Raw genomic sequence first — 57,671 nt, 5'->3', positions numbered from 1 at the left:
GTCAGGGGATTCCTCTGGAGCGTGGGTGCGAGCCTGGTCATGGGCCTCGCCGTCACGGGCATGCACTACACCGGCATGGCCGCCCTCAGCGTCCATGTGCACGGCACGTCCGCCCCCGTCTCCGGTGACTCGCCCGCCTCCCTGCTCGCGCCGATGATGATCGGACCGCTGGCCTTCCTGCTGCTCGCGGGCGTCGTCGTGATGTTCGATCCCCTGATGGTCATGGGCAAGCCCGTGTGGTCCCCCGCCGAGAACAAGCCCGGCATCCCCGCACGCGAACTCGTCCACCACTCGCCCGCCCGCCGTCCTTCGCTCCGCCCCCACGGGGACGTGCACCACCAGGACGCCCGCACCCCGCAGAACCGCTGACCCACCGGGACCGTCGCCCGCCCCCGCGCCCCTCCTGCTCCGCCACTCGCCCGCCCGCCGTCCTTCGCTCCGCCCCCACGGGGACGTGCACCACCAGGACGCCCGCACCCCGCAAAACCGCTGACCGACCGGGACCGTCGCCCGCCCCCGCGCCCCTCCCGAGCCGATCCCGGGCGGCCACCTGCCCGCCCGCCGTCCTTTGCTCCGCCCCCACGGGGACGTGCACCACCGGGACGCCCGCACCCCGCAGAACCGCTGACCGACCGGGACCGTCGCCCGCCCCCGCGCCCCTCACGCGCCGCCACTCGCCCGCCCGCCGTCCTTGCTCCGCCCTCACCCGGACGTGCACCACCGGGACGCCCGCACCCCGCAGAACCGCTGACCCACCGGGACCGTCGGCCGTCCCCGCGCCCCTCCTGCTCCGCCCCCGAGCCTCCACCCGCCCCGCCTGCGACCCCCGGCGCCCTGCCCGCCCTCCCTGCCTCCGCCGCAGCGACCGATCCGCAGTCCGCCGGTTCCGCCCCCGGCCCCGCCGCTCACAGCCCGTCGCACGCCCCGTCGCCACCCCCCACCCCCTCCGTCGGCGCCCAGAACGCCTGATCGGACCGCGTTGTCAGTGGGGAGTCGTACGGTGGACTCCATGCGGCCCGTTTCTCACATCGAACGTACGGTGGCGCCCTTCGAGGTCGTCAGCTCCTACCAGCCCAGCGGCGACCAGCCGGCGGCGATCGCCGAGCTGGCCAAGCGCATCGAGGCAGGTGAGAAGGATGTCGTCCTGCTCGGCGCGACCGGCACCGGAAAGTCCGCCACCACCGCGTGGATGATCGAGAAGCTCCAGCGCCCCACCCTCGTGATGGCCCCGAACAAGACGCTGGCCGCCCAGCTGGCGAACGAGTTCCGCGAGCTGCTGCCGAACAACGCCGTCGAGTACTTCGTCTCCTACTACGACTACTACCAGCCCGAGGCCTACGTCCCGCAGTCGGACACCTACATCGAGAAGGACTCCTCGATCAACGAGGAGGTCGAGCGTCTGCGCCACTCCGCGACCAACTCGCTGCTCACCCGCCGCGACGTCGTGGTGGTCGCCTCCGTCTCCTGCATCTACGGCCTCGGTACGCCCCAGGAGTACGTGGACCGCATGGTCCCCCTCAGGGTCGGCGACGAGATCGACCGCGACCAGCTCCTGCGCCGCTTCGTGGACATCCAGTACACACGCAACGACCTGGCCTTCACCCGAGGCACCTTCCGGGTCCGCGGCGACACCATCGAGATCTTCCCGGTCTACGAGGAACTCGCCGTCCGCATCGAGATGTTCGGCGACGAGATCGAGGCCCTCTCGACGCTGCACCCGCTCACTGGCGAGATCATCAGCGACGACGAGTATCTGTACGTCTTCCCGGCCTCCCACTACGTCGCAGGGCCCGAGCGCATGGAGCGGGCCGTCAACGACATCGAGAAGGAGCTCGGGGAGCGCCTGGCCGAGCTGGAGAAGCAGGGCAAGCTCCTGGAGGCCCAGCGCCTGCGGATGCGCACCACCTACGACCTCGAGATGCTCCGCCAGATCGGTTCCTGTTCCGGGGTGGAGAACTACTCGATGCACTTCGACGGCCGCCTGCCCGGCTCCCCGCCGAACACCCTGCTGGACTACTTCCCGGACGACTTCCTGCTCGTCATCGACGAGTCGCACGTGACCGTGCCCCAGATCGGCGCCATGTACGAGGGCGACGCCTCCCGCAAGCGCACCCTCGTCGACCACGGCTTCCGCCTCCCGTCGGCGCTGGACAACCGCCCCCTGAAGTGGGAGGAGTTCACGGAGCGCATCGGCCAGACCGTCTACCTGTCGGCGACGCCGGGCAAGTACGAGCTCTCGCGCGGGGACGGCGTCGTCGAGCAGATCATCCGCCCCACCGGCCTGGTCGACCCCGAGGTCGTCGTCAAGCCCACCGAGGGCCAGATCGACGACCTGGTGCACGAGATCCGCACCCGCACCGAGAAGGACGAGCGCGTCCTGGTCACCACGCTCACCAAGAAGATGGCCGAGGACCTCACCGACTACTTCCTGGAGCTCGGCATCCAGGTCCGCTATCTGCACAGCGACGTCGACACCCTGCGCCGTGTGGAGCTGCTGCGCGAACTGCGCTCCGGCGAGTTCGACGTCCTGGTCGGCATCAACCTCCTGCGGGAGGGCCTCGACCTGCCCGAGGTGTCCCTGGTGGCCATCCTCGACGCCGACAAGGAGGGCTTCCTGCGCTCCGGCACGTCCCTGATCCAGACCATCGGCCGCGCCGCGCGCAATGTCTCCGGCGAGGTCCACATGTACGCCGACAAGATCACCCCGGCGATGGAGAAGGCCATCGATGAGACGAACCGCCGCCGGGAGAAGCAGGTCGCGTACAACAAGGAGCGGGGCATCGACCCCCAGCCGCTGCGCAAGAAGATCAACGACATCGTCGCGCAGATCGCCCGCGAGGACGTGGACACCGAGCAACTCCTCGGCTCCGGCTACCGCAAGGGCAAGGACGGCAAGGCGGCCAAGGCCCCCGTGCCCGCTCTCGGCGGCAAGGCGGCCGGCACCAAGGCCGCCAGGGGCAAGGCCAAGGAGACCGTCCCGACCGACCGTCCCGCGGCCGAACTCGCCGGGCAGATCGAGGAGATGACGGCACGTATGCGGGCCGCCGCCGCCGACCTCCAGTTCGAGATCGCGGCCCGGCTGCGCGACGAGGTCTCCGAGATGAAGAAGGAGCTCCGGCAGATGAAGGAGGCGGGCCTGGCCTGACCCGCATCGCGCTGTGTTGCAAGACCGACACAAAGTGCGCTTCGGGGTGCGTCACGGTCAGTGGCCCTGCGTAGGGTTCTGGACAACCGCGGGGGCCGCGGCAACAGGGGACAGCAGCGAGAGGGGTTCGGCGCGTGACCGTCAACATGACCAAGGGTCAGGCCATCAGTCTGCAGAAGAACGACGGAGGCAGCCTGACCGCGGTGCGCATGGGCCTCGGCTGGCAGGCGGCTCCCCGGCGCGGCCTGTTCGGCTCGCGCACGCGGGAGATCGACCTGGACGCCTCCGCTGTGCTGTTCGCGGACAAGCAGCCCGTCGACGTCGTCTTCTTCCGCCACCTGGTGAGCGACGACGGTTCCGTCAAGCACACCGGTGACAACCTCGTCGGCGGCGTGGGCCAGGGCGGCGACGACGAGGCGATCCTCGTGGACCTCTCCCGTGTCCCCGTCCACGTCGACCAGATTGTTTTCACGGTGAACTCCTTCACGGGCCAGACCTTCCAGGAGGTGCAGAACGCCTTCTGCCGCCTGGTCGACGAGACCAACGGCCAGGAGCTCGCCCGCTACACGCTCGCCGGCGGCGGCGCCTACACCGCCCAGATCATGGCGAAGGTGCACCGGACGGGTCCGGGCTGGAGCATGACAGCCCTCGGCACCCCGGCCAACGGCCGGACCTTCCAGGACCTGATGCCGGCGATCCTGCCGCACCTGTAACCGGCCTGCCGAGCGGCACCCGACCGACACCACGACACGGGGGGAGAAGGCGATGACGGCCGAGCTGGTGCGGGGGCAGAACCACCCGCTCTCCCAGGCCCGACTCGAGATCCGGATCGCGGCCGGCACGCCGGTCCTGGCCGGAGCCACGCTCGGCGACGAGCAGGGCCGGGTGCACGGCGTCGAGTGGGTCGTCCACCCCGGCGCGCCCACCCTGCCCGGCCTGGAGGTCTCCCGGCAGGCGGCCGCCGACCACCGCCTCGCGGTCGATCTCGGCGCGGTGCCCGAGGCCGTCCACCGGGTCCATGTGCTGCTCGCGCTGCCCGGGGCAGGCGGCCCGGCACGCTTCGGCGCCGTCGCCGCCCCCTTCGTCGCGGTCACCGGGCTGGACGGCGCCGAGCTCGCCGGCTACACCATCACCGGCCTGGACGCCGAGTCCGCCGTCGTCGCGCTGGAGCTCTACCGCCGCCAGGGCGCCTGGAAGGTACGCGCCGTGGGACAGGGCTATGCGGGCGGCCTCGCCGAACTCCTCACCGACCAGGGCCTACCCCAGGCCCACCAGCTCGTCCATGACATCCACGAGGCGGTGGCCCGGGGCCTGGCCCGCGCGGTGCCGATGCCACCGCCGCTCACGGCGGACGGCGACCGCCCCCGGCAGACGGCCACGCCGACGCCGGGCCCGGACCAGGGCTCGTCCGCGGCCCAGGGCGCCCCCGGTGCCGTACCGCCGCAGCCCCTGTCGCCGTACGGCTCACAACCCCCGAGCCCCCCGCCGCCGGTGCCGCCGAGCGGCGGTCCGGCCTCCGGCACACCGCAGCCCACCTCCCCTTACGGCCCGCAGGGCACACCGCAGCCCGGATACACCCCGGTGCCCGCGGACACCGCCGCGCAGCCGCCCACCGTCGGCGCCCCGATCGACTACAGCCACCCCCGGCGGCAGGACACCGCCCCGCCGCCGCCCCCGCCCGCCGTGCCTCCCGCCCAGCCGGGGCAGCCCGCGCGGCCCGTCGCCGGGGACGCCACCGGCTGGTCCATGGAGGAGCGGCTCTACAACCAGGTGTGGGGCATGTTCGAGGATCTGGCCCGCTCCACGGCCGCGTACCGCAGTGCCGTCGACTTCGCCGACTCCCGCCTGGAGAAGGAGCTGGACGCGGCCCTCGCCGACCCCCGCCACCGGATCGGCGGACAGGGCGACGCCGCGCGTGAGGCCGCCCGTGCCAAGCAGGCCCAGCTCGTCGAACAGGCCCGCGCGGCCTACGACCGGGATCTCGGCCAGCTCACGGCGGAGTCCGAGGTGGTCGAACCCGCCCTGCCGCCCGCGTATGCCCGCTGGGACAACCCCGTCTGGCACGGCTACCGGGTGCCCTTCGAGGTGCCCATGGCCGTGCGCCTGGGCGACCTGCATCTGCCCGAGTGCGCCGAGCTGCGTATCCCGATGCTGGTCCGGCTGCCGCTGGAGCGCGGCCTGTGGATCGACAGCGGGGCCGCCGGATCTCTCGACGGCTCGTTCCTCGACCCCCACGAACTGCACCGCCTCGCCATGGACACGGCCGTGGCGCTCGCGGCCCGGCTCCTCGCCGTCCATCCGGCCGGGGACTACACCCTGCACGTCATCGACCCGGCCGGCTCGGGTGCGCAGGCGCTCGCCCCCCTGGTGTGGTCCGGCGTGCTCGCGGCCCCGCCCGCCATCGGCGCGGCGGGCGTGGCGGATGTCCTGGCCCGCCTCACCCAGCGTGTCGACCTCGTGCAGATGGCGGTCCGTGGCGGCGCGGCCGACTCCCTCCCGCCCGGCCTCGACACCTCCGAGCACCTCCTGATCGTCAACGACTTCCCGCACGGCTTCGACGACCGGGCCGTGACCCAGCTGCGCTACCTCGCGGACGAGGGACCGGCCGTCGGCGTCCATCTGATGATGGTCGCGGACCGTGAGGAGGCATCCGGCTACGGCCCCCTCCTCGACCCCCTGTGGCGCTCGCTCATGCGGCTGACCCCGGTGCCCGACGACCACCTCGCCGACCCGTGGGTCGGGCATGCCTGGACCTACGAGCCCGCACTCGTCCCGCCCGGCAGCCAGGTGCTCCAGCAGGTCCTTGCCCAGGTCGCGGAGGCTCGCACCAAGTACACGTAAAGCCACCCTGATCAGGGATTTTGACCTTTCTTTTGCCAACTGCTTTACCTTGCCTTGGTGATTGGGGTACGGTTGGTGGCACGGAGGGGAGTACTCCCTGTCGACTGCGGCGTACCCGTCAATACGGATCAGGCCTGATCCCGGGGCGTCGGCCCACCGTGGGTGGAAGAGACCTCCGGCAGCGCGACGACGCTGGTTACTTGCCGTTACGTATTGCCGGAGGAACTGTGGATGTTTCCGTGACCCTGTGGGTCCTGACGATCGTGGGCCTCGCCGCCCTCATCGCGGTCGACTTCTTCATCGGCCGCAAGCCGCACGACGTGTCGATCAAGGAAGCCGGTATCTGGACGGTCGTCTGGATCGCCCTCGCCGGCCTCTTCGGCCTCGGCCTGATGATCTTCTCCGGCGGCGAGCCCGCCGGTGAGTTCTTCGCGGGCTTCATCACCGAGAAGTCCCTGAGCGTGGACAACCTCTTCGTCTTCGTCCTGATCATGGCGAAGTTCGCGGTGCCCTCGCAGTACCAGCAGCGGGTGCTGCTCGTCGGTGTCCTCATAGCCCTGGTGCTGCGCGCGATCTTCATCGCCGCCGGTGCCGCGATCATCGCCAGCTTCGCGTGGGTGTTCTACATCTTCGGCGCCTTCCTCATCTGGACCGCCTGGAAGCTCATCCAGGAGGCCCGGGCCGACGAGGAGGAAGAGGAGTTCGAGGAGAACAAGCTGCTCAAGGCCGCCGAGCGCAGGTTCGGTGTGGCCGACCGCTACCACGGCACCAAGCTGTGGATCGTGGAGAACGGCAAGCGGGTCATGACGCCGATGCTCGTCGTGATGCTCGCGATCGGCTCCACCGACGTGCTCTTCGCGCTCGACTCGATCCCCGCGATCTTCGGTCTGACCCAGGACCCGTACATCGTCTTCACGGCCAACGCGTTCGCCCTGATGGGCCTGAGGCAGCTGTACTTCCTCATCGGCGGCCTGCTGCGGAAGCTGGTCCACCTCAGCTACGGCCTGTCGATCATCCTGGGCTTCATCGGCGTCAAGCTGGTGCTGCACGCCCTGCACGAGTCCGGGGTCCATGTCCCCGAGATCAGCATTCCGGTCTCGCTCGGCGTCATCTGCTCGGTCCTGATCGTCACCACGATCACCAGCCTGATGGCCACCAGGAAGCAGGCGGCGGCCGAAGCGGCGCAGGCGGAGAGCGAAGGCGCTCCGAAGGACAGCATCGAGGCCTGACCACGGCCGACGTAGGAAGAACCACCACCGGGAGCGGTGCGCGGCGAATTGCCGGGTATCGCTCCCGGTGCTTGTTTGGTTCCAGTGCGCGTACCCCGGCTCGGGGACGCCGTGGCCGGCAGGAGACGCCCATGAAGTTCGTGCAGATCATCGGCTTCGAGACCGAGCGCCTCGAAGAGATGCAGCAGGTGCTGCAGGAGGCTGGGCAGCGCAGCGAGGGCAGGACGGGTGGCCCGACCCACAGCATGCTTTTGAAGGACCGGGACAAGCCGAACCACTATCTGGCGCTGGTCGAGTTCGAGTCGTACGACGAGGCCATGCGCAACAGCGACGATCCCGAGACGGGCAAACTCGCGGAGCAGTTGGGCGCGCTGAGCATCGGCGAACGTGTCTACACCAACTGTGACGTCCTGGAGTCGCGCGAGCTCAAGTAGCCCTGGCGGAGCACCCCCGCCTCTGGGACGATCGCTGCATGATCGCTCGGCTCAGGTCGCTCACCACGAGCTGGACGTCCGTCGTGCCGGTGCTCGCGGTCATCCTGCTGGTGTTCACCTGGGGCCGCGATCTGCCCGGGGCGGTCGTCGTGCTCGTGACCCTGGTCCTCGCCGGGGCCGTGCTGGCCGCCGTGCACCACGCCGAGGTGATCGCCCACCGGGTCGGTGAACCGTTCGGCTCGCTCGTCCTCGCCGTCGCCGTCACGATCATCGAGGTGGCCCTGATCGTCACCCTGATGGTGGACGGTGGCGACAAGAGTTCGACCCTGGCCAGGGACACGGTCTTCGCGGCCGTGATGATCACCTGCAACGGCATCGTCGGCATCAGCCTCCTCGTGGCCTCGCTGCGCCACGGCACCGCGGTCTTCAACCCCGAGGGCACCGGCGCCGCCCTCGCCACGGTCGCCACCCTGGCCACGCTGAGCCTGGTGCTGCCGACGTTCACGACGAGCAAGCCAGGTCCGGAATTCTCCAGCACCCAGCTGACCTTCGCCGCGCTGTCCTCGCTCATCCTGTACGGCCTGTTCGTGGCGACCCAGACGGTACGGCACCGGGACTACTTCCTCCCGATCACCCACCAGGGCGAGGTGATCACCGTCGACGACCACGCCCACGCGCCCACCGCCCGTGCCGCCCTGATCAGCCTGGGCCTGCTGGGTCTGGCCCTGATCGGGGTGGTCGGACTGGCCAAGGGCGTCTCGCCCACCATCGAGTCCGGGGTGGCCAAGGCCGGTCTGCCACAGGCCGTCGTGGGTGTGATCATCGCCCTGCTGGTGCTGCTCCCCGAGAGCATCGCCGCCCTGCGCTCCGCGCGCCGCGACCGTGTCCAGACCAGCCTCAACCTCGCCCTCGGCTCCGCCATGGCCAGCATCGGCCTGACCATCCCCGCGGTCGCCCTGGCATCGGTCTGGCTCTCCGGCCCGCTCGTCCTCGGCCTCGGCTCCACCCACATGGTGCTGCTGGCCCTGACGGTGGTGGTGAGCTCCCTGACGGTGGTTCCCGGCCGAGCCACACCGCTCCAGGGCGGCGTGCATCTGGTGCTGTTCGCCGCCTACCTGGAACTGGCGATCAACCCGTGACGGGCCCGAAGGCGGCCGACGTCATGGAGGGCATGGGGAGGCGCGGGCACGTCCGGACGTGATCAGTAGGTGACGCTGATGCGCCGGGCGGGACCGTCGACGCGGACGAGACCGCCGTAGGGGACGACGAGTTGTGGATCGGTGTGGCCGAAGTCCACGTCGAAGACGATGGGGGTCTCGGGGGCATAGATGCGCATGGCCCGCAGTGCCGCCTCGCACTGGTCGGCGGCGTAACGATCCGCCTCCTCGGGGCTGTTGGGGCGATCGAAGGACCAGGTCTTGGGGCGGCCCCACAGCAGTGCGGAGAAGCGCTGGAGGAGTCCGCGTTCGCCCATGTTCCGCAGGGTGCGGAAGACCTCGACATCGCTCGGCATCTCCTCCGAGGTCTCCAGGAGCAGCACTCCGCCGTCGTACACGCTCGGGTCGCGCGCGATCTCGCGGTCGGCCATCAGGAGCCAGCCCACGATCTCCAGGCAGCCGCCCCAACTGCGGCCCTCCACCACCCGGTCGGCGTTCACCCACGTCCAGCCGTTGCCGGGGCGGGTCTCCGGCTCGGCGTCGAAGGTGGCGGGGTCAGCCCAGTCGCGGTCGACGTCCCGCCGGCGGGCGGCGGGCGCGAGTTCGTACGTGCCGGAGGTGAACAGCGCCGCCCGCAGGGAGTCGGCGGTCAGGGCGTCCATGGCCACCGGGCGCCCGAGCGCGGTCATCACGGTCGCGCCGTGATAGCCGACGATGCCGGTGTTGTACAGATAGGCGAGCAGGTTCGTGTTGTCGCTCATCCCGAAGAACGGCTTCGGGTTCGCCCGGATCAACTCCCGGTCCAGGAACGGCAGCACCGTGATCTGGTCGTCGCCGCCGATCGACGCCATGACCGCCTTGATGCTCGGGTCGGCGAACGCGGCATGGATGTCGTCGGCACGCTCCCGGGGCGTCGAGCCCATCCTGCGGGTCGACGGATACTCGACCGGCTCCAGCCCGTACTCCTTGCGCAGCCGCTCGAGCCCCAGCTCGTAGGGGCGGGGGAAGAGCCCCGGCAGTCCGGCGCCGGGGGAGATGACGGCTATGCGGTCGCCGGGTACGGGCTTGGGCGGGTACGAGATCGTCGTCATGCCCGGAGGGTACGGGCCGCACCGCGCGCGGCGCACCGTGATAAACCGGGGTCCGAGCAGCCCGTCTTCACCGACCGGAGGAACCGTGCCCCGCACCCTGGCCAACGCCCCGATCATGATCCTCAACGGCCCCAACCTGAACCTGCTGGGTCAGCGGCAGCCGGAGATCTACGGCAAGGACACCCTCGCCGACGTCGAGGCCTTGTGCGCCAAGGCGGCGGCCGCGCACGGCGGCACGGTGGACTTCCGGCAGTCCAACCACGAGGGCGAACTGGTCCACTGGATCCACGAGGCGAGGCTCAACCACTGCGGGATCGTCATCAACCCCGGTGCCTACTCGCACACGTCGGTCGCGATTCTGGACGCGCTCAACACCTGTGACGGCATGCCGGTGCTGGAGGTGCACATCTCCAACATCCACCAGCGCGAGTCCTTCCGGCACCACTCCTACGTCTCGCTGCGCGCGGACGGGGTCATCGCCGGCTGCGGCGTGCAGGGCTACGTGTTCGGCGTGGAGCGGGTCGCGGCACTCGCGGGACCGGCCCAGGCCGACGCGTAAGGACCGACGTCCAGGACGGGCGGTCCTTACAGCTCCTACAGTCGCCCTGCCTCCACGATCCGCTTCAGGAAGCGCCGCGTGCGCTCCTGCTGCGGGTCGCCGAAGATCTGCCCGGCGGTCCCGCGCTCGAGGACCACACCGGAGTCCAGGAAACAGACCTGGTCGGCGACCTCCCGCGCGAAGCCCATTTCGTGCGTGGCCAGCATCATGGTCATCCCGTCGCCCTTGAGGTCGCGCACCACGTTCAGCACCTCGCCCACCAGCTCGGGGTCGAGGGCCGCGGTGATCTCGTCGAGCAGCAGCAGGCGGGGACGCACGGCGAGGGCCCGCACGATCGCCACCCGCTGCTGCTGACCGCCGCTCAGCCGGTCGGGGTACTCGCCGGCCTTGCCACCCAGCCCGAGCCGCTCCAGCAGCTCGCGAGCGTGTTCCTCCGCCTCCGCGCGTGCCGCTCCGTGCACCCGGCGCGGGGCCAGCGTGATGTTCTCCAGCACCGTCATGTGCGGAAAGAGGTTGTACGCCTGGAAGACCACGCCGATACGGCGCCGTACCGCGTCCTGGTCGACGCGCGGATCGGTGATCTCCTCGCCGTCCAGCCAGATGGCGCCGTCGTCGATCTCCTCCAGCAGGTTGGCGCAGCGCAGCAGCGTCGACTTGCCGGAGCCGGAGGCGCCGATCAGCGCGGTCACCGTGTGCGGGGCGACCTCCAGGTCGACGTCCCGCAGCACGACCGAGCCGCCGAAGGTCTTGCGGACGGACTCCATCCGCAGCACCGGCGCGTCTGCGTCGCTCATGTGGTCCCTCCCTGGGCCCGCTGACGGTCCATCCGCGCCGTCACCCAGTCCGTGAAGCGGGTCATCGGGATGGTCAGCGCCACGAACACCAGGCCCGCGACGATGTACGGCGTGTAGTTGAGGCTCCGCCCGACGATGATGTCGGCGGCCCGTACGGCGTCGATCGCGCCGCCGATCGACACCAGACCCGTGTCCTTCTGGAGGGACACCAGGTCGTTCAGCAGCGGCGGCACCTGGCGGCGCACCGCCTGCGGCAGCACCACGTACCGCAGCGCCTGCCGGTTGGACAACCCGAGCGAACGGGCCGCGGCGCGCTGCGAGGGATGCACGGACTCGATGCCGGCGCGGAACACCTCGGCCACGTACGCCGAATACGTCAGCGTGAGCGCCGTGCCGCCCAGCCACACCGGGTCGACCGTCACGCCCTGGAGCCGCAGCGCCGGCACGCCCAGGACGACGATCATGAGGTTGATGATGAGCGGAAGGCCCCGGAAGAAGTCCGTGTAGGCGGCGGCCAGGACGCGCAGCGGGAAGAACACCGGACCGCGCAGGGTGCGGGCGATGGCGATCAGCATGCCGAGCACCAGCACGGCGACACCGCAGATCAGCAGCAGCCGGACGTTCAGCCAGAGCCCTTCGAGGACCTTCGGGAACGCCTCGCGCGCGTACTGCCCGCTGAAGAACGTCTCCTTGGTGCGCGGCCAGCCGGGCGCGTTGACGACGACCAGGTACAGGACGACGGCGGTGACCAGGGTCGAGACGGCGGCGACGGCCGTCGCGCGGCGGGCGCGGGTGCGCTTGAGGCGCTCCCGTTCGATCCGCCGCTGCGACGGCGTGTAGGAGCCGCCGATGCCGTCCTGGCCGGCCTCGTCCTTCGTGAGCGTCACTTGAGCACCGGGGCGTCGACCGCGTCCGACAGCCACGTCTGCTCCAGCTTCGCGAGCGTGCCGTCCTTGCGCAGGGCGTCCACGGCGCCGGTCACGCAGGAGGTGAGCGCGCTGCCCTTGTCGAGCACGAGCCCGAACTGCTCCGGCGTGCCGCCCTGGTTCTCGAACTGCCCGACGATCGTGCCGTCCGTCACCTCGGCCGCGGTGATGTAGAAGGCGGTGGGCAGGTCCACGACGATGGCGTCCACCTGCTTGTTCTGCAGTGCGGACTTGGCCTGGTCGTTCTTCGCGTAAACGGCGGCCTGCTGCGTCGGCTTCACCACGTCCTGGATGTAGTTCAGGCTCGTCGTGCCGACCTGGGCGCCCAGCTTGAGGCCCTTCAGATCGGCGATGGTCTTCGCCTTGGCGGCCTTGGTGCCCTTGAGCGCGATGACGGCCTGACGTACGTCGTAGTAGCCGGACGAGAAGTCCACGGCCTTCTTGCGCTCGGCACTGATCGACACCTGGTTGATGTCGAAGTCGAAGGTCTTCTCCCCGGGCGCGAAGGCCTTGTTGAAGGGGACGCTCTGCCAGACGACGGCGCTCTTGTCATAGCCGAGCTGCTTCGCCACGGCGTACGCGACCGCCGACTCGAACCCCTTGCCGCTCGCGGGCTTGTCGTCCTTGAACCAGGGCTCGTACGCCGGCTCGTCGGTGGCGATCGTCAGCTTGCCGGAGGTCTTGGTGGCCAACTTGCCCTGGGCGCAGGTGGCTCCGGTCGACCCCGAGGCCTTGGCGTTCGCGTCGTCGTCGGGCTGCGGAGCACAGCCGACGGCGGTGGCGAGCAGGGCTATGGATGCCGCGGCGGCGGCGCGGCGCAGGGCGCGGGGGGCAGGGTGCATGGCGGGAGAGTGGCAGTCCGCTGTCCCGTTTGTCGAGGTCACGACGGCAAAAGTCCGCATATTGGGAACGCGTGTTGCATTCCTGTGAACGCTTTCCGGACAGAACGCCGGGGCCGCCGGTCGAGGGCGGGGATGAAAGACCGGCGGCCCGTACCGCGCAGGAGCCGTCATCCTGTGCGGGGCTGCTCCCAGTTGACTGCGCAACCATGTGCGCCGGGAGCGCGTGCGTGACACCGGCGTGTGTGAAGCGTTCACACGGGGCGCGCACGATGGGGCGCGCGCGGGGCGCGTACCCCAGGGTTCACCACCCCCGTGCGCGCCACTCCGGAAGGTGCGGCCGCTCCGCGCCCAGCGTCGTGTCGTCGCCGTGTCCCGGGTACACCCAGGTCTCGTCCGGCAGCGCGTCGAAGATCTTCGTCTCGACGTCGTGGATCAGACTGGCGAACGCCTCGGGATCCTTGCGGGTGTTGCCCACGCCTCCAGGGAACAGGCAGTCCCCGGTGAACACATGGGGATGCCCGTGCGGGTCGTCGTAGACGAGGGCGATCGAGCCGGGCGTGTGACCGACCAGGTGGCGCGCGGTCAGCTCGACCTGACCCACCCGGATGACGTCGCCGTCGTCGACCGGCACGTCGGTGGGTACGGGGATGCCGTCGGCGTCCTCCCGGCCGGCGTACGTACGCGCACGCGTGGCCGCGACGACCGCGGCGAGCGCCTGCCAGTGGTCGCCGTGCTGATGCGTGGTGACGACGGACGCGATGCCGTCGTCACCGATCATGCCCAGAAGGGTGTCCGCCTCGTTGGCGGCGTCGATCAGCAGTTGCTCGTCGGTGGCCCGGCAGCGCAGCAGATAGGCGTTGTTGTTCATCGGGCCGACCGCGATCTTGGTGATCATCAGGTCCTTGAGCTCGTGCACGTCGGCGGACCCGCCGACCGTCACCTGTCCGCTGTACGTCATGGCGGCAGCCTATAGCGGGGGCAGCGGGGGGAGCGTGCCGCCGTGGACCGTCAGTGCCGAGCCGTCGCGGCGGCCGGCGAGCCAGCCGAGCAGGTCGGCCCGGCGGCCGGTGACGACGAGCGGGGGTTCCCCTTCGCCGCCCGTCGGGATCCGGCGGCCGTCGTCCTGTTCGAGCAGGAGGGCGGGTACGTCGGGATGGCCCCGGAACCGCTCCGTCAGGAAGGTGATCTCGCGCTGTGTGAACTCCTCCGGAAGGTCCTCCAGCTCGTACCCGATCCCGAGATCGACATGGTGCAGCTCCACCTCGGCCCACCGCCGGAACGGCACCCGGGCCGCCGAGTCGGTGACTCCGTTGCGCAGCTCGACCGCGCGCGACCAGTCCGCCGGCGCGGCCCCGAGCTCCTGGAAACGCTCGGCACTGTCGCGGAGGTCGGTGAGCTGGACGTCGAGGGGGCGCGGGGCGTCGCGCTCGATGTCGGTGTCACGCGCTTCCGCGGAGGCGTACATGGGCTGTCCGCGCAGAACGTTCACCAGGGCGTCGGCGTTGCGGGAGAGGTGCGCGAGGACATGACCGCGGCTCCAGCCCGGCAGCCGTGACGACTCGGTCACGGCCGCGTCGTCCAGTGTGGCGGCTGCGGTCAGCAGCCGCTCGGTCGCACCACGTACAGACTCCAGGTCATGAGCGTGATCAATCATGCTGCTGACCTTAGCTCCGCCACACCTTTGGGTGAAGGTGGTGAAGCAGTGCCGTAAATCGAAAGCACGTGCTATATGGTCGGGTGCGGCGTCGGGCATGCTGGAAGGCCGGGGATTGTTATGCATCCGGGAATCCGACCGGCGTTGTCAGTGGCTCCCCCTAGTCTGAGAAAGCACGGGGGCCCCGCCCCTGTCACTCCTCTCAAGCCAAGAAAGGTGCGGACCGGCGTGGCCGACCGTCTCATCGTCCGTGGCGCGCGCGAGCACAACCTGAAGAACGTCTCGCTCGACCTGCCTCGCGACTCGCTCATCGTCTTCACGGGCCTGTCCGGGTCGGGCAAGTCCTCCCTGGCCTTCGACACCATCTTCGCCGAGGGCCAGCGGCGCTACGTGGAGTCGCTCTCCTCGTACGCCCGCCAGTTCCTCGGCCAGATGGACAAGCCCGACGTCGACTTCATCGAGGGCCTCTCGCCCGCGGTCTCCATCGACCAGAAGTCGACCTCGCGCAACCCGCGCTCGACGGTCGGCACCATCACCGAGGTCTACGACTACCTGCGTCTGCTCTTCGCGCGCATCGGCAAGCCGCACTGCCCCGAGTGCGGCCGGCCGATCTCGCGCCAGTCGCCGCAGGCCATCGTCGACCGGGTCCTGGAGCTGCCGGAGGGGAGCCGCTTCCAGGTGCTCTCGCCGCTGGTGCGGGAGCGCAAGGGGGAGTTCGTCGACCTCTTCGCCGACCTCCAGACCAAGGGGTACAGCCGCGCCCGCGTGGACGGTGAGACCGTCCAGCTCTCCAACCCGCCCACGCTGAAGAAGCAGGAGAAGCACACCATCGAGGTGGTCATCGACCGCCTCACGGTGAAGGACTCCGCCAAGCGCCGTCTCACCGACTCCGTGGAGACCGCCCTCGGCCTGTCCGGCGGCATGGTCGTGCTCGACTTCGTCGACCTCCCCGAGGACGACCCCGAGCGCGAGCGCATGTTCTCGGAGCACCTGTACTGCACGTACGACGACCTGTCCTTCGAGGAGCTGGAGCCCCGCTCCTTCTCCTTCAACTCGCCCTTCGGCGCCTGCCCCGAGTGCACCGGCATCGGCACGCGCATGGAGGTCGACCCCGAGCTGATCGTCCCGGACGAGGACAAGTCCCTCGACGAGGGCGCCATCCACCCCTGGTCGCACGGACACACCAAGGACTACTTCGGCCGCCTGATCGGCGCCCTCGCGGACGCCCTCGGGTTCCGGACGGACATCCCCTTCGCGGGACTGCCGCAGCGCGCCAAGAAGGCCCTGCTGTACGGCCACAAGACGCAGATCGAGGTCCGCTACCGCAACCGGTACGGCCGCGAGCGGGTCTACACGACCCCCTTCGAAGGGGCCGTCCCCTTCGTCAAGCGCCGGCACAGCGAGTCCGAGAGCGACGCCAGCCGGGAGCGCTTCGAGGGCTATATGCGCGAGGTGCCGTGTCCCACCTGTGAGGGCACCCGTCTGAAGCCGCTCGTCCTGGCGGTCACCGTCATGGGCAAGTCGATCGCCGAGGTCTCCGGCATGTCCATCAGCGACTGCGCGGACTTCCTGGGCGAGCTGAAGCTCAGCGCCCGCGACAAGAAGATCGCCGAGCGGGTCCTGAAGGAGGTCAACGAGCGGCTGAAGTTCCTGGTCGACGTCGGCCTGGACTACCTCTCGCTGAACCGCGCGGCCGGCACCCTCTCCGGCGGCGAGGCCCAGCGCATCCGCCTGGCCACCCAGATCGGCTCCGGACTCGTCGGTGTCCTGTACGTCCTCGACGAGCCGTCCATCGGCCTGCACCAGCGCGACAACCACCGGCTGATCGAGACCCTGGTCCGGCTGCGCGACATGGGCAACACGCTCATCGTCGTCGAGCACGACGAGGACACCATCAAGGTCGCCGACTGGATCGTCGACATCGGCCCCGGCGCGGGCGAGCACGGCGGCAAGGTCGTGCACAGCGGCTCCCTGAAGGAGCTGCTCGCCAACTCCGAGTCCGAGACGGGCCAGTACCTGTCGGGCAAGAAGGCCATCCCGCTGCCCGACATCAGGCGCCCGCTCGACCCGTCCCGGCAGCTCACGGTGCACGGGGCCCGCGAGAACAACCTCCAGGACATCGACGTGTCCTTCCCGCTGGGCGTGTTCACCGCGGTCACCGGCGTCTCGGGCTCCGGCAAGTCGACCCTGGTCAACGACATCCTGTACACCCACCTGGCGCGCGAGCTCAACGGTGCGAGGAGTGTCCCGGGCCGGCACACGCGCGTGGACGGCGACGACCTCGTCGACAAGGTCGTGCACGTCGACCAGTCGCCCATCGGCCGCACCCCGCGATCGAACCCGGCGACGTACACCGGCGTCTTCGACCACGTCCGCAAGCTGTTCGCCGAGACCACCGAGGCGAAGGTCCGCGGCTACATGCCCGGCCGCTTCTCCTTCAACGTCAAGGGCGGCCGCTGCGAGAACTGCGCGGGCGACGGCACCATCAAGATCGAGATGAACTTCCTCCCGGACGTCTACGTCCCGTGCGAGGTCTGCCACGGCGCCCGCTACAACCGGGAGACCCTGGAGGTCCACTACAAGGGCAAGTCCATCGCCGACGTCCTGAACATGCCGATCGAGGAGGCGACGGAGTTCTTCGACGCCGTCCCCGCGATCGCCCGCCACCTCAACACCCTCAAGGACGTCGGTCTCGGCTACGTCCGGCTCGGCCAGGCCGCGACCACCCTGTCCGGCGGCGAGGCCCAGCGTGTGAAGCTCGCCAGCGAGCTCCAGAAGCGGTCCACCGGCCGTACGGTCTACGTCCTGGACGAGCCGACCACCGGCCTGCACTTCGAGGACATCAGCAAGCTGCTGAAGGTCCTGTCAGGGCTGGTCGACAAGGGCAACACCGTCATCGTCATCGAGCACAACCTCGATGTGATCAAGACGGCCGACTGGGTCGTCGACATGGGCCCCGAGGGCGGCGCGGGCGGCGGCCTCGTCGTCGCCGAGGGCACCCCGGAGGAGGTGGCCGGAGTCCCGGCCAGCCACACCGGCAAGTTCCTCAGGGAGATCCTCGGCGCCGACCGGATCAGCGACGGGACCTCGGTGAAGGCTCCGCGCAAGGCACCGGCCAGGAAGACGGCCGCGGCGAAGAAGACGGTCGCCGCCAGGTCGACGGCGCAGAAGACGGCGACGGCCCGGACGACGGCGACCAAGAAGGCCGCCGCAGCCACCAAGAAGGCCGCCGCAGCGCCCACGAAGGCCACGCCCGCCAAGAAGACGACCCGGGCCCGCAAGGCCTGAGTCATCAGTCGGCGAGACCGGAAGACGCGTCCGGAGCAGACGCGGAAGAGCGGTGCCCCGCAGGGAGTTCCCTGCGGGGCACCGCTCGTTCAACGGCCCCTACAGCTCGCCCAGTTCGGACGCGTACGGCGGCTGCGCCCCCGCTCGTGAGCAGGTGATCGCCGCCGCGCGTGCCGCGAACCGGAGCAGCCGGGTCCAGTCCTCGACGCCCAGGGCGGCGAGCGCTTCCGGGGACAGGGCGTCGAGGGCGGCCAGGCCGTGCAGCAGGGCCGCGTTCACCGTGTCGCCCGCGCCGATCGTGTCCACGACGTCGACCTTCTCGCCCGGCACCGGAAGTACCGCCCCGTCCCGGGTGAACACGGTCAGCCCGTCACCGCCCTGGGTGACCACGACGGCGGAGGGCCCCGCGGCCAGCCACTCGCGCGGGGTGCCGCCCAGCCACAGCGCGTCCTCCTCGGAGAGCTTGAGCAGCGACACCGACGGCAGCCAGCTCTTGAAGCGGGCCCGGTAGGCGTCCGCGTCGGGGATCAGCCCGGCGCGGATGTTCGGGTCGAGCGCGGTGAACACCCCTCGCGCGGCCGCGGTCCGCAGCAGCTCCTCGTAGGCGCTCGCCCCCGGTTCCAGGACGAGCGAGCAGGTGCCGAAGGACACCGCGCGCGTGCCGGCGGGAAGCTCGGCGGGGGTGGCGAACAAGCGGTCGGCGGTGCCGTCGACGTAGAAGGAGTAGGCGGCCGAGCCGTTGGTGCCGATCGTGGCGACGGCGAGCGTGGTGGGTTCCGCACCGCGCTGCACGGCGGACACGTCCACCCCCGCCTCCCGGAGCCCGTCGAGCAGGGCCTCACCGAAGGCGTCGAGCGAGGTGCGGGAGCAGAAGGCGGTGGGGGAGCCGAGCCGGCCGAGGGCCACGGCGGTGTTGTAGGGGCCGCCGCCGAGCGCCGGCTTGAGACCCGCCAGGGCACCCCTGCCCTGCGGTACCAGATCGATCAGGGCCTCACCGGCGACGACGATCACGAATCGGTTCCTTTCTCGAACTGCGAGGGCTGCGAAGAGGGCTGCCAGGGCTGTACGGAGCGCGCCGACCGCTCCCCGGCGTCGGAGCACCCGCACGACGTGCGATGCACGAAGGTGCAGTCCAGGCGCACGGTCCGCGCGGGTCGGTCCGGTGCGTCGAGGCGTTCCAGGAGCACCCGGACCGCCTGCGCGCCGATCTCCCTGCTGGGCTGGGCGATCGCGGTGAGCCGGGGCGAGAACAGGTCGGCCCAGGCGAAGTCGTCGAAACAGCACAGGGCGAGGTCGTCCGGTACCGAAAGGCCGTGCTCACGCAGGGCGCGCAGGGTGCCGATGGTCATCGCGTTGTTGGCGGTGACGAGGGCGGTGGGCGGGGAGGCCAGGGAGAGCAGGGCGGCGGTGGCGCGCTCGGCTCCGGCGGACGCGGAGTCGCCGTGGACGACGAGGTGATCGTCGTAGGGGAGACCGGCGGCCGTCAGGCCGTGTCGGTATCCGGCGATCCGCTCGGTGGTGGTGCTGAGTCCGGGCAGGCCGGCCACCAGGCCGATGCGCCGGTGACCGAGTCCGGCGAGGTGGGTGACCAGCCGGGCCGTCGGCCCGGTGTTCTCGGCGCAGACCTGGTCGAAGGGTTGCGGGCCGTCCCCGGGGAAGGCGACCAGCCGGTCGAGGAACACCGTCGGCACCTGGTGGCGCCCGAGGTAGGACACGAGTTCGCGCGGGTCCGCGGAGGGCGCGACGATCATGCCGTCCACGCGTCTCTCGTGCAGCAGCTGGACGACCTTGCGCTCGTGGTCGGGATCGTCGTGCGGATCGGCGATGAGCAGGCTGTAGCCGTGTTCCAGCGCGCCCGCCTCGACGCCCTGGAGGATCTCCGTGAAGTACGGGTTGCTGATCGCCGACACCGCGAGCCCGATGGAGCGGGTTCGGGAGGTCACCAGGGAGCGGGCCAGGGTGTTGGGGGTGTAGCCGAGCTCGTCGACGGCGTCCAGTACGGCCTGGCGGGTGTGGGGCAGGACCGGCCGGGTGCCGTTGAGGACGTGCGAGACGGTCGCCACGGACACCCCCGCGCTGCGGGCCACGTCGGCCATGGTCGGCATCGAGTCCCCTCCCGGACAGGCGACCTCCCGGAAGGCGGTCCCACGGCCGGAAGGTATCCCATCCAGCAGTGCGCGTAAACGCTTGCGCAAACGTTTACGTGCCGTAGGCGACCTGACACCTCACCCGCTCACTCCCACTCCCACCCGATCCCCACCATCCCCGACCGCACCCGCGGCTCGACCAGGTGCACCGAGTGGTGGTGGCCGGTGAGGGACAGTTCCTGGCGGCCGCTGCGGGGTGCCGCGGGGGAGTGCTGGGCGAAGCGGTGGCAGCGCAGCGGCAGGGCGTTCGCGTCGAAGCGGACCTGGAGCGCGTACTGCCCGCCGGGCGAGCCGAAGCCGCGGACGTACTCGCGGGACACCCCTGCCGTGCCGTCCTCGACGCGGTAGCGGAACAGGAAGGTGTCTCCCGCCCGCAGCCGGGCGTCGAGGAGCAGCTCGGCCACGAGCACCCCGGTGTCGTGGTGCGAACGGACGCGTCCCGTACGGCAGTTCTCCAGGGCGTGCACGGTCATGAGCTCCGGCACGCACCCGGGGTCGCCGTGGTGGACGGCGATGAAGCGGTCGACGCCCTCGCGGTGGGCGCGCACGATGTGGTGCGACTCGCGGCCGCGCAGCTCGCGCCGCGCGCCGATGTCGATGCGCTCGTGGTGGCCGAGGGTGTGCAGCCCGCCGTCGGGCGGCGAATCCAGCTCGTCCAGCAGTTGTCCGAGGACGTCCGAGGCCGCGAGGAGGGAGCGGTACGAGCGGGCCGCGGACCGCTCGGCGGTCGACCGGTCGTCGTCCTCGGCGAGCAGCCGGATCAGCGACTCCTCCGGCAGCTGGAGGATCTCCTCCAGCGCCCGTACGGCCCGCAGCGACTCGGGACGCTGGGGGCGCCGGGCGCCCTGCTGCCAGTAACTCAGGCTGGTGACGCCGACCTTGACCCCGTAGCGCGACAGATGGTGCTGGACGCGCTGGAGCGGCAGGCCCCGCGCGGCGATCGCCGCGCGCAGCGCGACATGGAAGGGGCCGCCCCGCAGGGCCGAGTCCAGTTCCGCGTCGGCGACGCTCACGTCGTCCGCGTGCTGTGTGGCGTGCGGCATGCAGGCCCTTTCTGTACATTCCGGGCGGCTGGTCAGGCCGATCGAGAGGGTGCCTCGGGGCCGTCCGTGGCAGTGCCGGGGGAGGCTTCACATCCGTACGCCGTCGTTCCCGGCCCCGAGTTCCCCCGCATTGAAGCGTGTTGACCAAGTCCCGACAACACCTGTCGCCGAACGGCAATGCGGTACCGGCCGGTCGGCGACCCGCCCGCTCAGGTGGCGGGAGCCTCCCCGTGACCGTTCAGCAGCTCCCTGATCGCCTGTGCCGACAGCGCCGACTTTGGCAGGAACCCGCGCGCCGGGCTGCTCGCGATCAGCCGCTCTCGCCGTCGAGGTCGAGACCGACCAGGACGACGTCCGGGGCCAGCTCCGTGGCCTTCGCGAGAGCCTCGCCCCCCGACATCGCGACGCCGGCGACCGGTATTCCGTCGCGTTCCAGCAGACTTCGCGCGGCCTGAAGGAACCGGATGCTGTCATCGACGAGAAGACAGCGCATGGACATGCGGACAGGGTCCCAACCAGCAGGGGATCGCGCTTTCCGGCCACCGGGAAAGAGTCGGGGCGGATTTCTTCCCCGCACTTGGAATGTGCTCAAGTCCCGTGCGAAGCCGCTGGCGGTCCTGACGTTCCTGGAGGCGCGGTGAGCGGTGACCCGGTCGTGAGGCCGGCGGGGCGGAGACTAGGTGGCATGAGAAGGTCGGCCGCATGGCGGCGACCTGGCGTCTCGACGACGGCGCCCGCTCTTTGACGGCCGCGGACGCGCTCGACCTGATCCGGGCCCGGCTCGCGGCCGGACGTCTGGAGAACTGGTTGCTCAGCTCCGAGGGGCGCGCGCTCGCGCTCGTGAGCAACACCGAGCGCGCGATGGTGTGCCTGCTCGACGACGAGGACGACCCGGGGCGGCACGCCGTCGACCCCGGCGCCCGGGGGAGCAGCGGCGGCTACCTGGTCGCGAACGGGCAGCGGGACGAGTACCCCGACGAGGACACCGTGCCGCTCGCCGACGCCCTGCGCATCGTCGCCGGTGTGGTGGGGATCGGCGTCCGCCCGCGGGCATCCCCTGGCGCGTCGACCGCTGAGCCGGTGGCCGGGGTCGTCCACAGGCTCACCGGACTGTCAGCACTCGCCAGTAGGGTGTGAGACATGGCCGACCCCTCCAGCTACCGCCCCAAACCAGGGGAGATCCCCGACACTCCCGGGGTGTACAGGTTCCGCGACGAGCACCGCCGGGTGATCTACGTCGGAAAGGCGAAGAGCCTGCGTCAGCGCCTGGCGAACTACTTCCAGGACCTGGCGAGCCTGCACCCCCGCACCCGCACGATGGTGACCACGGCCGCGTCCGTGGAGTGGACGGTGGTGTCCACGGAGGTCGAGGCCCTGCAGATGGAGTACTCCTGGATCAAGGAGTTCGACCCACGGTTCAACGTCAAGTACCGCGACGACAAGAGCTACCCGTACCTCGCGGTGACGATGAACGAGGAGTTCCCGCGCGTGCAGGTGATGCGCGGCCACAAACGCAAGGGCGTGCGGTACTTCGGGCCGTACGGGCACGCGTGGGCGATCCGCGACACCGTCGACCTCCTGCTGCGCGTCTTCCCCGTCCGCACCTGCTCCGCCGGCGTCTTCAAGAACGCCACCCGCACCGGCCGCCCCTGCCTCCTCGGCTACATCGGCAAGTGCTCGGCCCCCTGTGTCGACCGCGTCTCCGCCGACGAACACCGCGATCTGGCCGAGGACTTCTGCGACTTCATGGCGGGCCGCACCGGCACCTACATCCGCCGCCTGGAGCAGCAGATGGCGGACGCGGCCGAGGAGATGGAGTACGAGCGCGCGGCCCGCCTGCGCGACGACATCGGGGCCCTGAAGAAGGCCATGGAGAAGAGCGCCGTCGTGCTCGCCGACGCGACCGACGCCGACCTGATCGCGGTCGCCGAGGACGAGCTGGAGGCCGCCGTCCAGATCTTCCACGTCCGCGGCGGACGGGTGCGCGGCCAGCGCGGCTGGGTCACCGACAAGGTCGAGGAGATCACCACCGGCGCCCTCGTCGAGCACGCCCTCCAGCAGCTCTACGGCGAGGAGAAGGGCGACTCGGTCCCCAAGGAGGTCCTCGTCCCGGCCCTGCCCGAGCCGGTCGAGCCGGTCCAGGAGTGGCTCGCCGAGCGTCGCGGTTCGGGCGTCTCCCTGCGCATCCCGCAGCGCGGCGACAAGAAGGCCCTGATGGAGACCGTGCAGCGCAACGCGCAACAGGCGCTCGTCCTTCACAAGACCAAGCGCGCCTCCGACCTCACCACGCGCTCGCGTGCCCTGGAGGAGATCGCCGAGGCCCTCGACCTGGACGGCGCCCCCCTGCGGATCGAGTGCTACGACATCTCCCATCTCCAGGGCGACGACGTGGTCGCGTCCATGGTCGTCTTCGAGGACGGCCTCCAGCGCAAGAGCGAGTACCGCCGCTTCCAGATCAAGGGCTTCGCCGGGCAGGACGACGTCCGGTCCATGCACGAGGTCGTCTCCCGCCGGTTCAGGCGCTACCTGGCCGAGAAGGAGAAGACCGGCGAGTGGGTGGACGACGCCTCCCAGACCGACCTCAAGGACGCCTCCGGCAACGACGTCCCGGGCCTCTCCGGGCCCGGCCCCCGGGGCGCCGGGGAGAACGGTCTCAAGGACGACGACGGCCGCCCCAGGAAGTTCGCCTACCCGCCCCAGCTCGTCGTCGTCGACGGCGGACAGCCCCAGGTCGCCGCCGCCAAGAGGGCCCTGGACGAGCTCGGCATCGACGACATCGCTGTCTGCGGCCTCGCCAAGCGCCTGGAGGAGGTCTGGCTGCCGCAGGAGGACGACCCGGTCGTGCTGCCCCGCACCAGTGAAGGCCTGTACCTTCTCCAGCGGGTCCGTGACGAGGCCCACCGCTTCGCGATCACCTACCAGCGCACCAAGCGGAGCCAGCGCTTCCGGTCGAGCCCCCTCGACGACGTCCCCGGCCTCGGGGACACGCGCAAGCAGGCCCTGCTGAAACATTTCGGGTCCTTGAAGAAACTACGATCCGCCACCATCGACCAGATCTGCGAGGTCCCCGGTATAGGCCGCAAGACGGCCGAGACGATCGCCGTGGCCCTCGCCCAGGCGGCCCCGGCCGCGCCCGCCGTGAACACGGCGACTGGAGAGATCATGGATGAGGAGGAACCCGGCACCACGGGTTCCGGTGGGGACCCCGTGACGGCGGGTGCCCAGGACGAACGACGGGGGCAGGAGACATGAATGTGAACGAGCACCAAGAACCACAGGACCAGGGCGCAGACGACGCACAGGTGAACACGGGCCCGGCCCTCGACGCGGGCGGAGTCCCGGAGGCGGCCATCCCCGAGCTGGTCATCATCTCCGGCATGTCCGGCGCCGGCCGCTCCACCGCCGCGAAGTGCCTGGAGGACCTCGGCTGGTTCGTCGTCGACAACCTGCCACCCGCGCTGATCCCCACCATGGTGGAGCTCGGCGCCCGCTCCCAGGGCAATGTCGCCCGGATCGCGGTGGTCGTCGACGTCCGCGGCCGGCGCTTCTTCGACAACCTCCGCGAGTCCCTCGCCGACCTGGCGGCCAAGCACGTCACCCGGCGGATCGTCTTCCTGGAGTCCTCCGACGACGCCCTGGTGCGCCGCTTCGAGTCCGTGCGCCGCCCGCACCCCCTTCAGGGCGACGGCCGCATCGTCGACGGCATCGACGCCGAGCGCGAGCTCCTGCGCGAGCTGCGCGGCGACGCCGACCTGGTCATCGACACCTCCAGCCTCAACGTCCACGAGCTGCGCGCCAAGATGGACGCCCAGTTCGCCGGCGAGGAGGAGCCCGAGCTCAGGGCCACCGTCATGTCCTTCGGCTTCAAGTACGGCCTGCCGGTCGACGCCGACCTGGTCGCGGACATGCGCTTCCTGCCCAACCCGCACTGGGTCCCGGAGCTGCGCCCCTTCACCGGCCTCAACGAGGAGGTGTCGGCGTACATCTTCAACCAGCCCGGTGCCAAGGAGTTCCTCGACCGCTACGCCGAGCTGCTGCGCCTCGTCGCGGCCGGCTACCGCCGCGAGGGCAAGCGGTACGTGACCATCGCCATCGGCTGCACCGGCGGCAAGCACCGCTCGGTGGCCACGTCGGAGAAGCTCGCCGCGCGCCTCGCGGCCGAGGGTGTGGAGACGGTGGTCGTACACCGGGACATGGGACGGGAATGACAGGACGTTCTACCCGGCTGAGCAGGCTGCGCCGGGCGGTGCCCGAGGGGCGCGTGAGCCGTCCCGTCGAGGCCCGCGGCGCCAAACCGCGCAGCCGCGGTGCCCAGCCCAAGGTGGTCGCGCTCGGCGGCGGCATGGGCCTGTCCGCCTCGCTCGCCGCCCTGCGCCGGATCACCGGCGACCTCACCGCCGTCGTCACCGTGGCCGACGACGGCGGCTCCAGCGGGCGCCTGCGCGACGAACTCGGCGTGCTGCCGCCCGGCGACCTGCGCAAGGCGCTGGCCGCGCTGTGCGGCGACGACGACTGGGGCCAGACCTGGGCCCGGGTCATCCAGCACCGCTTCCAGTCCAAGGGCGACCTGCACGAACACGCGGTCGGCAACCTGCTGATCGTCGCCCTGTGGGAGCAGCTCGGTGACCATGTCCAGGCCCTCGACCTGGTCGGCAGACTCCTCGGCGCACACGGGCGTGTGCTGCCCATGTCCGCCGTACCCCTGGAGCTCCAGGCCCTGGTCAAGGGGCACGACCCGGAGCGGCCCGAGGACGTGGACACCGTACGGGGGCAGGCGACCGTGGCCCTGACCCCGGGCGAGGTGCAGTCCGTGCACGTGGTGCCGCACGACCCGCCGGCGGTTCCCGAGGCGGTGGAGGCCGTGCGGGACGCGGACTGGGTGGTCCTCGGCCCGGGCTCGTGGTTCTCCTCGGTCATCCCGCACCTTCTGGTGCCCGAACTCCTGGACGCGCTCACCCAGACCAAGGCGCGCCGGGTACTCTCCCTGAACCTCGCACCGCAGCCGGGAGAAACCGATGGCTTCTCCCCGCAGCGTCATTTGGAGGTTTTGGGACGACACGCCCCTAAACTCGCCCTGGACGTGGTGCTGGCCGACCAGGCCGCCGTGCCCGACCGCGACTCCCTGACCGATGCCGCCAAGCGGTTCGGCGCCGCGGTCGAGCTGGCGCCGGTGGCCCGGCCCGACGGGACCCCGAGGCACGACCCGGAGCTGTTGGCCGCCGCGTACGACCGTATTTTTCGGATGCATGGAAGGATCGGCCCATGGCGATGACGGCAGCGGTGAAGGACGAGATCTCCCGACTCCCCGTCACCCGGACCTGCTGCAGGAAGGCGGAGGTCTCCGCCATTCTGCGGTTCGCCGGCGGCCTCCACCTGGTGAGCGGGCGCATTGTGATCGAGGCGGAGCTGGACACCGCGATGGCGGCCCGCAGACTCAAGCGGGACATCCTGGAGATCTTCGGCCACACCTCCGAACTGATCGTGATGGCACCGGGCGGACTGCGCCGCGGTTCGCGTTACGTCGTCCGGGTCGTCGCCGGCGGTGACCAGCTGGCCCGGCAGACCGGCCTGGTCGACGGCCGGGGCCGCCCGATCCGGGGCCTGCCCCCGCAGGTCGTCTCCGGCGCCACCTGTGACGCCGAGGCCGCCTGGCGCGGGGCCTTCCTGGCGCACGGCTCGCTCACCGAGCCCGGCCGCTCCTCCTCCCTGGAGGTGACCTGCCCCGGCCCGGAGGCCGCGCTCGCGCTGGTCGGCGCCGCCCGCCGGCTCTCGATCGCCGCCAAGGCCCGGGAGGTCCGCGGCGTGGACCGGGTGGTCGTGCGCGACGGCGACGCGATCGGCGCCCTGCTCACCCGGCTGGGCGCCCACGAGTCGGTGCTCGCCTGGGAGGAGCGCCGGATGCGCCGCGAGGTGCGGGCCACGGCCAACCGGCTCGCCAACTTCGACGACGCCAACCTCCGCCGCTCCGCGCGCGCGGCCGTCGCCGCCGGGGCCCGGGTCCAGCGGGCCCTGGAGATCCTCGCCGACGACGTGCCCGAGCACCTCGCCGCCGCCGGGCGGCTGCGCATGGACCACAAGCAGGCCTCCCTGGAGGAACTCGGCGCGCTCGCCGACCCGCCGCTGACCAAGGACGCCGTCGCCGGCCGTATCCGCCGCCTGCTGGCCATGGCCGACAAGCGCGCCGCCGACCTCGGCATCCCCGGCACGGAGTCCGGCATCACCGAGGAGATGGCCGACAACCTGGTCGGCTGACCTTCCCTCACCACGCCGGTGCCGACGCCCACTTGGGCCGTCGGCACCGGCGTTTGCGTATCCGTGAGGCACCCTTGACTCGATCATGAACTGTCATGAGCCTGGCATCTGTTCGCTGCTGTGGCGGACCACCGCAAGGGGGGCTCATGAGACGAAGAGCGAGACCGATCCTCGCTGTTGGCGCACTCCTGCTCGGCGGCGCGGGCATCGCACCCGTCGCCCATGCCGCGCAGAGCGCAGGTTCTCCTGATCCGAACGAAGTCAAGGTCTTCCGCGCCGAGGTCACCAGCCGGCAGGTACCCCTGCTGCTGGCGGCCGGGCAGGACGGCCACGAACTGAGCGAGCAGGTGCCCGCGAAGGGCACCGCGACCGTCGAGGTCTACCTCACCGACCAGGAGGCTCACAAGCTCGAGGCGCAGGGCGTCGAGCTCACCGAGCACACCCTGACCGCCAAGGCCGAGGCCCGCGTGGACAAGGCCGCCGAGGGCGTGTTCCGGCCGTACAGCGGAAGCGGCGGCCTCCAGGAGGAGATCCTCGCGACCGCCCGGGCCAACCCCGGCCTCACCAAGGTCGTCTCCATCGGCAAGACCGTGAACGGCAAGGACATCCTCGCGCTCAAACTGACCAAGAACGCGAAGAAGTCCAAGGACGGCGCCAAACCCGCCGTCCTCTACATGTCCAACCAGCACGCGCGCGAGTGGATCACGCCGGAGATGACCCGCCGGCTGCTCCACCACTACATCGACCACTACAAGAGCGACAAGCGCGTCAAGGAGATCGTCGACTCCACCGAGCTGTGGTTCGTCCTGTCGGCCAACCCCGACGGCTACGACTACACCTTCCAGAACGACGACAACCGCCTGTGGCGCAAGAACCTGCGCGACAACAACGGCGACGGCACCATCGGCGTCGGCGACGGCGTCGACCTCAACCGCAACTTCTCCTACAAGTGGGGCTACGACAACGAGGGTTCGTCCCCCAACCCCACCAGCGAGACCTACCGCGGCACGAGCCCCTCCTCCGAGCCCGAGACCAAGGCCCTGGACGCCTTCGAGAAGCGGATCGGCTTCACGTACGGCATCAACTACCACTCCGCCGCCGAACTCCTCCTCTACGGCGTCGGCTGGCAGGTGGCCACCGACACGCCCGACGACGTCATGTACAAGGCGCTCGCCGGCACCCCGGACAACTCGGCGATCCCCGGCTACCGTCCGCAGGTCTCCTCGGAGCTGTACACCACCAACGGCGAGGCGGACGGCCACGCGTCGAACGTCAACGGCCTGGCGATGTTCACCCCCGAGATGTCGACCTGCCAGACCGCCTCGGACCTCGACCCGAACGACCAGTGGAACGCCGCCGACTGCCAGTCGGTCTTCAATTTCCCCGACGACGAGAAGCTGATCCAGCAGGAGTTCGCGAAGAACCTCCCCTTCGCACTCTCCGTCGCCGAGTCCGCGGCGAGGCCCGACCAGCCGAAGTCCTCGCTCGGCCTCAAGGCCGCCGACTTCACCCCGAAGCCGTTCACCACGTCCTACGCGCGCGGCGCGGACCAGGAGGTCTCCGTCGTCGTACGCAAGGCGGTGCGCGACAAGGAGCTCAAGTACCGCGTCAACGGCGGCCGTACGCACGACCGGGATCTCAGGGCCTGGAAGGGCGGCGAGACCTACGGTGGTGACGACAACCTCTACTTCGACGAGTACCGGGCGAAGGTCGAGGACGCCGACCCGGGCGACAAGGTCGAGGTCTGGTTCACCGGCCGGGCGAAGAGCGGAAAGCCCACCTCCAGCGCGCACTTCACGTACACCGTGGCTGAACGGCCGCGTGCGGACGTGCTCGTGGTCGCCGAGGAGGGCGCGACCGCCACACAGGCGCAGACGTACGTGGACGCGCTGAAGGCGGCCGGCCGGAAGGCGATCGTCTGGAACGTCGCCACCCAGGGCGCGCCCGACGCGCTCGGTGTGCTGGACCACTTCAGGTCGGTCGTCCACTACACGGGCGCGACCGTCCCGGGCAATCCCACCCAGCTCCAGCTGCGCGCCTTCCTGAACGAGGGCGGCAAGCTGATCGAGGCGGGCGAGCGGGCCGGCGGCAGCGTCGACCTGGGCGACGGCACCCTGTCGAACGACTTCAGCCAGTACTACCTGGGCGCCTACACCCGTACGACCCTGCCGGGCGCCACCGCCTTCCAGGGCTCCGGCAAGCTCGCCGGAGCCGGCGCGAGCCTGGTCGCCGCCCCCGGCAACCCGCTGGACGCGGCCGGCTCCTTCAGCGTCACCTCGGACAACCTGCCTGCGGCGACCTTCCCGCAGTTCGCGAGCGCGGGAGCCGGCGCGTACCCCGGCACACCCAACCCGTACGGGCCGTACGAGGGCGCCTCCATGGCGGCCGTCACGCACAGCGACTACGCCTGGAACCGCCTCACCCGCACCATCGACCTCACCCAGGTCACCGCCGCGCAGGCACCCACCCTGCGCACCCGGCTGCTGTGGGACACCGAGGAGGGCTACGACCACGCCGTCCTGGAGGCGCACACCGCAGGCGCCGAGGACTGGACCACGCTCCCGGAGAAGGGCGGCGCCACCACGAACGCCGTGCCCGCCGAGTGCGGGGCCGGGTTCTTCATCGCGGCCCACCCCGCGCTCAAGCGGTATCTGACCCAGAGCGCCGCCGGCTGCACGGCCTCCGGCACCAGCGGCCAGTGGAACAGCCTCACCGGATCGTCGGCCGGCTGGCAGGACGTCTCCTTCGACCTGTCCGCGTACGCCGGCAAGAAGGTCGAGGTCTCCCTCAGCTACATCACCGACCCGGGCTCCGGCGGTCGCGGTGTCCTCGCCGACAACGCGTCCGTGGTCATCGGAGGCCAGGCCGTCGAAACCGAGGGCTTCGAGACCTCGCTCGGCGCGTGGAGCGTGCCCGGTCCGCCTGCGGGCAGCCCCGCGGTCGTCAAGGACTGGGGGCGCGCCGGAGAGCTGTTCAAGACGTACGGCGCGGTCACCACGGACGACACCGTGCTGCTGGGCTTCGGCCTGGAGCACGTCACCGCGGCGGCCGACCGTACGGCCCTCGTCCGCAAGGCACTCGCGGCCATCGGCGGGTGAACCGGGCCTGACTTCATGTAGTCATTTCGGGTGACCGGAGCTTTCGGTCCAGGGCGGTCCGTACCCCTACTGGCGGGTACGGACCGCCCTGCCGTGTATGGGGCATCTCGATGTCACTCCGCGAGCCTCAGGGGGGTAGGGTCGGGGGTGGTCGGGGACATCCCATACAGCTCGCCGGTCTCACAACCGGCGTACCAACGAGGAGATCGGTTCGTGACGATCCGCGTAGGCATCAACGGCTTTGGCCGCATCGGTCGTAACTACTTCCGCGCGCTGCTGGAGCAGGGTGCTGACATCGAGATCGTGGCTGTCAACGACCTGGGTGACACCGCGACCACCGCTCACCTGCTCAAGTACGACACCATCCTGGGCCGCCTCAAGGCCGAGGTGTCGCACACCGCCGACACGATCACCGTCGACGGTCACACCATCAAGGTGCTGTCCGAGCGCAACCCGGCCGACATCCCGTGGGGTGAGCTGGGCGTCGACATCGTCATCGAGTCGACCGGCATCTTCACGAAGAAGGCCGACGCCGAGAAGCACATCGCCGGCGGCGCGAAGAAGGTCCTCATCTCGGCTCCGGCCAAGGACGAGGACATCACCATCGTGATGGGCGTCAACCAGGACAAGTACGACGCGGCCAACCACCACGTCATCTCCAACGCCTCCTGCACCACCAACTGTGTGGCGCCGATGGCCAAGGTCCTCGACGAGAACTTCGGCATCGTCAAGGGCCTGATGACGACGGTCCACGCGTACACGAACGACCAGCGGATCCTGGACTTCCCGCACTCGGACCTGCGCCGCGCCCGCGCCGCCGCCGAGAACATCATCCCGACCACGACCGGTGCCGCGAAGGCCACCGCGCTGGTGCTCCCGCAGCTCAAGGGCAAGCTCGACGGCATCGCGATGCGCGTCCCGGTGCCGACCGGCTCGGCCACCGACCTGGTCGTGACGCTGCAGCGTGAGGTCACCAAGGACGAGGTCAACGCCGCGTTCAAGAAGGCCTCCGACGACGGCGACCTCAAGGGCTTCCTGACCTACACCGAGGACCCGATCGTCTCCTCGGACATCGTCGGCGACCCGTCGTCCTGCACCTTCGACTCCTCCCTGACCATGGTCCAGGAGGGCAACACGGTGAAGATCCTCGGCTGGTACGACAACGAGTGGGGCTACTCCAACCGCCTCGTCGACCTCACGGTCTTCGTCGGCAACCAGCTCTGATCCACAGAGCAGGCACCTTGTCATGAGAGCAGGGCCCGGGCGGCGCAGGGACGCGCCGTCCGGGCCCTGACTCACGTGCAGATCAGCTCTCGTACGATCAGAGCACCCTCACCAGGAGTTCCCTCATGAAGACGATCGACGAACTTCTCGCCGAAGGCGTGGACGGCAAGCGGGTCTTCGTCCGCGCCGACCTCAACGTGCCGCTCGCCGACGGCCGCATCACCGACGACGGCCGCATCCGCGCCGTCCTGCCCACCGTCAAGGCCCTCGCGGACGCGGGCGCCAAGGTGGTCGTGGCCTCGCACCTGGGCCGCCCCAAGGGCGCCCCGGACCCGGTCTTCTCCCTGCTTCCGGCCGCCGAGCGGCTCGGCGAACTGCTGGGCGCGTCCGTGGCGTTCGCCCAGGACACCGTCGGTCCCGCCGCCCACGACGCGGTGAACGGCCTGCAGCCCGGCCAGGTCGCGGTCATCGAGAACCTGCGCTTCAACGCCGGTGAGACCTCCAAGGACGACACCGAGCGCGGCGAGTTCGCGGACCAGCTCGCCGCCCTGGCCGACGTCTACGTCGGCGACGGCTTCGGCGCGGTGCACCGCAAGCACGCCTCCGTTTTCGACCTCCCGGCCCGGCTGCCGCACTACGCCGGCTACCTCATCGCCACCGAGGTCGGCGTCCTGAAGAAGCTCACCGACGACGTCCAGCGGCCCTACGTGGTCGTGCTCGGCGGCGCCAAGGTCTCCGACAAGCTCGCCGTGATCGACCAGCTGCTCGGCAAGGCCGACCGCATCCTCATCGGCGGCGGCATGGCCTTCACCTTCCTCAAGGCCAAGGGCCACGAGGTCGGCGCCTCCCTCCTCCAGGAGGACCAGATCCCGGCGGTCCTGGAGTACATCGAGCGCGCCGAGAAGACCGGCGTCGAGCTGGTCCTGCCGGTCGACGCGGTGGTCGCCCCGGCCTTCCCGGACCTGAAGACCAAGGCCCCGGCGGACTCCACCACCGTCGCCGCGGACGCCATCCCGGCCGACCGGATGGGCCTGGACATCGGCCCGGCGTCCGGCAAGCTGTACGCCTCGAAGATCACCGACGCCGCCACCGTCTTCTGGAACGGCCCGATGGGTGTCTTCGAGCACCCCGAGTTCGCCGAGGGCACCAAGGCGGTCGCCCAGGCTCTCCTCGACTCCTCGGCCTTCACGGTCGTCGGCGGTGGCGACTCCGCCGCGGCCGTGCGGATCCTGGGCTTCGACGAGAACGCGTTCGGACACATCTCGACCGGTGGCGGTGCCTCCCTCGAATACCTCGAGGGCAAGACGCTCCCCGGCCTCGCCGCACTGGAGGACTGACCCCGCATGACCACTCGCACGCCGATCATGGCGGGTAACTGGAAGATGAACCTCAACCACCTCGAGGCCATCGCGCACGTCCAGAAGCTCGCCTTCGCCCTCGCGGACAAGGACTACGAGGCCGTCGAGGTCGCCGTCCTGCCGCCCTTCACCGACCTGCGCTCCGTGCAGACCCTGGTCGACGGCGACAAGCTCAAGATCAAGTACGGCGCCCAGGACATCTCGGCCCAGGACTCCGGTGCCTACACCGGCGAGATCTCCGGCGCGATGCTGGCGAAGCTGAAGTGCACGTACGTGGCGATCGGCCACTCCGAGCGCCGCCAGTACCACGCGGAGACCGACGACATCGTCAACGCCAAGGTCAAGGCCGCCTACAAGCACGGCCTCACCCCGATCCTGTGCGTCGGCGAGGAGCTGGAGGTCCGTGAGGCGGGCAACCACGTCTCCCACACCCTCGCCCAGGTCGAGGGCGGCCTGAAGGACATCCCGGCCGAGCAGGCCGAGTCCGTCGTCATCGCCTACGAGCCGGTCTGGGCCATCGGTACCGGCAAGGTCTGCGGCGCCGAGGACGCCCAGGAGGTCTGCGCCGCGATCCGCGCCAAGATCGCCGAGCTGTACTCGCAGGAGCTGGCCGACCAGGTCCGCATCCAGTACGGCGGCTCCGTCAAGGCCGGCAACGTCGCCGAGATCATGGCGCAGGCCGACATCGACGGCGCGCTGGTCGGCGGTGCCTCACTGGACGCCGATGAGTTCGTCAAGATCGTGCGCTTCCGGGACCAGTAAGTAGGCCCTGGCGGCGATCCGTCGTACTCTTGCGGGGGCATGGCCCTGAAGGCCGTGCCCCCGTCGTTCATCCGAATCCGAGAGAGTTGGTCCAGCCGTGGTTTTGGGGTTCTCGATCGCCCTGATCGTCTTCAGCGGGCTGCTGATGCTGCTGGTGCTGATGCACAAGGGGAAGGGCGGCGGCCTCTCCGACATGTTCGGTGGCGGCATGCAGTCGTCCGTCGGTGGTTCCTCGGTCGCCGAGCGCAACCTCGACCGCATCACCGTGGTGATCGGTCTGCTGTGGTTCGCGTGCATTGTCGTGCTCGGTCTTCTCATGAAGACGAACAGCTGAGCGGCCACGCCCCACACAGCACATACATTCCGCACGTAAGGCCCCATGTTCGGTACGCGCACCTGAGCGCGGCCTATCATGGGGCTTGCGTCTGGATATGGGGGCGGTAACTCCAATCACTGGACGCGCGTTGGGCCTTACGTAGACTGAGGCGCTCGCAACGAAGCGACACGTCGACTCGCTTCGCGGCACCATCACGCAGGGAGTTACGACCGTGGCAAGTGGCAACGCGATCCGAGGTAGCCGGGTCGGGGCGGGGCCGATGGGCGAAGCCGAGCGGGGCGAGTCCGCGCCCCGTCTGCGCATCTCCTTCTGGTGCTCCAACGGGCACGAGACGCAGCCCAGCTTCGCCAGCGACGCGCAGGTCCCCGAAACCTGGGACTGCCCGCGCTGCGGCTTTCCCGCCGGACAGGACCGGGACAACCCGCCGGACCCGCCGCGCACCGAGCCGTACAAGACGCACCTCGCGTACGTACGGGAGCGGCGCAGCGACGCGGACGGCGAGGCGATCCTCGCCGAGGCGCTCGCCAAACTGCGGGGCGAGATCTAGAAGTCGAGAACCGGCCGGGTACCGAGGGTGCCTGGCCGGAGCCGTTTCACGGCTGTGGGCCCCGCGGTGCCCGAGGTCTGGTGACGCGCGGAGTGGGTGCGTGCTGCCCCGCTCACCGCGCCCCGGCCGAGGCGGCCGCCGAGCGGTGCCCGTAGCGCTCGCGTTTCCCCCTTGACGCCGATGGCCCAGGCAACCGGTTCTCCGCGCGAGCGTGTATGCGTGCTGTCCTGCGGGCAGCGCCGGATCGGCGCGCGGTGCCATGGGCGGGGCCGTGTCGGCCCCTTACGCCCCCTCCGCTCGCGGCAGGTCTTCGTGCCGGCCGTCGTCCCGCTGACACCCGTGCTCCCCGCGCACGTACCTGTGGGTGCGCCGGACGCCGACGCCGTCACGGCTCGCGCCCCGCGTTGATCAACTAGGTTGGAACAGCTGGGACAGGCACGAAAGAAGGCTGAAGTCGGACATGAACGCAGACAGCCGTACCAGGCTCAACCGGACGCCGGAATGGACCGCGCTGGCCGAGCACCGCGAGACGCTGGGCGAGGTGCAGTTGAGGGAGCTGTTCGCCGCCGATCCAGGGCGCGGTACCGGATACACCCTGCGGGTCGGTGACCTGTACGTCGACTACTCCAAACACCTGGTCACCGACGAGACGCTGCGGTTGCTGCGCGAACTCGCCGCCGCGACCGACGTGTTCGGCCTGCGGGACGCCATGTTCCGCGGCGCGAAGATCAACACGACCGAGGACCGGGCCGTGCTGCACACCGCGCTCCGCGCCCCACGCGACGCGGTGATCGAGGTCGACGGGGAGAACGTCGTCCCGGACGTGCACGCGGTGCTCGACAAGATGGGCGACTTCGCGGGACGCGTCCGCTCCGGCGAGTGGACCGGGCACACCGGCAAGCGGATCAAGAACGTCGTCAACATCGGCATCGGCGGCTCCGACCTGGGCCCCGCGATGGCGTACGAGGTGCTGCGCGGCTTCACCGACCGCGACCTCACCGTCCGCTTCGTGTCGAACGTCGACGGCGCCGACCTGCATGAGGCCACCCGCGACCTGGACGCCGCCGAGACGCTGTTCGTCATCGCCTCCAAGACCTTCACCACGATCGAGACGATCACCAACGCCACCTCGGCCCGCGAGTGGCTGCTCACCGAGCTGAAGGCCGGCCAGGAAGCCGTCGCCCGGCACTTCGTCGCCCTGTCGACCAACGCCGGGAAGGTGTCGGACTTCGGCATCGACACGGCCAACATGTTCGAGTTCTGGGACTGGGTGGGCGGCCGCTACTCCTACGACTCGGCGATCGGCCTGTCCCTGATGATCGCCATCGGCCCGGACAGGTTCCGGGAGATGCTCGACGGGTTCCATCTCGTCGACGAGCACTTCAGGACCGCGCCCGCCGAGTCCAACGTGCCTCTTCTGCTTGGCCTGTTGGGCATCTGGTACGGCAACTTCCATGACGCGCAGTCCCACGCCGTGCTGCCGTACTCCCACTACCTGTCGAAGTTCACCGCCTACCTGCAGCAGCTGGACATGGAGTCCAACGGCAAGTACGTGGGCCGGGACGGGCAGCCCGTGGAGTGGCAGACCGGGCCGGTGGTGTGGGGCACGCCCGGCACCAACGGGCAGCACGCCTACTACCAGCTCATCCACCAGGGCACGAAGCTGATCCCGGCGGACTTCATCGGCTTCGCCCGGCCGGTCGCCGAGCTCTCCGACGGACTCAAGGCCCAGCACGACCTGCTCATGGCGAACTTCTTCGCCCAGACCCAGGCCCTGGCCTTCGGCAAGACGCCGGACGAGGTGCGGGCGGAGGGAGTGGCCGAGGAACTGGTCCCGCACAAGACGTTCAAGGGCAACCACCCGACGACGACGATCCTGGCCCGCGAACTCACCCCGTCCGTCCTCGGCCAGCTCATCGCCCTCTACGAGCACAAGGTGTTCGTCCAGGGCGCGGTCTGGAACATCGACTCCTTCGACCAGTGGGGCGTCGAGCTCGGCAAGGTCCTCGCCCGGCGCGTCGAACCGGCGCTCACCGAGGGCGCCGAGGTGCCGGGCCTGGACGCGTCCACCAAGGCCCTCGTGACGACGTACCGGGAGCTGCGCGGCAGGCAGTGAACGCACCTGAACGGCCGGAGCCCGTACGGTACTTGACCGTACGGGCTCCGGAACCGATGCGGTCCGCGAACTTCGTCAGGGCGAAGCCGGCGGATACAGCGAGCGTGGCAGCTGGGAGGCCGCCGCCGAGTCCAGCAGCCACAGGGTGCGGGCCCGGCCACGGGCCCCCGCCGCCGGGGCCTGGATCTCGCCCGCGCCGGACAGGGCGATCGCCGCGGCCTGCGCCTTGTCCTCGCCGGCCGCCAGGAGCCAGACCTCGCGGGCCGCGCGGATCGCGGGCAGGGTCAACGACACCCGGGTGGGCGGAGGCTTCGGCGCGCCGTGGACACCGACGACCGTGCGCTCGGTCTCCCGTACCGCGGGGAGCTCCGGGAACAGGGACGCCACGTGGGTGTCCGGGCCGACTCCCAGCATCAGGACGTCGAAGGTCGGGACCGCGCCGTGGTTCTCGGGACCGGCCGCACGGGCCAGCTCCTCGGCGTAGGCAGCCGCCGCGGCCTCGACATCCTCCCCGTGCGGGCCGTCCGACGCGGGCATGGCGTGCACGCGCTTCGGGTCCAGCGGTACGGCGTCCAGCAGCGCCTCGCGGGCCTGCGTGTCGTTGCGCTCCGGGTCGCCCTCGGGCAGGAAGCGCTCGTCTCCCCACCACAGGTCCAGACGGCCCCAGTCGATCGCGTCCCGGGCGGGCGCCGCGGCCAGGGCGGCGAGCAGACCGTTGCCGTTGCGGCCGCCGGTGAGGACGACCGACGCCGAGCCCCGGGAGGCCTGCGCGTCCACGATCTTGGTGATCAGACGGGCCGCGGCCGCCTGGGCCATCAGCTCCTTGTCGTGGTGCACGACCAGCTGAGGGGTGCTCACTTCGCCGCCTTCCCGGACAGACCGGAGGGGACCGGCTTCAGCGATGCCGACGGCGCCGTTTCCCCCCGGGGAGCTTCCGCAGCGCCCTCGACAGGGGCTTTGACGGCGAGCTCGGTGGAGGCTGCGTCCGGCTCTGCGGAGACGGGTTCTCCTTTGGCGGCGGCTCCTTTGGCGCCGGACTCCTCGACGCCTCCCGGCTCCGGAAAGGGCGCCGACGGGTTCAGCCGTTCCACCCCGAAGCGCAGCGCGGCCGCGTACGTGTCGTCCGGGTCCAGCCTGCGCAGCTCCTCCGCGATCAGCTCGGCCGTGTCCCGGCGCTTGAGCGCCACCGCACGGTCCGGCTGCCCCTGGATGGAGAGCGTGGCCAGCGAGCCGTCCGCGCGGTCCAGGACGATCGGACCGCTGTTCGTGTGCATGCGTACCGCTGTGAGGCCGGGACCGCCGGACAGCGAGCGCTTCACCGGCACGTCCAGCCGGTCCGCCAGCCACATCGCCAGCAGCTCGCAGCTCGGGTTGAACTCCTCGCCCTCCACCTCGACGGCCTCCACCTTGCAGGTGACCTGGTCGAGCGCGGCGGCCAGCATCGAACGCCACGGGGTGATGCGGGTCCAGGAGAGGTCGGTGTCGCCCGGCGTGTAGGTGTCGGCGCGTGCCGTCAGCTCGCGCACCGGCTGCTCGGAGGAGTACGTGTCGGTGACCCGCCGCTGGGCGAGCGCCCCGAGCGGGTCCCCGGCCGGGTCGAGCGGCGCGTCCACCGGCCACCAGACGACGACGGGCGCGTCCGGCAGCAGCAGTGGCAGGACGACCGACTGGGCGTGGTCGGCGACGTCGCCGTACAGCCGCAGCACCACCGTCTCGCCGGTGCCCGCGTCCGCGCCCACCCGCACCTCGGCGTCGAGGCGGGACTGGGTGCGGTCACGAGGGCTGCGCGACACCCGCTTGATGACCACCAGCGTGCGCGAGGGGTGCTCGCGCGACGCGTCATTGGCGGCCTTGAGGGCGTCGTAGGCGTTCTCCTCGTCCGTGACGATGACCAGGGTGAGCACCATGCCGACGGCCGGTGTGCCGATGGCCCGGCGGGCCTTGACCAGCGCCTTGTTGATCTTGCTGGCCGTGGTGTCCGTGAGGTCTGTCTTCATGGCCGGCGCCAGCTCCGTCCCTCTCGTGCGAGCATCTCGTCGGCCTCGACCGGACCCCAGGTACCGGAGGGGTACTGGGCGGGCTTGCCGTGCGTGTCCCAGTACTCCTCGATCGGGTCGAGGATCTTCCAGGACAGCTCGACCTCCTCCGTGCGCGGGAAGAGGTTCGAGTCGCCGAGCAGGACGTCGAGGATCAGGCGCTCGTACGCCTCGGGCGAGGACTCCGTGAACGACTCGCCGTAGGCGAAGTCCATGGACACGTCCCGGATCTCCATCGAGGTGCCCGGCACCTTGGAGCCGAAGCGGACGGTGACGCCCTCGTCGGGCTGGACGCGGATGACGATCGCGTTGGAGCCGAGCTCCTCGGTGGCCGTCGTGTCGAAGGGGGAGTGCGGGGCCCGCTGGAAGACCACCGCGATCTCGGTGACCCGGCGGCCGAGGCGCTTGCCGGTGCGCAGGTAGAAGGGGACGCCCGCCCAACGGCGGTTGTCGATCTCCACCTTGATGGCCGCATAGGTGTCGGTCTTGGACTGCGGGTCGATGCCGTCCTCTTGGAGGTAGCCGACCGCCTTCTCGCCGCCCTGCCAGCCCGCCGCGTACTGTCCGCGCACGGTGTCCCGGCCCAGGTCCTTCGGCAGCTTCACCGCGCCGAGCACCTTGGTCTTCTCGGCGGCCAGCGCGTCCGCGTCGAAGGAGGCCGGCTCCTCCATGGCGGTGAGCGCCATGAGCTGGAGCAGGTGGTTCTGGATGACGTCACGGGCGGCGCCGATGCCGTCGTAGTAGCCGGCCCGGCCGCCGATGCCGATGTCCTCGGCCATGGTGATCTGCACGTGGTCCACGAAGGACCGGTTCCAGATCGGCTCGAACATCGTGTTGGCGAAGCGCAGCGCCAGGATGTTCTGGACGGTCTCCTTGCCCAGGTAGTGGTCGATCCGGAAGACCTGGTCCGGGGCGAAGACCTCCTCGACGGTCGCGTTGAGCTCCTCGGCCGACTTGAGGTTGTGGCCGAAGGGCTTCTCGATGACCGCGCGGCGCCAGGAGCCGCTCGACTGGTCGGCCAGCCGGTGCTTCTTCAGCTGCTGGATGACCACGGGGAAGGCGGACGGCGGCACGGACAGGTAGAAGGCGAAGTTGCCGCCGGTGCCCTGGGCCTTGTCCAGTTCGTCGATGGTGTCGCGCAGCCGCTCGAACGAGTCGTCGTCGTCGAAGGTGCCCTGGACGAAGCGCATCCCCTGGATGAGCTGCTGCCAGACCTCCTCGCGGAACGGCGTCCGCGCGTGTTCCTTGACGGCGTCGTGGACGACCTCCGCGAAGTCCTCGTTCTCCCAGTCCCGCCGGGCGAAGCCGACCAGTGAGAAGCCCGGCGGCAGCAGACCCCGGTTCGCGAGGTCGTACACGGCGGGCATGAGCTTCTTTCGTGACAAATCGCCCGTGACGCCGAAGATGACCAGGCCCGACGGCCCCGCGATACGCGGGAGCCGTCGGTCGGCAGGGTCACGCAGCGGGTTGCTGCTCGACAAGATTTCAGCCCTCCGAGGGGGCGAGGCGCTGAAGCTCCGCCTCGGTCGACTTGAGCAGGTCGTTCCAGGCGGCCTCGAACTTCTCGACGCCCTCGTCCTCCAGCAGCTGGACCACCTCGTCGTAGGAGATCCCGAGCTTCTCGACGGCGTCGAGGTCGGCGCGGGCCTGCTCGTACGTACCGGCGACCGCGTTGCCGCGGATCTGGCCGTGGTCCTCGGTGGCGAACAGGGTCGCCTCCGGCATGGTGTTCACCGTGTTCGGCGCCACCAGCTCGTCGACGTACAGCGTGTCCTTGTACGCCTTGTCCTTGACGCCGGTCGAGGCCCACAGCGGACGCTGCTTGTTCGCGCCGGCGTTCTCCAGCTTCGCCCAGCGCTCGCCCGAGAAGACCTCTTCGTACGCCTGGTAGGCGAGGCGCGCGTTGGCCAGGCCGGCCTTGCCGCGGGCGGCCTTGGCCTCGTCGGTGCCGAGCGCGTCGATGCGCTTGTCGATCTCGGTGTCCACGCGGGACACGAAGAAGGACGCCACGGAGTGGATCTTCGACAGGTCCAGACCCCGCTCCTTGGCCTTCTCCAGGCCGGCCAGGAAGGCGTCCATGACCTGGCGGTAGCGCTCCAGCGAGAAGATCAGCGTGACGTTGACGCTGATCCCGAGGCCGATGACCTCGGTGATCGCCGGGATGCCCGCCTGGGTGGCGGGAATCTTGATGAGGGTGTTGGGACGGTCGACGAGCCAGGCGAGCTGCTTGGCCTCGGCGACGGTCGCCTTGAGGTTGTGCGCCAGGCGCGGGTCGACCTCGATCGACACCCGGCCGTCCTGGCCGCCCGTCGCGTCGAAGACCGGGCGCAGGATGTCGGCGGCGTCCCGGACGTCCGCCGTCGTGATCATGCGGATGGCCTCTTCGACCGAGACCTTGCGGAAGGCGAGGTCGGAGACCTGCTGGTCGTAGCCGTCGCCCTCCGAGATCGCCTTCTGGAAGATCGACGGGTTGGTGGTGACGCCCACGACGTGCTGCTGGTCGATCAGCTCGGCGAGGTTGCCGGACGTGATCCGCTTGCGCGACAGGTCGTCCAGCCAGATCGCCACGCCTTCCTCGGAGAGGCGCTTGAGTGCGTCTGTCATGGAATTACATCTCCTACGTGTCGTATGTGAGCGTCAGCGCTGGGCGGTGGTGAGAGATTCCCGCGCCTTGGCGGCCACGTTCTCGGCAGTGAAGCCGAATTCCTGGAAGAGGACCTTGCCGTCCGCCGAAGCCCCGAAGTGCTCCAGGGAAACGATGCGACCGGCGTCCCCGACGTACTTGTGCCAGGTGAGACCGATGCCCGCCTCGACCGCGACACGAGCCCTCACGGCCGGGGGCAGGACGCTGTCCCGGTACCCCTGGTCCTGCTCCTCGAACCACTCCACGCACGGCATGGAGACGACGCGCGTCGGCACCCCGTCGGCCTGGAGCTGCTCACGCGCCTCGACGGCCACGTGCACCTCGGAACCGGTGGCGATCAGGATGACCTGCGGCTCACCGCCCTCGGCCTCGAACAGGACGTAACCGCCCTTGACCGCGTTCTCGTCGGGCTCGTACGTCGGCACGCCCTGACGGGTCAGCGCCAGGCCGTGCGGGGCGCCCTTGCCGAACTCCTTCGTCCAGCGCCGCAGGATCTCGCGCCAGGCGGTCGCGGTCTCGTTGGCGTCCGCCGGGCGGACCACGTTCAGGCCGGGGATCGCGCGCAGCGAGGCCAGGTGCTCGACCGGCTGGTGCGTCGGGCCGTCCTCGCCGAGACCGATGGAGTCGTGCGTCCACACGTACGTCACCGGCAGGTGCATCAACGCCGAGAGCCGCACCGCGTTGCGCATGTAGTCGGAGAAGACGAGGAACGTACCGCCGTAGATGCGGGTGTTGCCGTGCAGCGCGATGCCGTTCATCTCCGCGGCCATCGAGTGCTCGCGGATACCGAAGTGGATCGTGCGGCCGTACGGGTCCGCCTCCGCCAGCGGGTTGTCCGCCGGGAGGAACGAGGAGTTCTTGTCGATCGTCGTGTTGTTCGAGCCCGCGAGGTCGGCGGAGCCGCCCCACAGCTCGGGGATCACGGCGCCGAGGGACTGCAGGACCTTGCCGGACGCGGCGCGGGTCGCGACACCCTTGCCGGGCTCGAAGACCGGGATCGCCGACTCCCAGTCCTTGGGCAGCTCACCCGCGGCGACCCGCTCGAACTCGGTCGCGCGCTCGGGGTTGTTGTTGCGCCACTCCTGGAAGGACTTCTCCCACTCGGCCCTGGCCTGACGGCCGCGCTCCAGCGCCCCGCGGGTGTGCTCGATGACCTCGTCCGCGACCTCGAAGGACTGCTCCGGGTCGAAGCCCAGCACCCGCTTGGTCGCCGCGACCTCGTCGTCGCCGAGCGCCGAGCCGTGGGCGGCCTCGGTGTTCTGGGCGTTCGGGGCGGGCCAGGCGATGATCGAGCGCATCGCGATGAAGGACGGCTTGTCGGTGACCGCCTTGGCCTTCTGGATCGCCTCGAAGATCGCGACCGGGTCGAGGTCGCCGTTGGCCTGCGGCGCGACACGCTGCACGTGCCAGCCGTACGCCTCGTAGCGCTTGACGGTGTCCTCGGAGACGGCCGTCTCGGTGTCGCCCTCGATCGAGATGTGGTTGTCGTCCCACAGCAGGACCAGGTTGCCGAGCTTCTGGTGGCCGGCCATCGAGGACGCCTCGGCGGAGATGCCCTCCTGGAGGCAGCCGTCACCGGCGATGGCGAAGACGAAGTGGTCGAAGGGGGAGGTGCCCTCGGGGGCCTCCGGGTCGAACAGGCCGCGCTCGTAGCGGGCGGCCATCGCCATGCCGACCGCGTTGGCGACACCCTGGCCGAGCGGACCGGTGGTGGTCTCCACGCCCTTGGTGTGGCCGTACTCCGGGTGACCCGGGGTCTTCGAGCCCCAGGTGCGGAACGCCTTGAGGTCGTCGAGCTCCAGGCCGAAACCGGCCAGGTAGAGCTGGGTGTAGAGGGTCAGGGACGAGTGGCCGGCGGACAGCACGAAGCGGTCGCGCCCGACCCAGTCGGGGTCGGCGGGGTCGTGCCGCATCACCTTCTGGAAGAGGGTGTAGGCGGCGGGAGCCAGGCTCATCGCCGTACCGGGATGGCCGTTACCGACCTTCTGTACGGCGTCGGCGGCCAGGACGCGGGCGGTGTCGACGGCCCGCTGATCCAACTCGGTCCACTCGAGGTCTGTGGTGGTCGGCTTGGTGCTCACCCTGGGTCAGGGCTCCTCTCCACATGTCACGCATGTCGAAAATGCCGGTGCACGGGACGCCCGGCCGTTGTCGAGCCTACCCCCGCAAGTACGTGCGTTTTTTCGAGTCATTCCAGACTGCCGGGCCGCGCGGAGATCCGCCTCCCGACTGGGCAGCAGCGCACTTGGCAACTGAATACGCAGCCGCTCGTCCGAGTGCTCAACCGAGTGGGATCGAGCTCTTCCGGGAGCCTCCCCGGACACGACCCGACCCCCGCGAATGTCGGGGTATGGGCAACGTCTACAGTGGCGTGGTACGCGCGAGCCTTTACCGGGACTTCACACGGGCGAGGCTTGCTGGGATGTCTCTGTAGGGGTGTGCGTGACGGCCGTCGAATCCCGTCCAGCGGGGGTGCTCGGTGCGAGCCAGAGCCCGAGCCACCGGCCGTTCGGGGCCCGTGTCAAGGCGTTCGTAGCTCTGACCAAGCCTCGGATCATCGAGCTGCTGCTCATCACCACCGTTCCGGTGATGTTCCTGGCGCAGCAGGGCGTGCCGGACCTGAAGCTGGTCCTGCTCACCTGTGTCGGCGGCTATCTGTCGGCGGGCGGCGCCAACGCGCTCAACATGTACATCGACCGCGACATCGACGCGCTCATGGACCGCACCTCGCAGCGTCCCCTGGTCACCGGCATGGTGTCGCCGCGCGAGTGCCTGGCCTTCGGCATCACGCTGGCGGTCGTCTCGACGCTCCTGTTCGGCCTCACCGTCAACTGGCTGTCCGCCTGGCTGTCGCTCGGAGCGCTCCTCTTCTACGTCGTCGTCTACACGATGATCCTCAAGCGCCGTACCTCGCAGAACATCGTGTGGGGCGGCATCGCCGGCTGCCTGCCGGTCCTGATCGGCTGGTCGTCGGTCACGAACTCCATGTCGTGGGCCCCGGTCATCCTCTTCCTCGTCATGTTCTTCTGGACGCCGCCGCACTACTGGCCGCTGTCCATGAAGGTCCGTGAGGACTACGCGCGCGTGGGCGTGCCGATGCTGCCGGTCGTGGCCTCCAACAAGGTGGTCGCCCAGCAGATCGTGCTCTACAGCTGGGTGATGGTCGTGGTCTCGCTGCTGCTTCAGCCGCTCGGCTACACCGGCTGGTTCTACACGGCGATCGCGCTGCTCGCGGGCGGCTTCTGGTTGTGGGAGGCGCACGGCCTGCAGAACCGTGCCAGGGCCGAGGTGACGGGCGCGAAGCTCAAGGAGATGCGGCTGTTCCACTGGTCGATCACCTATGTGTCGATCCTCTTCCTCGCGGTGGCGGTCGACCCCTTCCTGAGGTAAGGGTCACGTCGCCGTCCCCGGTACTCGTCGGTAGCATCCTGGTCATGGCAGACACGCAGCAGGTTGACGCGAAGGCCGAGCGCAAGGTCGCCCGGCTCGCCAAGCAGATCAGCGCCTTCTCCAAGGAGCACGGCGGCGCCGAGGGCCAGCTGGCCCACATCGGCGAGCGCGGCACCCGGATCGTCCTCGTCGGGGAGGACGGCGGCTGGGGCGACCTGGTGGCCCCCTCGTACGAGATCGCCGAGAAGGCCGTCGAGAAGTCCGGCATCACCGTTCACGAAGAGTTCGACGGCGAGTTCGCCGCCAAGGTGAGGACGGGGCCGTACGAGTGGAGCCGGATGGCCGGAATCCAGGTCGGCGGACCGAGCAACGGCTGATCCGGCGCGCCCCAGAAGGGGCGGGGAACGGCGCGACCAGCCACGACGAGCTCGCGGCCGCTCGGAACCGGTGTCCCCCTCACCGGGGCGGACCGGCTCGACCCGCGGAGCGTTTCGTACGGGGTGTGCGACAGCAACACCTGATGCCCGGTTCACCCGTTAGGACCTGTGAGCAGCGACACGGTCCAGACACCGGGAGCCCGGATGATCGAAACGCCGTCCCTCGTGGACCAGTACTGCCACGGCGTACTGAGGACGGAGCTGGGTCTCGGCACCTTCGAGGCCCAGCTGGCCCGCACCGAGGGCCCGCCCGCCCCGGGGACCACGCTGTTCGACACCCAGACGGGCTTCGCCGTACGCCGCTGGTGCCCGCCGCTGCTCGGCCTGGAGCCGCACTGCCCGCCCGCCCGCTATCTGGCCAGGCGCCGTGAGCTGGGCGTGCTGGAAGCGGGCCGCAGGCTGTTGCGCGGCAGCGGGATCACGACCTACCTGATGGACACCGGACTGCCCGGCGACCTCACCGGGCCCACCGAGCTGGCCTCCGCGGCGGCCGCCGAGGCCCGCGAGATCGTGCGCCTGGAACTCCTGGCCGAACAGGTCGCCGACACCTCCGGCACCGTCGAGTCCTTCCTCGCCAACCTCGCCGAGTCGGTGCACGGAGCCGCCGCGAACGCGGTCGCTTTCACATCGGTCGCGGGCGTACGGCACGGACTCGCGCTCGCGCCCGAACCGCCGGGGCCGGGAGAGGTGCGGGGCGCTGCGGGCCGATGGCTGGCGGGCCGCCGGGTGGGCGGTGAGCTGTCGGACCCCGTTCTGTTACGGCACCTGCTGTGGATCGCGGCCGCCTCGGGCCTGCCCCTCCAACTGCACGCAGGGCTCGGTGAACCCGGGCAGCGCATCGACCCCACCGACCCCGTCCTGCTCACCGACTTCGTCCGGGCCACCGCGGGCCTCGGCACCGACCTCGTCCTGCTGCACAGCTACCCCTACCACCGGCATGCCGCCCATCTCGCCGGTGTCTTCCCGCACGTCTACGCCGACTCCGGAGCCGCCCTCGTGCGCACCGGCGCCCGCGCGGCGACCGTCCTCGCGGAGATCCTGGAACTGGCCCCCTTCGGCAAGATCGTCTTCTCCAGCGGGGCCCACAGCCTGCCCGAACTGCACGTGGTGGGCGCCCGTCTGTTCCGCGAGGCGCTGACCCGCGTGCTGGGCGGCTGGGTCGCGGACGGGGCCTGGTCGCCGGCGGACGCGCAGCGGGTGGCGGGGATGGTCGCGGCGGGGAACGCGCGCAGGGTGTACGGGCTGGAGTGAGCTGTACAGGATGACCCCATGCTGACCGACGCCTTACTGGACCGCTTCCTCACCGCACTGACCCCGCTCGACCCCGTCGCCGTCTGGGCCCACGGCTCACTGGCCGGTGGTGACTACCAGGAGGGTCGCAGCGACCTGGACCTGATCGCCGTCCTCTCCTCGATCACGCCCCGTACGGTGTGGCGGCTGGCGACACTGCACGCCCGGCTGCGGGCCGAGCCGCTGTCCGGGCAGCTGCACTGCACCTACCTGACGCCGTCGGCCGACATGGACGGCCGCCACCTCACCTGGGCGCACGAGGAGCTGTTCAAGCGCCCCGTCACCCCGGTGACCCGGCGCGAACTGCACGACTTCGGGCGGGTGCTGCGCGGGAAGCCGCCGGCGGAACTGCTGCCGCCGGTGCCGGACCGCGACCTCACCGACTTCGTCGTCCGTGACCAGCGTGACTTCTGGCGCCCGGCCGTGGACAACGCCCCGCTGTGGAACCGGGACGTCTGGGTCGACCTGGGGCTGCTGACCTTCGCCCGCGCGAGCGTGACCCTGCGAGAGGGCCGACTGATCTCGAAGCGTGAGGCACTGGAACTGCTGCCGGGGCTGGGAGCGCCCGTGGAGGTCGTCGAGGACATCCGGGGGCGCCGCTACGGCGATCCCGGACCGGCGGTCGAGAACAGGGCGGAGCTGACCCGCGGCTACCTGGGCCCGGCGATCGACGAGCTGGTGGCCGCGTACTGAGCGGGTACCTCGGGCACCTCGCCCTCCGGCCGCTCCCGCAGGGCCAGCAGGACGCGCAGGACCCCGATCCAGACCAGGGCCGAGCCCAGCATGTGCAGGCCGACCAGGAACTCGGGCAGGTCGGTGAAGTACTGCACGTAGCCGATGACGCCCTGGGAGAGGAGGACCAGGAAGAGGTCGCGGGTGCGGTCAAGGGGGTTCCTGGGGGCGTCGACCGCCTTGAGGATGAACCACAGGGCGAAGGTCAGCGACACCACGATCCAGGCCAGGACCGCGTGCACCTTGCTCACGGTCTCCCAGTCCAGGGGCATCCGCTCGACCTCGCTGGAGTCACCGGCGTGCGGTCCGGCACCGGTCACGACCGTGCCGACGAGGATCAGCAAAGAGGCGGCCGCGACCATGAACCACACCAGCTGCTGCACCGGCTTGCCGACCAGCGGGCGGGGTGCCGTGTCGCCCTCGCGGGTGCGCTGCCACATCACCGCGGCGACCGTGATCAGGGCCGTCGTCGCCACGAAGTGGGCCGCGACCGTGTAGGGGTTCAGCCCTACGAGGACGACGATGCCGCCGAGGATCGCGTTGCTCATCACGATCCAGAACTGCGCCCAGCCCAGCCGGGTCAGGCTGCGCCGGTACGGCTTCTCGGAGCGCGCGGCGATGATCGCCCACCCGACGGCGGCGCACAGCACATAGGTGAGCATCCGGTTGCCGAACTCGATGGCGCCGTGGAAGCCCATCGCGCTGGTCGCGGTCAGCGAGTCGTCCGTGCACTTGGGCCAGGTCGGGCACCCGAGCCCCGACCCGGTCAGCCGCACCGCACCGCCGGTGACCACGATGACCACCGCCATGACGAGAGCGGACAGAGCCGCCCGCTGAACCGTCCGGGGAGTCGGGGTCCAGCGGGCGGCGATGAAGGCGAGCGGGTTGCGGACGGCCGCTACGGCGTCGGCGCGGGTCAGGTTCGGCACGCCTTCCATCGTAGGGGGCCGCTTGTGCACGCGTTCACGAGGGCCCCTACTCCCAGCGGAAGAAGCGTCCCGCCAAGGCCAGAGCCGCCACGGCCCACACCGCGAGAATCCCCAGGTCGCCCCACGGCATCGCGGCCCCGTGCTGCAGCACGTCCCGCAGCCCGTCCGACAGGGCCGTGATGGGCAGCAGGCTCAGCACGTCCTGAGTGCCCTGGGAGAACCGGTCCAGGGGGACGATGACTCCGCCGCTGACCAGGAGAAGCAGGAAGACCAGGTTGGCGGCGGCCAGGGTGGCCTCCGCCTTCAGGGTCCCGGCCATGAGGAGACCGAGGCCCGAGAAGGCCGCCGTGCCGAGGACCATGAGCAGCAGGACGGCGAAGGGGTTGCCGTGCGGGGACCAGCCCAGCGCGAAGGCGATCACCGTCAGGAGGATCACCTGGAGGATCTCCGTCACCAGGACCGACGCCGTCTTCGCCGTCATCAGGGCCCAGCGGGGGAGCGGGGAGGAGGCGAGGCGCTTCAGGACGCCGTAGCGGCGTTCGAAGCCGGTCGCGATCGCCTGGCCCGTGAAGGCCGTCGACATCACCGCGAGGGCCAGGACGCCCGGGGCGAGGAAGTCCACCGCCTTGCCCTCGCCGGTGTCGATGACGTCCACCGAGCTGAACAGGACCAGCACGAGGGCTGGGATCACCACCGTCAGCAGCAGTTGCTCGCCGTTGCGCAGGAGCATCTTCGTCTCCAGCACCGCCTGGGTCGCGATCATGCGTCCCAGGGGCGCCGCGCCCGGCTTCGGGGTGTACATACCGGTGGCCGTCACGCGCGCAGCTCCTTGCCCGTCAGTTCCAGGAAGACGTCCTCCAGGGTGTGCCGTTCCACCGAGATCTTCTCCGGCATCACGCCGTGCTGGGCGCACCAGGACGTCACCGTCGCCAGCAGTTGCGGGTTCACCTTGCCGACCACCCGGTAGGAGCCGGGGGTCAGCTCGGCGGCCGTGCAGTCGGCGGGGAGGGCCTTCAGGAGGGACCCCACGTCCAGCCCGGGGCGGCCCGTGAAGCGCAGGGTGTTCTCGGCGCCGCCCCGGCACAGTTCCTCCGGGGTGCCCTGGGCGATGACCCGGCCGCCGTCGATGATCGCCACGTCGTCGGCGAGCTGCTCGGCCTCGTCCATGTAGTGCGTGGTGAGGACGACCGAGACGCCGTCCGCGCGCAGGTCGCGGACCAGGTCCCAGGTCGCGTGGCGGGCCTGCGGGTCGAGGCCCGCGGTCGGCTCGTCCAGGAACACCAGCTCCGGGCGGCCCACCACGGCCATGGCCAGCGCCAGACGCTGCTGCTGGCCGCCGGACAGCCTGCGGTACGTCGTCCTGCCGCAGCTCTCCAGGCCCAGGCGCTCGATCAGCGCGTCCACGTCGAGCGGGTGCGCGTGCAGGCTCGCCATGTGCCGCAGCATCTCGTCGGCCCGGGCGCCCGAGTACACACCCCCGGACTGGAGCATCACGCCGATCCTCGGGTGCAGCTCACGAGCCTGCCGCACCGGGTCGAGGCCCAGGACCCGTACCGTGCCGGAGTCCGGCTTCCGGTAGCCCTCGCAGGTCTCCACCGTCGTCGTCTTGCCGGCGCCGTTGGGTCCGAGTACGGCGGTCACACCCGCCCGGGTCACCAGGTCGAGGCCGTCCACGGCCGTCTTCGTGCCGTACCGCTTCACCAGGGCGTGGACCTGGACCACGGGCTCACTTCGCATGGGCCCGAGTCTAGGTTCGCCGCCCGCGCCGCCGACGGGCGGGTGCAGGATCTCCACCCAGCGCATTTCCGGGCACGTCCTCGTGTGAGCGGTGCAGCGCCAGCCACCGCTGCGCGTACCGCACCGCGTCCGCCACCGGGAACAGCCGTACGTCGGCCGCGCCCGCCTTTCCCCGTACGACGACACCGCTGTCCCGCTCGAAGTCGTACCCGAGTTCGTCGAAGCGGTCCGAGGCGATCGAGACCTCCGTCACCACCTCCCAGCCGTCCGGTCCCGGGCGGCCGACCTTCACCAGCGGGGTCGGGACGCGGTACTCGGCGAGATGGAAGCTCGTGCAGGTGTCGTAGCCCGCGCCGAGGAGCAGCACACGCGCGTGCAGGGCCTCCAGGCGGGCCAGCGGGCTGCGCTCGCCGAGGCGGCAGTCGGGCGCGTGTCCGTCCAGGACGTCACCCGCGCGGGGGCCTATCGCCGCGAAGGACGTCTGCGGGTGGGCGCTGCGCAGGGCGCCGGGCCAGGTGCGGACGGTCTCCGGGACCACGCCGACCCCACGCGCGGGCGTGACGAGGGGGTCGTAGGCGGGCATGGTCGCCCGGATCGTGTCCCACCACTTCTCGGGCACCGGCGGGTTGCCCCACACCGCCGGGTCGGAGAGGTCGCCGGTCTGGGTGGGGACCACGAGGGTGCCGTCCGGGCCGAGGGCGTCCAGGAGGCCCTGGACCACCGCGACCGGGCCTCCGCAGACCCAGCCCAGCGAGCTGAGCGAAGAGTGCAGGAGCAGGATCTCGCCGCTTCTGACACCCAGCTCGCGCAGTTCGTCGGCGAGGGTGTCGCGGGTGACAAGTGGGCCGGTGGGAGGTGGTGTCGGCATGGTTCGGGAGTGTCCCTGACAGAGCCGCCGAATGCCACCGGTTTGATCGATCAAAGATCGTTCCCGCAGGTCAGTTAGGCGAACCTAAGTGATGCAGGGCACCGTCCACCGGACGGGACGCGGCTTGCCCGGTCCTGAGGAATTACGCAACAATGGCGTTGTGAAAAACGTCGGCGAGGTTCGGGCGACCCCCACGGGGGCCCCTCAGGAGGAACTCGCGACCGGTGAGCGGTCCACCCGCAACCGCGTCGCGCGATCCATCCTGGACCACGGCCCGTCGACCGTCACCGAGCTGGCCGGGCGGCTGGGGCTCACCCCCGCGGCCGTACGGCGTCATCTGGACGCGCTGGTGGCCGACGACGTCGTGGAGGCGCGGGAGCAGCGGGTGTACGGCGCGCGGACGCGTGGCCGTCCCGCCAAGGTCTTCGCGCTCACCGACTGCGGCCGGGACGCCTTCGACCAGTCCTACGACAAGCTCGCCGCGGACGCGCTGAACTTCATCCGCGAGCGCTTCGGCGGGGACGAGGCCGTCGTCGCCTTCGCGCGCGCGAGGATCGCCGAGCAGGCCGCCGTGTACCGCAAGGCCGTCGAGTCCGCCGCCCCCGAGCAGCGCACCGAAGCCCTGGCCAGGGCCCTGAGCGCGGACGGGTACGCTGCTACGGCGCGCAGCGCACCGGTCGGCGAGCAGCTCTGCCAGCACCACTGCCCGGTGGCCCATGTCGCGGAGAAGTTCCCCCAGCTGTGCGAGGCGGAGACCGAGATCTTCTCCCAGCTGCTCGGAACACACGTCCAGCGACTGGCGACCATCGCGCACGGCGACGGCGTCTGCACGACGTTCATCCCCAAGATTTCCCACACCCCTGATATCGCATCTGCAAGCACGGCCGGGAGGAACCCCGCATGACTCTCCCCACGGAGACTGCCCACCCTGAGCTCGAGGGCCTGGGCAAGTACGAATACGGCTGGGCCGACTCCGACACGGCCGGCGCTTCCGCGCGGCGCGGTATCAACGAGGACGTCGTCCGCGACATCTCCGCGAAGAAGAACGAGCCGGAGTGGATGACCAAGCTCCGCCTCAAGGGTCTGCGCCTCTTCGGCAAGAAGCCCATGCCGAACTGGGGCTCCGACCTCTCCGGCATCGACTTCGACAACATCAAGTACTTCGTGCGGTCCACGGAGAAGCAGGCGGAGTCCTGGGAGGACCTGCCCGAGGACATCAAGAACACGTACGACAAGCTCGGCATCCCCGAGGCGGAGAAGCAGCGCCTCGTCGCCGGTGTCGCGGCCCAGTACGAGTCCGAGGTCGTCTACCACCAGATCCGCGAGGACCTGGAGGAGCAGGGCGTCATCTTCCTGGACACCGACACCGCTCTCAAGGAGCACCCGGAGCTCTTCAAGGAGTACTTCGGCACCGTCATCCCGGTCGGCGACAACAAGTTCGCGTCGCTGAACACCGCGGTGTGGTCCGGCGGCTCCTTCATCTACGTGCCGAAGGGCGTGCACGTGGAGATCCCGCTCCAGGCCTACTTCCGTATCAACACGGAGAACATGGGCCAGTTCGAGCGGACGCTGATCATCGTCGACGAGGACGCCTACGTCCACTACGTCGAGGGCTGTACGGCGCCGATCTACAAGTCGGACTCCCTGCACTCCGCGGTCGTCGAGATCATCGTGAAGAAGGGCGCCCGCTGCCGCTACACGACCATCCAGAACTGGTCGAACAACGTCTACAACCTGGTCACCAAGCGCGCCGTGGCGTACGAGGGCGCGACCATGGAGTGGATCGACGGCAACATCGGCTCCAAGGTGACGATGAAGTACCCGGCCGTCTACCTGATGGGTGAGCACGCCAAGGGCGAGACCCTCTCCATCGCCTTCGCGGGCGAGGGCCAGCACCAGGACGCCGGCTCCAAGATGGTCCACATGGCGCCGAACACCTCCTCCAACATCGTCTCCAAGTCGGTGGCGCGCGGCGGCGGCCGTACGTCCTACCGCGGTCTCGTCGAGATCGGCGAGGGCGCCCACGGCTCCAAGTCCAACGTGCTGTGCGACGCGCTGCTCGTCGACACCATCTCCCGCTCCGACACGTACCCGTACGTGGACGTCCGCGAGGACGACGTGTCCATGGGCCACGAGGCGACCGTCTCCAAGGTCTCCGAGGACCAGCTCTTCTACCTGATGAGCCGCGGCCTCAGCGAGTTCGAGGCGATGGCGATGATCGTGCGCGGCTTCGTCGAGCCCATCGCGAAGGAGCTGCCCATGGAGTACGCCCTCGAACTCAACCGGCTGATCGAGCTGCAGATGGAAGGCGCGGTCGGCTGAGCGATCGCCGTCCATCCAGTCACTTACGTAGGAAGAGAGCAGACCGACAGCCATGGCTGAGGCTCAGAACATCCCGGTGGGCAGCACGACCGCCGGCCAGATCGCGGTGGCCGCCGAGTCGACCGTCGCCACGCGCATGAGCGCGCCCCCGTCCTTCGACGTCGCGGACTTCCCGGTCCCGCACGGCCGCGAGGAGGAGTGGCGGTTCACTCCGCTGGAGCGCCTGCGCGGGCTGCACGACGGCACCGCCGTGGCGACCGGCGACGGCGTGAAGGTTGACGTGCAGGCCCCCGAGGGCGTCACCGTCGAGACCGTCGACCGCGACGACGCCCGGATCGGCAGGGCGGGCACCCCGGTGGACCGCATCGCCGCCCAGGCGTACTCGGCGTTCGAGAAGGCCGGTGTGGTCACCGTCCCCAAGGAGACGGTCCTCACCGAGCCGATCCGCATCGCCGTGCACGGCGAGGGCGGGGTCCGCTACGGCCACCAGGTCGTCGAGCTCGGAGCCTTCGCCGAGGCCGTCGTCGTCATCGACCACACCGGTGACGCGGTGCTCGCCGCCAACGTCGACTACATCCTGGGCGACGGCGCCAAGCTGACCGTCGTCTCCGTCCAGGACTGGGACGACAAGGCCGTGCACGTGGCCCAGCACAACGCGCTGATCGGCCGGGACGCGTCCTTCAAGTCGGTCGTGGTGACCTTCGGCGGCGACGTCGTACGGCTGCACCCGCGCGTGTCCTACGCCGGCACCGGCGGCGAGGCCGAGCTGTTCGGGCTCTACTTCACGGACAAGGGCCAGCACCAGGAGCACCGCCTCCTGGTCGACCACAACACCCCGCACTGCAAGTCCAACGTCGTCTACAAGGGCGCGCTGCAGGGCGAGGGCGCCCACGCGGTGTGGATCGGCGACGTGCTCATCGAGGCCAAGGCCGAGGGCACGGACACCTACGAGATGAACCGCAACCTCGTCCTCACCGACGGCGCCCGGGTCGACTCCGTGCCGAACCTGGAGATCGAGACCGGCGAGATCGTCGGCGCCGGGCACGCCAGCGCCACCGGCCGCTTCGACGACGAGCAGCTCTTCTACCTGATGGCCCGCGGCATCCCGGCCGACGAGGCCCGGCGCCTGGTCGTCCGCGGCTTCTTCGCCGAACTGGTCCAGCAGATCGGTGTCGACGACATCGAGGAGCGCCTTCTCGTGAAGATCGACGAGGAGCTGGAGGCCACCGTCTGATGGCCTTCGTACGCGCCTGCGGGTTGAGCGAGCTGGAGGAGGACACCCCGAAGAGGGTGGAACTCGACGGCACGCCGGTCTCGGTCGTCCGTACCGAGGGGGAGGTGTTCGCCATCCACGACATCTGCTCCCACGCCAACGTCTCGCTCTCCGAGGGCGAGGTGGAGGACTGCCAGATCGAGTGCTGGCTGCACGGCTCCAGCTTCGACCTGCGCACCGGCAAGCCGTCCGGCCTTCCCGCGACCCGCCCCGTCCCCGTATACCCCGTAAAGATCGAAGGGGACGACGTTCTCGTCTCCCTCACCCAGGAGTCCTGAGGCACCCATGGCAACGCTTGAAATCCGAGACCTGCACGTCACCGTCGAGGCCGACAACGCCACGAAGGAGATCCTCAAGGGTGTCGACCTGACCGTGAAGCAGGGCGAGACGCACGCCATCATGGGCCCCAACGGCTCCGGCAAGTCGACGCTCGCCTACTCGCTCGCGGGTCACCCGAAGTACACGATCACCGGCGGCACCGTCACCCTCGACGGCGAGGACGTCCTGGAGATGGCGGTCGACGAGCGCGCCCGCGCGGGCCTGTTCCTGGCCATGCAGTACCCGGTCGAGGTCCCCGGCGTCTCCGTCTCCAACTTCCTGCGCACCTCCGCCACCGCCATCCGCGGCGAGGCCCCCAAGCTGCGTCTTTGGGTGAAGGAGGTCAAGGAGGCCATGGAGCGCCTCCACATGGACTCCTCCTTCGCCGAGCGCAACGTCAACGAGGGCTTCTCCGGTGGTGAGAAGAAGCGCCACGAGATCCTCCAGCTCGAGCTGCTCAAGCCCAAGATCGCGATCCTCGACGAGACCGACTCCGGCCTCGACGTCGACGCGCTGCGGGTCGTCTCCGAGGGCGTCAACCGCGTCCGTGAGACCGGCGAGGTCGGCACCCTGCTGATCACGCACTACACGCGCATCCTGCGCTACATCAAGCCCGACTTCGTCCACGTCTTCTCCGGTGGCCGGATCGTCGAGTCCGGCGGCGCCGAGCTCGCCGACAAGCTGGAGAACGAGGGCTACGAGGCATACACGAAGGGTGGCGTATCCGCGTGACACAGCTGCCGGGCCTCCTCGACACCGAGGCGATCCGCAAGGACTTCCCCATCCTGGACCGGCTGGTCCACGACGACCGGAAGCTCGTCTACCTGGACAACGCGGCGACCTCGCAGAAGCCGCGCCAGGTGCTGGACGCCCTGAGCGAGTACTACGAGCGCTACAACGCCAACGTCCACCGCGGTGTGCATGTGCTCGCCGAGGAGGCCACGGCGCTGTACGAGGGTGCGCGCGACAAGGTCGCCGAGTTCATCAACGCGCCCTCGCGCGACGAGGTGATCTTCACCAAGAACGCCTCCGAGTCGCTCAACCTCGTGGCGAACATGCTGGGCTGGGCCGACGAGCCCTACCGCGTGGACTCCGAGACCGAGATCGTCATCACGGAGATGGAGCACCACTCCAACATCGTGCCGTGGCAGCTGCTGGCGCAGCGCACCGGCGCGAAGCTGAAGTGGTTCGGGCTGACCGACGACGGCCGCCTCGACCTCTCCAACATCGACGAGGTCATCACCGAGAAGACGAAGATCGTCTCCTTCGTGCTGGTCTCCAACATCCTGGGCACGGTCAACCCGGTCGAGGCGATCATCCGCCGGGCGCAGCAGGTCGGCGCGCTGGTCTGCATCGACGCCTCCCAGGCCGCCCCGCACATGCCGGTGGACGTGCAGGCGCTCCAGGCCGACTTCGTGGCCTTCACCGGCCACAAGATGTGCGGCCCGACCGGCATCGGCGTGCTGTGGGGCCGGCAGGAACTCCTGGAGGACCTGCCCCCGTTCCTCGGCGGCGGCGAGATGATCGAGACCGTGTCGATGCACTCGTCGACGTACGCCCCGGCGCCGCACAAGTTCGAGGCGGGCACGCCCCCGGTCGCGCAGGCGGTGGGCCTGGGCGCGGCCATCGACTATCTGAACTCGATCGGCATGGACAAGATCCTCGCCCACGAGCACGCGCTGACCGAGTACGCGGTCCAGCGGCTGACGGAGGTCCCCGACCTCAGGATCATCGGCCCGGCCACGGCCGAGGACCGGGGCGCCGCGATCTCCTTCACGCTCGGCGACATCCACCCGCACGACGTGGGCCAGGTCCTCGACGAGCAGGGCATCGCGGTCCGGGTCGGCCACCACTGCGCGCGGCCGGTCTGCCTGCGGTACGGAATTCCCGCGACCACGCGAGCGTCGTTCTATCTGTACTCCACTCCGGCCGAGATCGACGCACTGGTCGAGGGCCTGGAGCACGTACGGAACTTCTTCGGCTGACGGGAACGGGCTATCGCATGAAGCTGGACTCGATGTACCAGGAAGTCATCCTGGACCACTACAAGCACCCGCACGGGCGTGGTCTGAGGGATGGCGACGCCGAGGTGCACCACGTGAACCCGACGTGCGGCGACGAGATCACGCTCCGCGTGAAGTACGACGGCACGAGGATCGAGGACGTCTCCTACGAGGGCCAGGGCTGCTCGATCAGCCAGGCCAGCGCGTCCGTCCTGAACGATCTGCTGGTCGGCAAGGACCTGGCTCAGGCGCAGCGCATCCAGGAGACCTTCCTGGAGCTGATGCAGTCGAAGGGCAGGATCGAACCCGACGACGCGATGGAGGAGGTGCTGGAGGACGCGGTCGCGTTCGCCGGCGTCTCCAAGTACCCGGCCCGGGTCAAGTGCGCCCTCCTCAGCTGGATGGCATGGAAGGACGCGACGGCCCAGGCGCTGGACGCCGGAGCCGACGCCGAAAGGAAGACGGCATGAGCGAGACCGTTGAGATGAAGCCGGCCTCGGAGGAAGAGGTCCGCGAGGCGCTGTACGACGTCGTCGACCCCGAGCTGGGCATCGACGTCGTCAACCTCGGCCTGATCTACGGCATCCACATCGACGACGCGAACATCGCGACCCTCGACATGACCCTGACCTCGGCGGCCTGTCCGCTGACGGACGTCATCGAGGACCAGGCCAAGTCCGCCACGGACGGCCTCGTCAGTGAACTGCGCATCAACTGGGTGTGGATGCCGCCGTGGGGGCCGGACAAGATCACGGACGACGGGCGCGAGCAGCTTCGGGCGCTCGGGTTCAACGTCTGAGGTTCTTCGGCAGTGACGAAGCGGGGGGCCCGAGAGGGGGCGCCCCGGG

At 70.1% G+C, this 57,671-nt stretch carries 51 protein-coding genes and 1 pseudogene (1 of these 52 running past the window's edge); 33 read left to right on the top strand and 19 right to left on the bottom strand.

The genetic code is table 11. From position 1 onward, the window contains the following. The 7 genes from ABZT06_RS26120 to ABZT06_RS26090 form a co-directional block, all read left to right on the top strand. Positions 1–369: the 3' end of an MHYT domain-containing protein gene (locus ABZT06_RS26120; RefSeq protein ID WP_355745495.1), read on the top strand. Its footprint begins 501 nt before the window's first position; 369 of the gene's 870 nt are visible here — the last part of the coding sequence; its start codon lies off the left edge, out of view; its stop codon occupies positions 367–369. Between the two features lie 640 nt (positions 370–1,009). Continuing rightward, positions 1,010–3,145 carry an excinuclease ABC subunit UvrB gene (gene uvrB / locus ABZT06_RS26115; RefSeq protein WP_355745492.1) on the top strand — a complete coding sequence of 712 codons (2,136 nt, stop codon included), beginning with the start codon at positions 1,010–1,012 and terminating at the stop codon, positions 3,143–3,145. A 134-nt stretch (positions 3,146–3,279) separates the two neighbouring features. Beyond that, entirely contained in the window at positions 3,280–3,858 is a 579-nt protein-coding gene (locus ABZT06_RS26110) for a TerD family protein (protein ID WP_355745489.1), read from the top strand. 52 nt (positions 3,859–3,910) lie between these two features. Continuing rightward, complete coding sequence (locus ABZT06_RS26105) at positions 3,911–5,986, top strand: TerD family protein (protein ID WP_355745487.1); 2,076 nt, start codon at positions 3,911–3,913, stop codon at positions 5,984–5,986. 227 nt (positions 5,987–6,213) lie between these two features. Then, positions 6,214–7,215 (top strand): TerC family protein, encoded by a 1,002-nt coding sequence (locus ABZT06_RS26100; protein WP_355745484.1) that lies wholly within the window; start codon positions 6,214–6,216, stop codon positions 7,213–7,215. A gap of 131 nt (positions 7,216–7,346) precedes the next feature. After that, positions 7,347–7,649 carry a hypothetical protein gene (locus ABZT06_RS26095; protein ID WP_355745481.1) on the top strand — a complete coding sequence of 101 codons (303 nt, stop codon included), beginning with the start codon at positions 7,347–7,349 and terminating at the stop codon, positions 7,647–7,649. Positions 7,650–7,687: 38 nt separating this feature from the next. Beyond that, a complete protein-coding gene (locus ABZT06_RS26090; RefSeq protein WP_355745478.1) occupies positions 7,688–8,788 on the top strand; it encodes an ionic transporter y4hA in 1,101 nt (366 codons plus the stop codon). Between the two features lie 62 nt (positions 8,789–8,850). Here ABZT06_RS26090 and ABZT06_RS26085 read toward each other — a convergent pair whose 3' ends face one another. Next, entirely contained in the window at positions 8,851–9,897 is a 1,047-nt protein-coding gene (locus ABZT06_RS26085; protein ID WP_355745475.1) for a S66 peptidase family protein, read from the bottom strand. A gap of 85 nt (positions 9,898–9,982) precedes the next feature. Here ABZT06_RS26085 and aroQ point away from each other — a divergent pair, with 85 nt between their 5' ends. Next, positions 9,983–10,456 carry a type II 3-dehydroquinate dehydratase gene (gene aroQ, locus ABZT06_RS26080; RefSeq protein WP_355745472.1) on the top strand — a complete coding sequence of 158 codons (474 nt, stop codon included), beginning with the start codon at positions 9,983–9,985 and terminating at the stop codon, positions 10,454–10,456. Between the two features lie 35 nt (positions 10,457–10,491). On the opposite strand, the gene ABZT06_RS26075 is transcribed toward aroQ, so the two are convergent. The 5 genes from ABZT06_RS26075 to ABZT06_RS26055 all read right to left on the bottom strand — a co-directional run bounded on the left by ABZT06_RS26075 (position 10,492) and on the right by ABZT06_RS26055 (position 14,672). Continuing rightward, a complete protein-coding gene (locus ABZT06_RS26075) occupies positions 10,492–11,250 on the bottom strand; it encodes an amino acid ABC transporter ATP-binding protein (protein ID WP_355745469.1) in 759 nt (252 codons plus the stop codon). Then, entirely contained in the window at positions 11,247–12,137 is an 891-nt protein-coding gene (locus tag ABZT06_RS26070; RefSeq protein WP_355745466.1) for an amino acid ABC transporter permease, read from the bottom strand. Before ABZT06_RS26070 ends, ABZT06_RS26075 begins: the two co-directional genes overlap by 4 nt. Next, entirely contained in the window at positions 12,134–13,018 is an 885-nt protein-coding gene (locus ABZT06_RS26065; RefSeq protein WP_355745463.1) for an ABC transporter substrate-binding protein, read from the bottom strand. Before ABZT06_RS26065 ends, ABZT06_RS26070 begins: the two co-directional genes overlap by 4 nt. 301 nt (positions 13,019–13,319) lie before the next feature. After that, positions 13,320–13,976 carry an MBL fold metallo-hydrolase gene (locus tag ABZT06_RS26060; RefSeq protein WP_355745460.1) on the bottom strand — a complete coding sequence of 219 codons (657 nt, stop codon included), beginning with the start codon at positions 13,974–13,976 and terminating at the stop codon, positions 13,320–13,322. A 9-nt stretch (positions 13,977–13,985) separates the two neighbouring features. After that, positions 13,986–14,672 carry a maleylpyruvate isomerase family mycothiol-dependent enzyme gene (locus ABZT06_RS26055; protein WP_355745457.1) on the bottom strand — a complete coding sequence of 229 codons (687 nt, stop codon included), beginning with the start codon at positions 14,670–14,672 and terminating at the stop codon, positions 13,986–13,988. Positions 14,673–14,900: 228 nt separating this feature from the next. On the opposite strand from ABZT06_RS26055, the gene uvrA reads away from it, so the two are divergent. Further along, positions 14,901–17,960, top strand: coding sequence for an excinuclease ABC subunit UvrA (gene uvrA, locus ABZT06_RS26050; protein ID WP_355745454.1), 3,060 nt, complete (start codon positions 14,901–14,903; stop codon positions 17,958–17,960). Positions 17,961–18,059: 99 nt separating this feature from the next. On the opposite strand, the gene ABZT06_RS26045 is transcribed toward uvrA, so the two are convergent. The 4 genes and pseudogenes from ABZT06_RS26045 to ABZT06_RS26030 all read right to left on the bottom strand — a co-directional run bounded on the left by ABZT06_RS26045 (position 18,060) and on the right by ABZT06_RS26030 (position 21,649). Continuing rightward, positions 18,060–18,971 (bottom strand): carbohydrate kinase, encoded by a 912-nt coding sequence (locus ABZT06_RS26045; protein WP_355745451.1) that lies wholly within the window; start codon positions 18,969–18,971, stop codon positions 18,060–18,062. Then, positions 18,968–20,065 carry a LacI family DNA-binding transcriptional regulator gene (locus ABZT06_RS26040; protein ID WP_355745448.1) on the bottom strand — a complete coding sequence of 366 codons (1,098 nt, stop codon included), beginning with the start codon at positions 20,063–20,065 and terminating at the stop codon, positions 18,968–18,970. The genes ABZT06_RS26045 and ABZT06_RS26040 overlap by 4 nt, the downstream gene beginning before the upstream one ends. A 128-nt stretch (positions 20,066–20,193) precedes the next feature. After that, positions 20,194–21,150 carry a hypothetical protein gene (locus ABZT06_RS26035; protein ID WP_355745446.1) on the bottom strand — a complete coding sequence of 319 codons (957 nt, stop codon included), beginning with the start codon at positions 21,148–21,150 and terminating at the stop codon, positions 20,194–20,196. Between the two features lie 209 nt (positions 21,151–21,359). Further along, positions 21,360–21,649 (bottom strand): annotated as a pseudogene (locus ABZT06_RS26030) (response regulator). A 203-nt stretch (positions 21,650–21,852) separates the two neighbouring features. Between ABZT06_RS26030 and ABZT06_RS26025 the strand changes: the two are divergent. From ABZT06_RS26025 to pgi, 12 genes are all read left to right on the top strand, one after another. Further along, positions 21,853–22,287 carry a hypothetical protein gene (locus ABZT06_RS26025; RefSeq protein WP_355745444.1) on the top strand — a complete coding sequence of 145 codons (435 nt, stop codon included), beginning with the start codon at positions 21,853–21,855 and terminating at the stop codon, positions 22,285–22,287. A gap of 3 nt (positions 22,288–22,290) precedes the next feature. Next, the gene (uvrC, locus tag ABZT06_RS26020; protein WP_355745441.1) at positions 22,291–24,402 is read left to right on the top strand and encodes an excinuclease ABC subunit UvrC; all 2,112 of its coding nucleotides are present in this window, start codon (positions 22,291–22,293) and stop codon (positions 24,400–24,402) included. Beyond that, positions 24,399–25,358, top strand: coding sequence for an RNase adapter RapZ (gene rapZ, locus ABZT06_RS26015; protein WP_355745438.1), 960 nt, complete (start codon positions 24,399–24,401; stop codon positions 25,356–25,358). The genes uvrC and rapZ overlap by 4 nt, the downstream gene beginning before the upstream one ends. After that, entirely contained in the window at positions 25,355–26,422 is a 1,068-nt protein-coding gene (yvcK, locus tag ABZT06_RS26010) for a uridine diphosphate-N-acetylglucosamine-binding protein YvcK (RefSeq protein WP_355745435.1), read from the top strand. The genes rapZ and yvcK overlap by 4 nt, the downstream gene beginning before the upstream one ends. Beyond that, positions 26,413–27,402: a DNA-binding protein WhiA gene (gene whiA / locus ABZT06_RS26005; protein WP_355745432.1), complete on the top strand. Its 990-nt coding sequence runs from the start codon at positions 26,413–26,415 to the stop codon at positions 27,400–27,402. The genes yvcK and whiA overlap by 10 nt, the downstream gene beginning before the upstream one ends. 146 nt (positions 27,403–27,548) lie before the next feature. Continuing rightward, on the top strand, positions 27,549–30,500 hold the full coding sequence (locus tag ABZT06_RS26000) for a M14 family zinc carboxypeptidase (protein ID WP_355745429.1): 2,952 nt from the start codon (positions 27,549–27,551) through the stop codon (positions 30,498–30,500). A gap of 213 nt (positions 30,501–30,713) precedes the next feature. Continuing rightward, positions 30,714–31,724 (top strand): type I glyceraldehyde-3-phosphate dehydrogenase, encoded by a 1,011-nt coding sequence (gap, locus tag ABZT06_RS25995; protein ID WP_020120076.1) that lies wholly within the window; start codon positions 30,714–30,716, stop codon positions 31,722–31,724. 125 nt (positions 31,725–31,849) lie between these two features. Then, entirely contained in the window at positions 31,850–33,061 is a 1,212-nt protein-coding gene (locus ABZT06_RS25990) for a phosphoglycerate kinase (RefSeq protein WP_355745425.1), read from the top strand. Positions 33,062–33,067: 6 nt separating this feature from the next. Beyond that, positions 33,068–33,844 (top strand): triose-phosphate isomerase, encoded by a 777-nt coding sequence (tpiA, locus tag ABZT06_RS25985; RefSeq protein WP_355745422.1) that lies wholly within the window; start codon positions 33,068–33,070, stop codon positions 33,842–33,844. Between the two features lie 103 nt (positions 33,845–33,947). Next, positions 33,948–34,178, top strand: coding sequence for a preprotein translocase subunit SecG (gene secG, locus ABZT06_RS25980; RefSeq protein ID WP_037708349.1), 231 nt, complete (start codon positions 33,948–33,950; stop codon positions 34,176–34,178). A gap of 214 nt (positions 34,179–34,392) precedes the next feature. Beyond that, positions 34,393–34,728: an RNA polymerase-binding protein RbpA gene (locus ABZT06_RS25975; protein WP_003976875.1), complete on the top strand. Its 336-nt coding sequence runs from the start codon at positions 34,393–34,395 to the stop codon at positions 34,726–34,728. A gap of 460 nt (positions 34,729–35,188) precedes the next feature. Continuing rightward, a complete protein-coding gene (gene pgi, locus ABZT06_RS25970) occupies positions 35,189–36,844 on the top strand; it encodes a glucose-6-phosphate isomerase (protein WP_355745418.1) in 1,656 nt (551 codons plus the stop codon). 75 nt (positions 36,845–36,919) lie between these two features. Here pgi and pgl read toward each other — a convergent pair whose 3' ends face one another. Genes pgl through tkt form a run of 5 tightly spaced genes read right to left on the bottom strand, consistent with a single transcriptional unit; the run spans position 36,920 to position 43,605 of the window. Then, on the bottom strand, positions 36,920–37,702 hold the full coding sequence (pgl, locus tag ABZT06_RS25965; RefSeq protein ID WP_355745415.1) for a 6-phosphogluconolactonase: 783 nt from the start codon (positions 37,700–37,702) through the stop codon (positions 36,920–36,922). Beyond that, positions 37,699–38,841 (bottom strand): glucose-6-phosphate dehydrogenase assembly protein OpcA, encoded by a 1,143-nt coding sequence (opcA, locus tag ABZT06_RS25960; protein WP_355745412.1) that lies wholly within the window; start codon positions 38,839–38,841, stop codon positions 37,699–37,701. Before opcA ends, pgl begins: the two co-directional genes overlap by 4 nt. Then, positions 38,838–40,361: a glucose-6-phosphate dehydrogenase gene (gene zwf, locus ABZT06_RS25955; protein ID WP_007381231.1), complete on the bottom strand. Its 1,524-nt coding sequence runs from the start codon at positions 40,359–40,361 to the stop codon at positions 38,838–38,840. Before zwf ends, opcA begins: the two co-directional genes overlap by 4 nt. A 4-nt stretch (positions 40,362–40,365) precedes the next feature. After that, complete coding sequence (tal, locus tag ABZT06_RS25950; protein ID WP_355745408.1) at positions 40,366–41,484, bottom strand: transaldolase; 1,119 nt, start codon at positions 41,482–41,484, stop codon at positions 40,366–40,368. A gap of 33 nt (positions 41,485–41,517) precedes the next feature. After that, a complete protein-coding gene (gene tkt, locus ABZT06_RS25945; protein ID WP_355745405.1) occupies positions 41,518–43,605 on the bottom strand; it encodes a transketolase in 2,088 nt (695 codons plus the stop codon). 355 nt (positions 43,606–43,960) lie between these two features. Here tkt and ABZT06_RS25940 point away from each other — a divergent pair, with 355 nt between their 5' ends. From ABZT06_RS25940 to ABZT06_RS25925, 4 genes are all read left to right on the top strand, one after another. Continuing rightward, the gene (locus ABZT06_RS25940) at positions 43,961–44,914 is read left to right on the top strand and encodes a heme o synthase (RefSeq protein WP_355745402.1); all 954 of its coding nucleotides are present in this window, start codon (positions 43,961–43,963) and stop codon (positions 44,912–44,914) included. Positions 44,915–44,958: 44 nt separating this feature from the next. Continuing rightward, entirely contained in the window at positions 44,959–45,291 is a 333-nt protein-coding gene (locus ABZT06_RS25935) for a hypothetical protein (protein WP_355745399.1), read from the top strand. A gap of 204 nt (positions 45,292–45,495) precedes the next feature. Beyond that, complete coding sequence (locus tag ABZT06_RS25930; protein WP_355745396.1) at positions 45,496–46,602, top strand: amidohydrolase family protein; 1,107 nt, start codon at positions 45,496–45,498, stop codon at positions 46,600–46,602. An 18-nt stretch (positions 46,603–46,620) separates the two neighbouring features. Next, on the top strand, positions 46,621–47,334 hold the full coding sequence (locus tag ABZT06_RS25925) for a nucleotidyltransferase (RefSeq protein WP_355745393.1): 714 nt from the start codon (positions 46,621–46,623) through the stop codon (positions 47,332–47,334). Here ABZT06_RS25925 and ABZT06_RS25920 read toward each other — a convergent pair. From ABZT06_RS25920 to ABZT06_RS25905, 4 genes are read right to left on the bottom strand one after another with little or no spacing between them, the layout of a single operon-like run. Beyond that, entirely contained in the window at positions 47,292–48,311 is a 1,020-nt protein-coding gene (locus ABZT06_RS25920; protein ID WP_355745390.1) for a COX15/CtaA family protein, read from the bottom strand. The genes ABZT06_RS25925 and ABZT06_RS25920 overlap by 43 nt on opposite strands. Before the next feature lie 37 nt (positions 48,312–48,348). Beyond that, a complete protein-coding gene (locus tag ABZT06_RS25915; RefSeq protein WP_355745388.1) occupies positions 48,349–49,119 on the bottom strand; it encodes an ABC transporter permease in 771 nt (256 codons plus the stop codon). Further along, positions 49,116–50,039, bottom strand: coding sequence for an ABC transporter ATP-binding protein (locus ABZT06_RS25910; RefSeq protein WP_355745386.1), 924 nt, complete (start codon positions 50,037–50,039; stop codon positions 49,116–49,118). The genes ABZT06_RS25915 and ABZT06_RS25910 overlap by 4 nt, the downstream gene beginning before the upstream one ends. A 10-nt stretch (positions 50,040–50,049) precedes the next feature. Next, positions 50,050–50,907, bottom strand: coding sequence for an AAC(3) family N-acetyltransferase (locus ABZT06_RS25905; RefSeq protein WP_355745383.1), 858 nt, complete (start codon positions 50,905–50,907; stop codon positions 50,050–50,052). Between the two features lie 160 nt (positions 50,908–51,067). Here ABZT06_RS25905 and ABZT06_RS25900 point away from each other — a divergent pair, with 160 nt between their 5' ends. The 8 genes from ABZT06_RS25900 to ABZT06_RS25865 are packed head-to-tail and all read left to right on the top strand — an operon-like array spanning position 51,068 to position 57,622. Continuing rightward, the gene (locus ABZT06_RS25900; RefSeq protein ID WP_355745381.1) at positions 51,068–51,811 is read left to right on the top strand and encodes a metalloregulator ArsR/SmtB family transcription factor; all 744 of its coding nucleotides are present in this window, start codon (positions 51,068–51,070) and stop codon (positions 51,809–51,811) included. Further along, positions 51,808–53,229, top strand: a complete 1,422-nt coding sequence (gene sufB / locus ABZT06_RS25895; protein WP_355745379.1) for a Fe-S cluster assembly protein SufB — start codon at positions 51,808–51,810, stop codon at positions 53,227–53,229. The genes ABZT06_RS25900 and sufB overlap by 4 nt, the downstream gene beginning before the upstream one ends. A 52-nt stretch (positions 53,230–53,281) precedes the next feature. Then, the gene (gene sufD, locus ABZT06_RS25890) at positions 53,282–54,463 is read left to right on the top strand and encodes a Fe-S cluster assembly protein SufD (RefSeq protein WP_355745376.1); all 1,182 of its coding nucleotides are present in this window, start codon (positions 53,282–53,284) and stop codon (positions 54,461–54,463) included. Further along, complete coding sequence (locus tag ABZT06_RS25885; protein ID WP_355745373.1) at positions 54,463–54,780, top strand: non-heme iron oxygenase ferredoxin subunit; 318 nt, start codon at positions 54,463–54,465, stop codon at positions 54,778–54,780. The genes sufD and ABZT06_RS25885 overlap by 1 nt, the downstream gene beginning before the upstream one ends. Positions 54,781–54,787: 7 nt before the next feature. Then, positions 54,788–55,552, top strand: a complete 765-nt coding sequence (gene sufC / locus ABZT06_RS25880; protein ID WP_355745371.1) for a Fe-S cluster assembly ATPase SufC — start codon at positions 54,788–54,790, stop codon at positions 55,550–55,552. After that, entirely contained in the window at positions 55,549–56,805 is a 1,257-nt protein-coding gene (locus ABZT06_RS25875) for a cysteine desulfurase (RefSeq protein WP_355745368.1), read from the top strand. The genes sufC and ABZT06_RS25875 overlap by 4 nt, the downstream gene beginning before the upstream one ends. A gap of 17 nt (positions 56,806–56,822) precedes the next feature. Continuing rightward, positions 56,823–57,293, top strand: a complete 471-nt coding sequence (sufU, locus tag ABZT06_RS25870; RefSeq protein ID WP_355745365.1) for a Fe-S cluster assembly sulfur transfer protein SufU — start codon at positions 56,823–56,825, stop codon at positions 57,291–57,293. After that, positions 57,290–57,622, top strand: a complete 333-nt coding sequence (locus ABZT06_RS25865) for a metal-sulfur cluster assembly factor (protein WP_028809645.1) — start codon at positions 57,290–57,292, stop codon at positions 57,620–57,622. The genes sufU and ABZT06_RS25865 overlap by 4 nt, the downstream gene beginning before the upstream one ends. The last annotated feature ends 49 nt before the right edge of the window (positions 57,623–57,671 follow it).

The sequence above is a fragment of the Streptomyces sp. NPDC005483 genome (assembly GCF_040606035.1).
In the GTDB taxonomy this organism is placed as follows: Bacteria; Actinomycetota; Actinomycetes; order Streptomycetales; family Streptomycetaceae; genus Streptomyces.
The sequence above is the reverse complement of the archived record's forward strand: the minus strand, read 5'-3'. Positions and strand labels throughout refer to the sequence as shown.

Coding starts and splice junctions, on each gene's coding strand:
- ABZT06_RS26000 (WP_355745429.1), top strand. CDS start 27,549: ATGAGACGAAGAGCGAGACCGATCCTCGCTGTTGGCGCACTCCTGCTC.
- ABZT06_RS26060 (WP_355745460.1), bottom strand. CDS start 13,976: ATGACGTACAGCGGACAGGTGACGGTCGGCGGGTCCGCCGACGTGCAC.
- tpiA (WP_355745422.1), top strand. CDS start 33,068: ATGACCACTCGCACGCCGATCATGGCGGGTAACTGGAAGATGAACCTC.
- ABZT06_RS25865 (WP_028809645.1), top strand. CDS start 57,290: ATGAGCGAGACCGTTGAGATGAAGCCGGCCTCGGAGGAAGAGGTCCGC.
- ABZT06_RS26085 (WP_355745475.1), bottom strand. CDS start 9,897: ATGACGACGATCTCGTACCCGCCCAAGCCCGTACCCGGCGACCGCATA.
- ABZT06_RS26065 (WP_355745463.1), bottom strand. CDS start 13,018: ATGCACCCTGCCCCCCGCGCCCTGCGCCGCGCCGCCGCCGCGGCATCC.
- ABZT06_RS25920 (WP_355745390.1), bottom strand. CDS start 48,311: ATGGAAGGCGTGCCGAACCTGACCCGCGCCGACGCCGTAGCGGCCGTC.
- sufD (WP_355745376.1), top strand. CDS start 53,282: ATGGCTGAGGCTCAGAACATCCCGGTGGGCAGCACGACCGCCGGCCAG.
- ABZT06_RS25990 (WP_355745425.1), top strand. CDS start 31,850: ATGAAGACGATCGACGAACTTCTCGCCGAAGGCGTGGACGGCAAGCGG.
- rapZ (WP_355745438.1), top strand. CDS start 24,399: ATGAATGTGAACGAGCACCAAGAACCACAGGACCAGGGCGCAGACGAC.
- sufB (WP_355745379.1), top strand. CDS start 51,808: ATGACTCTCCCCACGGAGACTGCCCACCCTGAGCTCGAGGGCCTGGGC.
- ABZT06_RS26105 (WP_355745487.1), top strand. CDS start 3,911: ATGACGGCCGAGCTGGTGCGGGGGCAGAACCACCCGCTCTCCCAGGCC.
- opcA (WP_355745412.1), bottom strand. CDS start 38,841: ATGAAGACAGACCTCACGGACACCACGGCCAGCAAGATCAACAAGGCG.
- sufU (WP_355745365.1), top strand. CDS start 56,823: ATGAAGCTGGACTCGATGTACCAGGAAGTCATCCTGGACCACTACAAG.
- ABZT06_RS26025 (WP_355745444.1), top strand. CDS start 21,853: ATGGCGGCGACCTGGCGTCTCGACGACGGCGCCCGCTCTTTGACGGCC.
- ABZT06_RS25935 (WP_355745399.1), top strand. CDS start 44,959: ATGGCAGACACGCAGCAGGTTGACGCGAAGGCCGAGCGCAAGGTCGCC.
- ABZT06_RS25885 (WP_355745373.1), top strand. CDS start 54,463: ATGGCCTTCGTACGCGCCTGCGGGTTGAGCGAGCTGGAGGAGGACACC.
- ABZT06_RS25910 (WP_355745386.1), bottom strand. CDS start 50,039: ATGCGAAGTGAGCCCGTGGTCCAGGTCCACGCCCTGGTGAAGCGGTAC.
- uvrB (WP_355745492.1), top strand. CDS start 1,010: ATGCGGCCCGTTTCTCACATCGAACGTACGGTGGCGCCCTTCGAGGTC.
- ABZT06_RS26040 (WP_355745448.1), bottom strand. CDS start 20,065: ATGCCGACCATGGCCGACGTGGCCCGCAGCGCGGGGGTGTCCGTGGCG.
- ABZT06_RS26075 (WP_355745469.1), bottom strand. CDS start 11,250: ATGAGCGACGCAGACGCGCCGGTGCTGCGGATGGAGTCCGTCCGCAAG.
- uvrC (WP_355745441.1), top strand. CDS start 22,291: ATGGCCGACCCCTCCAGCTACCGCCCCAAACCAGGGGAGATCCCCGAC.
- ABZT06_RS26095 (WP_355745481.1), top strand. CDS start 7,347: ATGAAGTTCGTGCAGATCATCGGCTTCGAGACCGAGCGCCTCGAAGAG.
- ABZT06_RS25930 (WP_355745396.1), top strand. CDS start 45,496: ATGATCGAAACGCCGTCCCTCGTGGACCAGTACTGCCACGGCGTACTG.
- ABZT06_RS26090 (WP_355745478.1), top strand. CDS start 7,688: ATGATCGCTCGGCTCAGGTCGCTCACCACGAGCTGGACGTCCGTCGTG.
- whiA (WP_355745432.1), top strand. CDS start 26,413: ATGGCGATGACGGCAGCGGTGAAGGACGAGATCTCCCGACTCCCCGTC.
- ABZT06_RS25905 (WP_355745383.1), bottom strand. CDS start 50,907: ATGCCGACACCACCTCCCACCGGCCCACTTGTCACCCGCGACACCCTC.
- ABZT06_RS26035 (WP_355745446.1), bottom strand. CDS start 21,150: ATGCCGCACGCCACACAGCACGCGGACGACGTGAGCGTCGCCGACGCG.
- yvcK (WP_355745435.1), top strand. CDS start 25,355: ATGACAGGACGTTCTACCCGGCTGAGCAGGCTGCGCCGGGCGGTGCCC.
- sufC (WP_355745371.1), top strand. CDS start 54,788: ATGGCAACGCTTGAAATCCGAGACCTGCACGTCACCGTCGAGGCCGAC.
- ABZT06_RS25925 (WP_355745393.1), top strand. CDS start 46,621: ATGCTGACCGACGCCTTACTGGACCGCTTCCTCACCGCACTGACCCCG.
- tal (WP_355745408.1), bottom strand. CDS start 41,484: ATGACAGACGCACTCAAGCGCCTCTCCGAGGAAGGCGTGGCGATCTGG.
- ABZT06_RS26055 (WP_355745457.1), bottom strand. CDS start 14,672: ATGATTGATCACGCTCATGACCTGGAGTCTGTACGTGGTGCGACCGAG.
- pgi (WP_355745418.1), top strand. CDS start 35,189: ATGAACGCAGACAGCCGTACCAGGCTCAACCGGACGCCGGAATGGACC.